Source organism: Candidatus Rickettsia barbarica, assembly GCF_041477405.1.
In the GTDB taxonomy this organism is placed as follows: Bacteria; Pseudomonadota; Alphaproteobacteria; order Rickettsiales; family Rickettsiaceae; genus Rickettsia; species Rickettsia rickettsii.
The window spans coordinates 173,015-230,685 of sequence record NZ_JBEWYL010000002.1 but is presented as its reverse complement, the minus strand read 5'-3'; the positions used below and the strand labels follow the sequence as shown (position 1 = coordinate 230,685).

Genomic DNA, 57,671 nt, shown 5'->3' with positions numbered 1-57,671 from the left:
AGTACAGAATTGCTGCTCTCAAGTAATGGGGCAAAATTCTTGATAATTTCTTTACCTTGCTCTATCATTTTTGCAGACGGTAGTTTACTTATCGCTGGTAATAAAGTTTTAATTATATTAGGCTCATTTACTCCTAACTCATTAATAGACGATAAAGCTTTTGCTTCTTTTTCATAAGTAATTTTTAAAAATTTAGCTATCGTTAATGCTGCTTGTGTTAATGCTGCTACTTGTTGTGGATAATTAATTTGCTCTTGTTTATCAAGTTTAGGGGTAGTATTTTTAGTAAGAAATTTTCTGTAATTACCTAATGTTGTTTCTGAAACATTTTCTTTAAGGTTATCTAATGTTTTATCTATTAATTTCTCTCTATATTGTTCTTTAGATATTTTTTGGTTAGCTAATTCTAACATAGCTTTTTCTAATGGTTTTTTAATATCCATCACTTCATCTTCGCTTTTAAGCCATTACGTTTTTCGTCGTGCATCTGCTCTACTTGAGACTCACTTAAATCTATGGCAAACCAATTTAAAATTTATGAATGAAAATTAATTAAAACTTATAAAAAGAATTGTATTTTTTCATAGAAGAGGTCCTGATCGTAATTTCATCAGGGATTTCAGTTATGAACCTTGAAGGGTAAGAACGGACTATTTCATAAAATATTTTTCTGCTTTCAGCATGAGTAATGTAGAGGTCTTTTTTGGCTCTCGTAATACCGACATAAGCAATGCGGCGTTCTTCTTCTAAGCCTTTTTCGCCATCTTCGTCTAGAGATCTTTGAGACGGAAATACCCCCTCTTCCCAGCCCGGTAAAAATACCACGTCAAACTCAAGCCCTTTAGCTGCATGCAGGGTCATTATAGTAACAGAACCACCGTAATTGGTTTCAAGCACTTCATTTTCCATAACTAAACTTGAATGTTCGATAAAATCATGAACATCGTTAAATTCAGCAATAGCTCTAAGCATTTCGTTAATATTTTCGATTCTACCGAATACTTCTTCGGTTTTTTCTTCTTGAAGCATTTCAAGATAACCGGAATCATCAAGTATTGCTTTAACTACGTTTATTGGAGCATCTATACTAAATCTTTCGTACCAATTATCGATTTTGGTAACCAAATCTTTTAGAGTTTCATATGATTTTGCTTTAATCTCACCTATTTCTAGCATTTCTTTAATGGCTGCGAAATTAGAAATATTTCGCTCAAGTGCATAGCCTCTAATTTTATTTAAGCTAGCTGCACCTATTGCCCTTTTTGGCACATTTATAATACGCTCAAGTGCTAGATTGTCATTTTGATTCAAAGATATACGGATATAAGCAAGTACGTCTCTTATTTCCATACGTTCATAGAACCGCAAACCGCCTATAATTTTATAAGGCATAGCACTATTTATAAACGCTTCCTCAAAACTTCTTGTTTGAAATCCGGCTCGTACTAATATTGCAATATTGCCGGCATTATACCGGTTTTCTCGCACTAAATTATCTATTTCACTGGCTATATATCTTGCTTCTTCTTTATCACTCCAACAAGAGATAATTTTTATCTTTTCACCGTTTTCCCTATCCGTCCATAACCTTTTACCGTGACGGTTTTTATTATTATTGATAACATTGGAAGCAGCAGCAAGTATTGGCAAAGTTGATCTATAATTCTGCTCTAATTTAATAATTGTTGCACTTGCAAAATCTTTTTCAAAACGTAATATATTCCCGACTTCTGCTCCTCGCCAACCATAAATAGATTGATCATCATCCCCTACACAGCAAATATTTTTATATAAACTTGCGAGCATTCTTGCCCATAAATACTGGACAACGTTAGTATCTTGATATTCATCAATTAAAATATATCGATATTTTTCTTGGTAATATCTTAGTATTTCAGAATTTTTAATAAAAAGCTCATTATTATAAAGTAGCAAATCTCCAAAATCTAAAACATTAGAAATAAGTAAATTTTTCTGATATTCTTCGTATACAAGTTTTGCAACCCTCTGCAGCGGTAAATTAGTATCTGATACTGATAGTTTAGTTGGTAATAATCCTTGATCTTTCCATCTAGAAATTATGATATGTATTAATTTAGGAGCATATTTTTTAGTATCAATATCTTTTAGCTTGACTATATCTTTCACTAGTTTTAATTGATCATCATGACTAATAATAGTAAATCTATTATTTAAACCAAGATTTAAATGCTCAATCTGGTCACGTAATATCCTAGCTGCCATTGAGTGGAAAGTGCCTATATTAAGACCATAGCAATTAATTAGACTATTAACTCTTTCAGCCATTTCTTTAGCAGCTTTATTAGTAAAAGTAACGGCTAGAATATTTTGAGGTGAGGCTAAATTTTGGTGAATAATATTAGCTATTCTTGAGGTAAGTACCTTTGTTTTACCTGTCCCTGCACCTGCAAGCAATAAAAGCGGTCCTTCAGTGTGAAGAACTGCTTTTTGCTGCTCTGGATTTAATGTATGTATGAAATCTTGATTTTGCATTTATTTTAAGGATGTTGTGCTATGACTTCTACTATGTCATTCCCGCTTTTGCGGGAATGACATTAAAGCATTAAAATATCACCTTATTCTTCTTAGATTTTTAATAATATACGAAATAGTAATTATCGGACTACAAATAATTATTTTAAATAACCTAAAATAAGAGCTTAAATTTCTATCTTCAATAAACCAATTATATAAATCATTTATAGGTTTAATCTCAGCAGGAATAATATATTGCTCTTTAAATAATGCTTTTAAAACTCTTTTTGCCTGTTTTGCTTCTACTTTACGCTCTATTGTTAAGCTTTGATTATGTACTCGGTAGAAATATAAAGATTCCGGTATATGAGCAAATTTCGTAACAAGCCCAAACCTTAGCCAATATTCATAATCATCCACTAACTGCATATTTTCATTATATCCACCTACTTGCCTTGCTAAATCGGCTCTATATAAGAAACATGCACCGACGCAATCTCTAATCGGTAAAAACTCAGGAGGTTCTTGATAAAGTCTTATTCCTACTTTACCGTGGTCATCGATCAAAGTATAATCAGTATATACAAGCCCTATCTCAGGTGAATTATCAAGTATCTTAACCATTTTTTCTAAAGCATTTTCATGGAAAAGATTATCATCTGAAGTCCAAGTAAAATACTCCCCCTTGGCCTCTTTAAAAGCAATATTAAGACTTGCCGGTAATCTTTTATTGGTCTCATTTACTATTACCTTAATACGTGAATCCTGCTCTGCATATGTCCTAGCTACTATAACGCTATTATCTTTTGAGCAATCATCAATAATAATAAGCTCAAAGTCTTTAAAGCTTTGATTAAGGCAACTCTCAATAGCAACAGGTAATAGCTTCTTTCTATTATAAACCGGTAAAACTATTGAGATTTTTGGAAGATTACTATGCATGTCCTCCTAACATATCAAGAGTATTTAAACTATTAATTATATTTTCTATTAGTTCTGATTCTTCAGCTTTACATCCATCTTCAAGGATTAATAATATATTGCTTAAAGCATTATTAAGCATTTTGGGTATTTATAGTATTTTGCTCTTCAAACCTTTTTTAATTAGTTGCATCAAACGACCAACATATTTAATTGTTAACGATTCTTTATATTGAGCTAATAGCTCAGCAAGACAATCAGATACTGCCCATAACAAAAGATCAGCTCCTTCATTATCTATTAAATCAAATACTTCATAAATTTTTTCAATTTGTACTTCAATATTATCTACAAGCACTAGCATAATTTTTACTATTTAGATTATGTCATTCCCGCGAAAGCGGGAATCCAGACAAAATAATCTTAATACTGCTACAAAGAATTATATTCTTTACTAGATTCCTGCTTTCGCAGGAATGACATAAAAGGAACCATGCGGGCATGCTTAATTCTGTAAATTTATATATTTCGTATTTAGATATTCAAACATTCCTTCAAATGAGCCTTCAACTCCAAAACCTGAAGCTTTACGTCCTGCAAAAGGTGCTTTTGCATTTGCAGGTAACGGGTCGTTAATCGATACCATACCAAAATCAAGCTTAGACGCTATCATTTGTGCCACGGATATATTATTTGAATATACATATCCTTGCAAGCCGTATTCGGTATTATTTGCATGTTCTATTACTTCATCCAAATCTTTAAATTTATAACAAGCAACTACCGGACCGAATATTTCTATTCTAAAGATATCCATATTATCCAAACAGTCAATAATAATAGTAGGCTCAATAAAATGATCAACAGTTTTACCGCCGCAAACTAATTTAGCTCCTTTACTTTGTGCATCAGCGAGTAACTTTTGTATTTTTTCTATGGCAGCAGAATTAATTAACGGACCTATATCCGATTCCTTATCAAATCCGTCACCGACTTTAAGCTTAGTAAATTTAGCCTTTAGAATTTCTATAAATTTTTCATATATAGATTCTTCTATAAATATTCTGTTAGGTGAAGTACAAGACTGTCCACTATTCCTAGTGTTAGCGATTACTAAATCACTTACTACTTTCTCTAAATTATTATCTGCCGTTATAATGAAAGGAGCATTGCCGCCAAGTTCCAAAGATAAACGTTTTAGAGTATTTGCGGTATTTTGATATAGAATTTACCGACATTTGTAGCGCCGGTAAATGATAATTTCTGCAGCCTAAAATCTTCACAAAAAGCCTTACCTATAATATCTGAACTACCTGTAATTACATTAAATACTCCGGTAGGCAAACCGGGCATCGCTTGCAAATTTCGCAAGTACTAAAGCTGATAGAGGCGTAAGACTTGACGGTTTTAATATAACGCTGCAACCTGCAGCTATTGCAGGTACTACCTTGCGAGTAATCATTGCATTGGGAAAATTCCAAGGAGTTATAGCAGCAGACAGTCCTACAGGCTCATATTGCATAACAATTTTATGAGTGTTACTATTACCGGGTTTGATAGTCGAATGAATATTATGTATAGCATATGTATACCAATCAATAAAAGAGGCTCCATATAAAATTTCTTTTTTTGATTCAGCAAGTACTTTACCCCGCTCTAGGGTTAATATATGACTTAACTCCTCAATATTTTCGATTACTAAATTATACCATCTTCTAAGAATTGCTATTCTCGCTCCAAATGAACTTTGTGACCATAAAGAAAAACTAGTCACCGTATTATTAATCGTTGAATTAATCTCAGATAATCCTAAATTCGGAACTGTAGCAATTTCTTTTAAGGTCGCAGGATTAATAACGGATATTTGCTTCCCGAACTCTATAAATTCACCGTTTATATAATTCTTTCCCGTAATGTTTTTAAGTAAGTTCATATATTTTTACCTGCGTGGATACTAAAATCGTCATTGCGAGCGAATATTGGCGTTGTTGCATGACTCGAGAAAAGTATTATGAACTTATCTTAAAATTATATGGCAATACTAGCAAGAAAAATATTTATAATGAATTATTTATACCAAAATCTTCACCACCCATTTGACTTTCTAATACATCATAAGAAATATTTGCCAAATTAGCATGTTTTATAATATTAATGATATCTTCAGGAGCTATTGCGTTTAATATAAGATTTAATATTTCTTGAGGAAATTTATATCCAATGTCAGATAATATAGCAGAGTTTTCTATTATAATAAAGTCATACACCTATCTTGTTTAAGTCTTCTAGAATGTTTTCTCACAATAAATTTGATACTTTATCTACCTTTATAGCCTCAGCTATTTTAACCCATAACTCAGAGGGACTTATTTCTTCTTTGCCAAAAGCTATTAAATGCTTGAATGGCTCTAAATAATTACCTTTAACTCCTTTAATATTTCCCCATGCATACTCAATAACCTCAGATGAAATATCAGAGTAATATTTTTTCTTAGGATTTATTAATTGTGACTCTAAAGAGATCACAGCTGAGAGAAATACTTTTTCTAAGTTATTAAATAACCGCCTTTATTAAGATTTATACTTGCTAACAGCCAACCATTTGAGTCATCTCCATTAAAAATCCAATTCTGATGTAACCTATTGAGTCCAAAGTCAAATTTTTAAATATATTAGTAGTCGTACGCTTATCGGTAGCTAACCTAATATCAGGAGCCTTTATCACTTGATCATATCTAACTCCGGTTATTTCTAGCTCTGTAAATTTTTCACTTTGGCTATTTGCATAAAAATGATTTAAGTAAAATTTTATTGCAGATATATTAAAAATTTTTTTGAAAATGCGGCTTCTGCTAGCTCTATTTCTAAATTAGCATTTTTCAATACTTCTAAAGTTTGTATGTTAAAACTACCTCATCCAACTAAAAATTTCATAAGTAATGGGTATGTATCAATAGTTTGTTTTTGTGGTGGTATATTTGTTCCAAGTCATTATATATTTGTACCTAATTAAATTAATACACAATGACTATAATAAGTGTCTTACTAAATGCAACAATTTTTTATTAACTTATATGTTAATTTACAGCTAAAAAATCTAAATTATTTATTTAGAAATTTTTCAGCCTCAAGAGCCGCCATACAGCCTGTTCCTGCAGCAGTTACTGCTTGTCTATAAATTTTATCCTGAACGTCACCAGCAGCAAAAACACCTTCTACACTAGTTCTAGTAGTACCTGACTTCGTGATGATATAATTATCGTCATCCATTACAATTTGTCCGGTAAATAGCCCCGTATTCGGTGCATGCCCAATAGCTATAAATACACCACTACAATTCAATAAACTAATCTCTTTGGTGTGAACATTTTGAATTTTAACTCCAGTAACGGATTTTGGTTTATTGCTACCTACAATCTCATCTACTACATGATCCCAAATTACTGATATTTTAGAATTTTTAAATAATCGATCCTGTAATATTTTCTCAGCTCTAAAACTATCTCTTCTATGCACTATAGTGACTTTGTTAGCATGATTGGTTAAGTATAAAGCTTCTTCTACTGCACTATTTCCTCCCCCTACTACAACTATTTCTTGATTCTTAAAAAAGAAACCATCGCAAGTAGCACATGCCGAAACACCAAAACCACGAAATTTCTGCTCTGAAGCTATACCAAGCCATTTTGCTTCCGCACCGGTACAAATGATTATGCTCTCCGCATCATATTCATTTCCTGCTCCTGCAAATACTTTAAAAGGTCTTTTTGATAAATCCACCTTTTCTACGTAATCACTAACAATTTCCGTACCGACATTTTTAGCCTGCATATACATCTGCTCCATAAGCCAAGGTCCTTGCACCGTTTCCGCAAATCCTGGATAGTTCTCAACATCGGTGGTAATTGTAAGCTGCCCGCCTGGCTGCATACCATTTATTAATATTGGTTTTAAAGCAGCTCTAGCTGTATAAATAGCGGCACTTAAGCCCGCAGGTCCTGAACCTATTATTAGTACTTTAGTAGTAATTTTCATAATTATTATTTATTAATTTAAATGATGCCTATGTCATTCATGCGAAAGCAGGAATCCAGAAAAACATATAAAAAACTGTTTTTTATATGTTTATTGTATTAAATATGTAATTTTTGTACTAAGATTAAGGTTATCTTTCTGGATTCCCGCGGAAGCGGGAATGACATCCTGAACGTTCGTACAATACAAGGTCATACAATCTAAGACTTCTTTTCTAACCAAGATTTGACATAGTTAATTTCTTCAGGGTTCATTAGAGAAGGAGCATGACCGGCATATTTTATTTCATAAAGATCAAAAATTTTTGTTTCTTTCATCTTTTTAATAGTAGATTTTGTTAAAATTTGAGATTTCATCCCATGAATTACTAATATTCTACATTTTATTTTGTTCCATACAGACCATAGTTTAATATCTTTCTGGTTACTAGCATTTTTCATTCCTTTTGTTATAGCAGGATCATAATTCATTTTATATTTTCCGCCGAATGTAGAAATTACACTATATTTTGTTAAATAATCCCAATCTTCTTCATCTTTAATACTGCTTTGTGCATAAATAAGTTTTAAATGTTTTTTTGCACTAGCCAAATCATCTAAAAGTATCGTTTTTTTAGCATAACCTCCAATTTTAATTAAAGGAGCAGCATCAATAAACGCCCCTATATCATTTAATATTAAGGCTTTAAAAATATTTTTATATTTACTGGCAAGTATCATACCTATAATACCGCCCATTGAAGTACCAAGCCAAATAGGATTTTTGATATTTAGCCTTTTAAAAAAAAATAACGTATCTTTAATATAAGTCGTATAGTTATAATGATTAGCTTTTTTAAAATTTTCGCTATCACTGCGACCGGGATAATTTATTGCAATTACTCTATAATTTTTACTCAACTCTTTAGCTATTTTATCAAAATCATGAGCATTTCTAGTGAAACCGTGAGCACATACTATTATATTTTTATTTTTAGGATCACCGAATTCCAAATAAGAAATTTTATGTTTCGGTATATATTGAAGAGGTAATAAATTAATATAGGGACCAATTTTTATTGAATTAATTTTCATATGCACCTATTAATACCAATTTAGAATAAATTGTAAAAAAATCATTGTCATCAATTGTCATCATGTTATTAATTTAAGTCACTTAAAAATATACTGACCATGGTCGGCATATATATAACTACAAAAAGCAAAGATAAAAACACAGTAGCTGCAACTTTTTCAGGGTAAAATTTCTGTAAATTCGCTATAACTATAGTATTTGCTGCGAGTGGTGCCGTAGAAAGTAGTTTTAGGGCATTATAGTAATCATTGTTATACCATTTTGTTACAAAATGATCAAACATGATAAATAACCCTACTCCCAAAGGATAGAATAGAAATTTAGCAGCAAAAGTAGCAAGAGTAAATTTGATATCGACTTCAAATTTTTGTAGAGACGCAAGAGCAAGACCCACCATCACCATACCGAGTATCGAAAAAGAGCCTTTCATATTATATATAAAATCATCTAAAAAATCCGGTAAAGTAAAACCGCAAAAACTAAATAAACATCCCAAGAAAAAAGCGTTTAAAATCGGTAATTTTACTACTTTTAATATACTATCGGTGGTATTAGCAAAGCTCCTCATACAAATATAAAAGCCGACGGAACATTCATAAATATTCACTCCTATAACAGCCATCATGTAAATACTTAATGTATAATCATCAAAAAGTGCTGCAGCTATAGGCAACATAAAATACCCGCCATTGGCCGTACCTGCAGACAAAGCTATAATATTACGTGTATGATCCTGCCAAAATTTACCAAAAAAATAATAAGAAAAGAGCGATAAGAGTGTTGCAATTACAAATGTTACAACCGTAAGGCTTAATGCCGCAAGTGTTAAGGTTGTACTAGCAGGTATCGTAAAAAATACTATAGGCGATATAAAATAAAATAGTAACGAAGAGATACTATCTCTTTCAACATTTGAATATTTACCTGCTAAAAATCCTATTACTACACTTAATAATACCGAAACGATTTTAAAAAAAACTATACTAAAAATTACCATGTAATGAGCTAAAGATATAATTACTTATAATATATGAGGTTTTATTTTTTTTCACTAAATTTTGTAAAGATTTTTACTTCATCAGACCACAATAAATTTCTAATTGAAACTTTAAAAACTTTATGTGATTTAAGGTATCTAATTTAATATGAAATTTTCATATTTATTGGTATTGCTCGCGTGGAGTCATATGTCATTCCTGCTTTCGCAGGAATGACATAAGGAATAACACACGAAGCTACTTCGAAAATTATAGGCATATGTAAATTATATTTTTTTATCAAATCCAAAACTAATTTTAATGCTTCTCTTCCCTCTACTAGCTCTTTATATTCCTATAAAAATTTCTTTTTATCGCTACTAATTCCAAGTTCATAACCAAATTTTGTATTACGTGAACCTAACGAATAACAAGTAAGCACTAAATCGCCTACTACGCCCTCTAGTAAAATATCAGAATTTTTTTGCATACCACCTAACGCTTGCGACAAAATAGCAATTTCTTTTAAGGCAGCTACTACAAGCGTTGCTCTTGCATTTTCGCCCTGCTTTCTTGCTAAATCAATCCCGCTTTAATAGCAAAAATATTTTTTAAAGCTCCTGCTACCTGTAATGTTACAATATCGCTTGACACATTAGTAGTAAAAATTTTTGAACTTAGGTTATAAGCTATTTTATTTGCTATATCTATATCCAAACTTGCAATACGTGCCGAAGCAGGTAAATTTTAGCAAGTTCTTTTGCTAGATTCAGACCTACAAAAAACGCTGTAGGGTTTATACGGTAATAGAGTTTTTAACCTATCTGAAAATAATGCGGTAGGATTACGGGCAAAGCCTTTTGTTGCAATTAGAAAAGTATTGTCTTTAGAAATGCTGTGAGTTTTTAATAATTTTATTGCGTAAGACGGCAATGCAATAATAATTAGTTCAAAATCCTTAATTATATCTAAGTTTGTAGTAGCCTGTAAATGAGCAGGTAATTTAATATCCCCTAAATATTTTACATTAGTTTTGTTATGTAAAATTTCCTTTGCTATTGTCTCATCACGTAAAAATAAAGTAACGTTATTACAGTTTTGTGCTGCTAAAGAAGCAAGGCTAGTACCGAAACTCCCTCCCCCATACACCGCAATATTTTTAAATTTGTTCATGTGCTTATTTTTTCTTTGTCACTTACAGGTTTGTAGGTATCGTTACTTGGCTTGTTTATGTCATTCTCACAATAACAATTTCACTACTCCACAGCTTTCTCAAGATTTACTATTATAACGGGTAACTTATTAATTTCTTGTTTTAAGGTTTTACGGATTGTTCCTTTTATTGCCCCGATTACTTGTTCATCCGACAATGCTTTTTTAGCCTGTTTATTTTGAATGGTAACAAGTTCTTTAATGTCGTTTTTAATGAGGTTAACTAATGCCATATCCTCTTTCGGATCAAGCAGCCCGGGCATAGACAGCATTGGGTTTGCAGCAAGTAGTCCTTTTTTATTAATGACTACTGATGCTACCACAATACCCGACTCACACATACGTCTTCTAGCTTTGAAAATCGGAGATTCAACGGGCAGCAAATAATTACCGTCAACAGCTAAATAACCGTTTTCAACCTTTGAAATTACTTTTGCATTATTAGGTTCAAGCAGTACTACACTACCATTTTCAACCTCTACTACCTGTTTTATGCCGTTTTTCTTAGCAAGCTTAACATGTTCATGAATATGTACAGGCTCGCCGTGAACAGGTATACAAATATTCGGTCTAATTAGAGAATACATTTTTTGTAGCTCGTCAATCGATGGATGTCCTGAAACATGTACAAAATGGTCTCGCTCGGTAATAACTTCTATACCGGCTTTAACAAATATATTAAATAGCCTGAATATTTTCTTTTCATTACCCGGAATAATTTTTGAAGAAAAAATCATTGTATCCTTAGGAACAAGCTTGATAGACGGATGAGAATTACTAGCCAGTTTTGCGGTAGCAGCCATAGGCTCACCTTGACAACCGGTAGCAATTACTAATAATTCTTTTCTTCTAAATCTGCTAACATCACGTTCACTAATTAGAGGAGCAATATCTTTCAAATAGCCGCTTTCCTGTGCAGCAAGCATCATACGGTGCAAACTTCTACCGGTTAAGACTACTTTTCTACCCGCAAGCCCTGCAGCATGAATTATTGTATCAAGCCGTGCTAAATTAGAGGCAAAGGTTGAAACTACTACCATTTGAGGACAACCGGCTATAATATCTACTAAACTTTTTCTAACATCCCCCTCAGAACCTGAGCTTCCTTTATTAAATACGTTAGTTGAATCACAAACAAGTGCAAGAACCCCTTCATCTCCGTAAGATTTTAAAAGCTCCTCATCGGCTTTTTTCCCAAGTATCGGATCGTTATCAAATTTCCAATCCCCCGTATGTAAAATATTACCTGCATCCGTACGGATCATAATTGCTTGCATTTCAGGAGCCGAGTGAGTCAGTGGCACCATCTCTAAGGAAAAAGGATCTAGATTTATTTTACTACCGGGTTTTACTTCATGAATTTTTATATTTTTAGCAAAATCATATTCATTTAAACGAATTTTTAGAAAATTTGCTGTAAAAGTAGTAATATAAATAGGACATTTAAGTCTATTCCATAAATATTGGACTCCACCTAAATGATCCTCGTGAGCATGAGTTAAAATCAGACCTACTATATCTTTTTTATATTTCTCGATAAAGCTGCTATCAGCAATTATCATATTAACACCGGGTAAATAATCATCGGCAAAACCGCTACCACAATCAATCATTAACCATTGACCTTGATAATGGTAAAGATTAAGATTCATACCTATTTCATTAGATCCCCCTAGCGGTACAAATAGCAGATCATTTTTATGATTTTTGATGTTGAATGATGACATAGACATAATTTAACTTAATATTTATTTTATTATTTTATTCTTATAACTTATTATTAGTTAAGCGTCTATATATTAAAAAAGAAATTCATATAATGAATATAAATAAAATAGCATTAATTTATAACCACAATTCCAAACATTTAGCTATTATAGAGGAAATAAAAAAACTCTATAATTATTGTAAAATAGAGGAAGCGGAGGTCATTATCGTAATAGGCGGGGATGGAGAATTACTACATAATATTCACCGCTATATGCATCTTAATATACCTTTTTACGGAGTTAATTTAGGAAGCCTCGGCTTTTTAATGAATCCTTTAGATACCAAAAAATTATTACAAAATATACATGAAAGTACGGTTTCTATCCTAAATCCTCTTCTTATGCAAGTCGAAGATACGAGCGGTCAAATATATACGGCACTTGCTATTAACGAAGTATCGATATTTCGTAAAACTAATCAAGCTGCTAAATTTAGAATAGAAGTAAACGGGATAGAGAGAATGAGCGAATTAGTAGCAGACGGAGCTTTAGTTGCAACACCTGCCGGAAGTAGTGCTTATAATTTATCTGCCAGCGGTCCTATTTTACCGCTTGAGTCAAACATGTTATGCCTAACCCCTATCTGCTCGTTTAGACCGCGTAGATGGCACGGTGCTTTACTGCTTTCATCTGCTACGATTAAATTTGAAATACTTAATACAAATAAACGACCGGTAAATGCTACTGCCGACTTTCAGGAGTTTAATAATATCACAAATGTTACCGTTAAATCTACTAAGGATAAGCCTGTCAAACTGCTCTTTAATAACAACCATACGCTGGAAGATAGAATTATTAAAGAGCAATTCGGTGGGTAATTATTAAAAAATATTAATAATTTTTTGACTAAGAATTAAACTAATGTATAATGCCTTGTTAAAAATAACTAGGCATCATATATGAAATCAAGTTTTCTATTAACTTTTCTGAAAATAACCATATTTTATGGTTACCATGTAAAGCTCCAATATTACCTTAAATACAGCTATAGAATTGTACTCAGCAATAGTTAAGGATTTTGATATAAAAAATAATTATTTAAGAACTATTGAAGAAATAAAAAATTCAAAATTAGCTTCAGAATTTGCTAATTTAGCAATTAAGAAGATAAAAGAGGTAAAAACCCCAAAAGAGCTATTGGAATGTGTATTAAAAAATACAGTTACGAAGAACTTAAAAATCATGAGTTATTTAAAGAGTATGAGATTAGTGAATATAATGCTTTAATTAATAAAAATTCTAAAGTAGAAATATTTTTTGAATACAAACCTAGCTCCAATTCTTCTAACCCTATCACTAAGATTATCAATAAATTTATCGCTAAGGAAAATATTTTTCGTTTAGCCGTAGTAGAAAAGAATATTGCATTAATGGAAGAAGTAACTAAAGCTATACTTAAATCAGCACCTATAGTTGTAAATTTACTTAAAACTCAAGGAGAATGGTATCAAAAATATCTAAATTTTATTGCAGAAATTTATTTCAACCTGATATTATTAAACAATTAGCAAATATAGAAGATTTTGCTATTCTAGGCTCTTTTTCTGAAATATTGCTTGCTACCAAAAAATATGATGAAATAATAACATTACTTGCACCACGACCAGCGAATCTAGTAAACAATGAGCAAAAACAGGAAAGTAAATTCATCTATTTTTGCCGTTATAATCTATCAGTAGCCTATAATAATACAGGAAAATTATCATTAGACGAAGAACAATTATTACGCATTTTAAAGGATCAGCCAAACGATAGCGCTTCATCAATCTATAGCTTATTTAATATTTATTTACTTAACGAAAGGGCAACAGCAACAAAAAATTTAATCAAAAATGCTCCTACAGATATCAAAATTTTGACAGCAATGAGATTTAATTTAGCTGAAATTGCTGAAGCTAAATTAAATCTAATTAACCAAGACAATTTATCTAAAGATAGTCAAGAACAGTTTCGATGTTTTCAATATATTGCCAAATACAATCAATATTCTGCTGCTGAGAAAATTGTGAATGAAGACAACCTAAAGGATGAGTGAATCGAAATTAGCAACTCTATTAGTGGTGTTATATTACTATCTACAACAGCCTTATATACCAAACAATATGAATTAGCTAAACAATTTATACAAAAAATACCTAAAAATAAAATAACTCCATATCTCAGTAATATCTTCCAGGCAATAGAATTTTTATAAATCCTGAAGAATATATTAACCAAATTCATATCGAAGCTCTTGTTAGCAACCTTAATTTTGCACAAGCACAAGCTATAGAAAAAATTAATAAGATTATCACTTGTTTAATCGCAATTAAGAAATACAACTTAGCGTTAAAGAAAGTTGAGGAAATTTTACAATATGATAATAAAAATCAGGAAGCCATTGAAATTAGATAAGAATCAATGTGATAAATTTATAAATGCCTTAAAGAAAGATATAATATATAGACAACAGGGGGATAACGGCGTTAAATTTATCGGTAAAAAGTAGTTGACATTAAAATTGATGGTGACCAGCGTTTATTCACAAATATATTACATTCAAACGAACAAGGTGAATTACTGATACATTTTGATCATCAAGGAAATCATAATGATATAATAAAATTCGCCGGCGAACATCATCTAGAATTTCATCAAGATTCACTATAACTTTAATAAAATTATTAATTTTTACTCAAAAGGTTGGCGTAGGTTAATAGCGGCAGATACGGTACCCTCGTCTAAATAATCAAGTTCACCTCCGATAGGTATACCGCTAGCAAGGCGAGAAATTTTCGCAGGATGCTCTTTTAAATATTCTGTAATAAAATAAGCAGTAGTCTGACCTTCTAAAGTAGAATTAGTAGCAATAATAACTTCTTTAATATTTTCTGCAAAACATCTTGTAAGTAGTTCAGGTAACCGAAGTATGCTAGGGTTTTGTCTACTAGCTGCCGATAAATTATGACCGAGTACATGATATAAACCTTTAAAATTACCGCTACGCTCCATTGCCCATAATTCAGCCACAGTTTCGACAATAGCAATAATTGATTTATCTCTATATTCAGAAGAACAAATACGGCACATATTTTCCGTATCCATATTACCGCAAATCTCGCATTTTACTATTTTCTTATCTATCTCTACAAGATTATTAATCAGGCTTTTTAACCTTAAGTCTTTATCTTGTAATAGGTAAAGCGCTATACGTCTTGCCGATCTAATACCAAGACCGGGTAATTTTGAAAAAAGATAAATTAGCTGATCTATATCATTATCATTTGTTTCATTCATAAATATACTCGTTTAATTTGAAAAATGAGCTACGTCGTATTATAAGAACTGCAGTACTCACCTATTAAGTGTATATGCTCCGCTCCTCGCCTTATATACTCCTTGCTCTTTTCCAAATTAAACTTCGTCTATTACTTAGTATTACTTAGGAGTATATTTAAGACTTAATAACGACGGTTCCGGCTATCTTATCATGTAATGCTTGTTTTTTAGAAGAAAAAAGTATGAAAAAAATACCGATAGGAAAAGTCATATACCCTAAAAATCTTTTAATTAACTGCTTTAAGGTCGGACGATTTAATGTTACGGCATCTACGATTTTCATACGTAAAAACATTTTACTAAACGTTGCACCTTTATAATACCAAAGCGTTATGAAATATGAGCCTATTACTAATATATTAGTAGCAAAAATTGAAATATTAAACAAAATATATTTATTAAAATTTCCTGCTTTAAGATATTCATAAAATTCCTGACTCATAACCGAGTTAAACATTTCATTGGGATTATGAAGATTAATGTTATTGCTAAGGAAGTAATCATTAAAGAACAACCATAATAAATTAAAAGAACAAAATTGTGATATTGGGATTGCTATAAAGGCAAATACTGATAAATCAAGTGCCGTAGAAAAAATTCGTGCTATAAAATCAGGATAAATAATTTGCTTTTTCATTGCCAGTTACTTTATTTTGGTGTTAGATAGTAAGGGTTATGGTAATCTCAGGATTTTGGCATGAGATTGCTTCGTCAAAACTTACAGTTTTTCCTCGCAATGACGATTAATACCCCTAATCAAAATTCAATATATTACATTCATGAATCAATTTGAAGCATATAGTTTATTATTTGTTGATAGTTTTGTCTCAAATCTTGTTATAGGTTTTCAGAATGAATTAATATTTCATTCTATGAAAATATTCGGAGGCTATAATAGTTTAATAATGCTGTTAGTAGCTATTTGTGCTTCTCTTAGCGGTAATGCAATCAATTATATTTTTGGAAAAATAGTTTTAAATATCTTTTATGCTTCCAAAAATACACAAAATATTTTAAGACATAAAAATTTAACAAAACTATATTATAAATATGAGATATTTATAATTTTCTTAATGGCATTTGCTTTTTGGGGAAGCTTTATTTCTTTATTCTCCGGTTTTTTTAAAACAAAATTTCTAAAATTTTTAGGTATTGGTTGTTTGGCAAAAGCATGCTATTATGCCTTAGAATTGTATATATTTTTTAACGCATGAAAAAATTAACAAAAACTCATTCTCATAGACAACAAAAATTAGCAAGCATTATAAATGAAGCATTAATAGAAATTCTAAGGCGTGGCAAAATGCTGGATACCAGACTTTTTGATTGTCCTCTCACTATTACGAAAGTTATAGTTACTGCTGATCTCAAAATAGCTAATTGTTATTTCTTGCCTTTTAATACTAAACTAACAATAGATGAAATTATGGATGCATTAAATAATTCTAAAAATGCTATCAGAAATTTTATTACTAATAAAATAAATATGAAATTCTCGCCTGATATAAGATTTCATTACGATCACGGATTTGATAATGCTATAAAAGTGGTACACTTATTAAAAGATCTCTGAATATAAAAATCTAATAATTTATTAAAAAATTATTATTAATAAATTGTTTTAATATTTAGGTTATTGTATCATGCCATATTTTAATCAGTAACGTTATAACTTAAATATGGCATAACAAAATACGGATTTAGTATCTTGGAATCAACCTTCATGTACAATACGTACGGCAATGTTTGCATATTAATTATTTCCTTTTTTAATATCATTGATGCAAAGATTATCAATAATTAAGTTATTGATAATCTTGTTATTTATATCTTATGGGATAATTTCTGCTCCTTATGCTTTTCAATGGCTGCAGACCCATATTAGTAACGAAAGAGTACAATTTGCTTACGGTAAAAGCTTAATAATGTTTTTAGGTGTATTTATTTTTGGTTGTATAACATTTTTTATTACAAAATATATAAAATCTTTGAAACTTAATTATATTATTTATGATATTATTACATTTGTAGGAATTGCTGTTTTTGTTTATATTTTTATTATAATTAATGCAGAAACACTTTGGTGGCTTGCAGTTGGCTCATCCTTAATAATTATTGGAACATCTAATGATTCAGGATTAAGTACACTTATTTTCGGTAATCCAATAACATATTTTCTAGATCAAATTTCATATGCTTTATACCTTTCTGTTTTTACTACAGAATTTTTGTAGCATATTACTGGATTGATCCAACTCCTTTATGGCTTAACTTTGCTACTTCGGTTACAATAGCTACTATGTTGCATTATAAAATTGAATTACCAGCTCGCCAGTTCATTCATCAATTAAAAGTGAATTTTTTATTAAATAACTTTAAAAGATTATTTTTTTATATTAATATATAAAAATAATCTTTTAATAAAAATAAATAGAAAATGTCTCCTCAAATAATAGAGTTATTAACTTTTGCCGTTATTGCCTTTTACATTATCAACAAATTAATTACGACTCTTGGTTCTACTTCAGAAGAGGAACAAACAAAGCAAAAATCTTATTTTGGCGAACCGGTTATTAAGGACGTAACTTACAGTATAGTTAAATCTAATAAAGAAGAAAAAAATATTCCAACAGCCCAAGATATTAAAGCTTTTAAAGATATAATAGTAGAACATAATATAACTGCGGTCGTAGATGGAATGGAACAAGTCCATAAACGCCTTTACTCCTTTGATCCGGTTAAATTCATAAATAATGCTAAAACTGCTTTTCAAATGATTATAGAAGCTGCTTATAAAAAAGATGCTAAAGAATTATCTGAGCTGATAGATAAAAGATACTTGGAAGAATTTGAAAAAATAACACCGTCCTATGGTGATTTTTTTGACTCATCGGCTTTAAGTGCAAAATATTCAGAAATTTACATGTTCGGTAATAATATATTTATTAAATTACTATTTCAAGGTAAAAATGTAGTTGACAAAATCGAAGATTTAAAAGAAGAATGGACATTTACACGTAATGCTAATACCAAAGAAGTTGATTGGTTTTTAAGCAATATTGAGAGAGTGTAACAATTATATTTTATGACCTGAATGTCATTCCCGCTTCCGCGGAAATGACATCAAAAGACTATAAAACTAAATAACAAACTATTAGTAGTGAGTAAAATTTTCTATATTATAGGCACTATATTAATAATAAGTGTCGGTATTTTTATGCTTCAAACGATAACGGATAACAATCAAATAATCCCCAGAAAAGTTTTATTCGGTAACCCTGATAAAGCAAGGGTTTCTCTAACCCACGACGGCAAATATATTCTATATGTTGCACCGAAAGACGGTGTATTAAACATTTGGCTAGCACCCTCAGATGATATTAGTAAAGCAGAAGCCATAACCCATGATAAAGGACGCGGTATTTGGTCTTATGCTAAAGCTTATAATAATAAAAATATTTTATATACCCAAGACTTTAACGGTGATGAAAATGACCGAATTTATAGCTATAACATAGAGACAAAAGAGACAAAATTACTTACTCCTGCAAAAGGAGTTAAAGCCAAAATAGCCGGAGCAAGTCATAAGAAGCCAAATGAGATATTAATATATTTAAATGAGCGTAATCCTGAATATTTTGATATTTACAAATTAAATCTAGATACTCTAGAAAAAGCACTGATTTATAAAAATGATAGATTTACTGATTATGTAACTGATGAAAATTTAAATTTAAGATTCGGTAGCTTACTAGATAAAGACGGAGCTGTTGAATATTATGAATTAAAAGACGGAGAACCAAGGTTATTTACTAAGATATCAATGGAAGATTCTTTTAACACTTCCATACTTGGTTTTGATGCTAGCGGTGAAACTTTATATATGCTAGAGGGACGTAATCGTAATACCTCCGCACTTAAAGTTATAACACTAGCTACAGGTAGTGAAGAAATATTAGCCGAAGATACAAAAGCTGATATCGGCTTATTTACAATTCATCCCACAAAGCAAACTCCGCAAGCAGTATCTATAGATTATGATAGAGTCTCATATAAAATATTAGATAAAGATATTGAAGATGATATTAAATATTTGCAATCTATTGATCGCGGTGATTTAATTATTAATAGTAGGACGCTAGACGATAAAACTTGGATCGTTGCTCATATGGCTGATAATGCACCGGTGAAATATTATAAATATGATAGGGTAAATAAAAAAGCTGAGTTTTTATTTACTAATCGCAAAGAACTTGAGCAATATAATCTTGCTAAGATGATACCGATAATTATCAAGTCACGTGACGGGCTTGATTTAGTTAGCTATATCACTTTTCCAAATGATGTAAAGCTCGATAAAAATAATATACCCGATAGAAAAGTACCTCTAATTTTAAATGTCCACGGCGGTCCGTGGGTACGTGATAGCTGGGGATACAATCCTGAGCATCAGTGGCTTGCAAATCGTGGTTACGCAGTTTTAAGTATAAATTACCGTGGTTCTACCGGTTTTGGGAAAGATTTCTTAAACGCCGGTAATTTAGAATATGCCGGTAAAATGCACACCGATTTAATTGATGGTGTTAACTGGGCTATTAAGAATAATATAGTTGATTCTGACAAAGTTTGTATTATGGGTGGAAGCTATGGAGGTTATGCAACGCTTGTAGGTCTTACCATGACGCCTGACGTATTTGCTTGCGGTATTGACGTTGTCGGTATGTCTAATTTATTAACTCATGTGCAATCTAAAGCTCCTTATATGACACCATTGTTAAGTATATATAAAACACGTATAGGACCTTGGGATACTGAAGAAGAAAAAGAATTTTTAAGACACAGATCACCGATTAATTTTGTTGATAATATCAAAAAGCCTTTATTTATAGCACAAGGTGTTCACGATGTGAGAGTCGTGCAGGCAGAATCAGAACAGATTGTACACAGCATGCAAGCAAAGCATATACCGGTAGTTTATGCACTTTACAAAGATGAAGGTCATGGATTTGCAAAAGCCGGTAATCGAATCTCATATTACGCTCTTGCCGAGCAGTTTTTAGCTAAGGTTTTAAAAGGAAGAGCGGAACATATAGGAGATGACTTAAAGAATGCTAATCTCATTCTGAATGATAAAGAAAAAATTAGCGGTACAGAGGCAGAAAAGATTATAGATACGGCCATTGGGAATTAAGCAGAAACTATCATACCGTGACTCGGTGTCACCCCGTCGTGGCTTGCCCATGGGATCTAGTTACAAATACTAATAATTTTAGTATTTTTTATTATTTTTTAGATTCCTGCTTTCGCAGGAAAATGACACAGAAGAGCGACAATGACATTAAGTAAGTTTGAGTACTATCATGCTACTTACAAATACTGAAAATTCTTACGGCTTAATTGCAAAACTTTTTCACTGGATTATGAGCATTATAGTTATAGTAATGCTCGTTGTCGGTGTCTTAATGGATAATTTCTTAGAACTTCCTTTAAAATGGCAATTATACGAGATCCATAAAGCAACCGGTATAGTTGTTTTATCTTTAGTAATAATAAGGCTTTTATGGAAATTCTATAATGCTAATGTTTTGCTACCGGAAGATATACCGAATTGGCAAAAAAAGCCGCTAATATAATATACATTTGCTATAGCTTTTAATGTTATTAATGCCGATAAGCGGCTTTCTAATAACTATTTTATCAAACCATCATATTGATTTTTATGGTTTGTTTACTATAAATTCTTTTGCTCCAGATTTACAATTTGCCAAAATCTTTAAAAAAAATCTATAAAAATGCTGCTTATTTACTGCTTTAATTATTTTGATATACTAGCTGCATTATATCATCACTTTATTAGGAAAGATAACGTATTCAAAAAGGATAGTGAATGAGTAACCTCATTATAAACTTATTGACATATAATAAATTGTGTTTTATATACAAAGTAAGATCAGATAACTTCCTATATTAGTATTATGAGTAAAAGTGCCAGAGTAGTAATCTCATCGAAACAGGTAGTTATACCTAAATATATAAGAAATAAACTTGGTTTACATTCAGGCTCTGAGTTAATAATTAACTACAAAAAAAAATGAAACATTAGAATTGCTTCCCATAAAAAAGATATCTATAGCTTTTTTGGTAAAGATAAACATAAAGCTAAAAACGGTCCGGTGGATGTAGATGAAGCTATTAGTATTGCGGTTATCGAAAATGATAGGAATTGACACTAATATCTTAACTCACACTTTTCTTGAAGATGATAAAATACAAGGTAAAGCAGCTCAAAATTTCTTAAACAATAACATCACTAATAAGATTGTTATTGCATCATATGCATTACTTGAATTTCTATGGGTGCTAAAAGTAAATAAATTTACTCGCCAGGAAATTTATGAAGCAGTAATTAATCTTATTGATAATTCCGGCTTTATCATTGGGCATCAAGACATAATAATATCAGCTACTGAGAAATATATTAAAGGTAAAGCAGACTTTGTGGATTATATAATTATTGCAGAAGGAGAAGTCAATAGTGCTAATAAGTTTATCACTTTTGATAAAGATCTAGTAAAAGAAGTTAAAAATGCATCTTATCCATAAAAATTAATAGCAATTTAAATAATTTATTTAAAATGAATATTCATGAATATCAAGCAAAAGAGATTTTAAGAAAATACGGCGTACCTACTTCCACCGGGCTAGTTGTTACGAAAACCGAAAAGATTAATGAAACCATAGATAAATTAAATACGGAAGTATATGTGGTTAAAGCACAAATACATGCCGGCGGTAGAGGTAAAGCAGGCGGTGTTAAGGTTGTTAAGAGTAAAGAAGAAGCCAAAAAAGTTGCTCATGACATGTTTGGTATTAATTTAGTAACGCATCAAACAGGACCTCAAGGACAAAAAGTAAACCGTCTCTATATCGAATCAGGTTGTGATATTTTAAAAGAATATTATTTTAGTATAGTATTTGATAGATCGGCTAGCTGTATTACTTTTATAGCTTCTAAAGAAGGAGGAGTTGATATTGAAGCAGTAGCAGAAAAAACTCCGAACAAAATTATTAAATTTTCCATTGATCCTGCAACCGGTTTACAAGATTTTCATATGCGAGGCATAGCTTATGAGTTAGGCTTTAAGGATAACCAAGCTAAACAGATGAAAGAAATAGTAAAATCAGTCTATAATGCTTTTATTGAAACCGATGCAGCACAAATTGAAATCAACCCATTAATTGTAAATAGCAACGGAAACTTATTAGCTTTAGATGCAAAAATTACTTTTGACGATAACGGCTTATTTCGGCATCCGAATATTACGGCAATGCGTGATCATGATGAAGAAGATCCTCTAGAAACTAGAGCAGCAAATGCAGGACTTAGCTATGTAAAAATGGACGGTAATATCGGTTGTATGGTTAACGGTGCCGGTCTTGCCATGGCCACTATGGATATTATTAAACTTTACGGTGCTTCGCCTGCTAATTTCTTGGATGTCGGTGGTGGAGCTGATCATGAGCGTGTAAAAGAAGCTTTAAAAATACTTTTATCTGATAAAAAAGTACAAGCGATTCTAGTTAATATTTTCGGCGGTATCATGCGTTGTGATATTATAGCAGAAGGGATTATTGCCGCTGCAAAAGACATAGGTATAAAAGTACCGTTAGTAGTTCGTTTAGCCGGTACAAACGTTGAAAAAGGCGAAGAAATTTTATCAAATTCCGGTTTAGCAATAATACCGGCACATGATTTAGCAGATGCGGCAAATAAAATAGTTGAAGCGATACGGTAGATAACCGTCATGAGCTATACAGGCATTGACCTTGTTGTATAGCTCGAAAAACCAGTTCAGTGTCATACCGTGGCTTGACCACAGTATCCATAAAAAAATTAAAAAAGGATTGGATCACGCGATCAAGTCGCGGGATGACATCAAAGTAAAATAAAAACAATAAACATTATTTAACATGGCAATATTAATAAATAAAAAAACACAAGTTATCTGTCAGGGTTTTACTGGTTTACAAGGAACTTTTCACTCTGAACAAACGATAGCGTACGGCACTAACATGGTTGGCGGTGTTACACCCGGCAAAGGCGGTCATACTCACCTTGATTTACCTGTATATAATACCGTACATGAAGCAAAAGCAAAAACCGGTGCAAATGCAAGCGTTATATATGTTCCGCCCGGCTTTGCCGCTGATTCAATATTAGAAGCAATCGATGCCGAAATTGAAGTAGTAGTATGTATAACGGAAGGAATTCCAGTGCTTGATATGGTGAAAGTAAAACGTGCTTTAGTCGGTTCTAAAACTAGATTAATCGGTCCTAACTGCCCTGGAGTTATCACACCGGGTGAATGTAAAATCGGTATTATGCCTGGGCATATTCATAAAAGAGGCACAATAGGTATTGTTTCAAGATCAGGTACTCTAACTTATGAAGCAGTAGCACAAACAACAGCAGTAGGACTTGGACAATCTACGTGTGTCGGTATAGGCGGCGATCCTGTTAACGGCACTAATTTTGTTGATTGTATTGAGATGTTTTTGAAAGATGATGAAACAAAAGCAATTATTATGATCGGTGAAATTGGCGGTAATGCAGAAGAAGATGCAGCTGAGTTTATCAAGCAGTCAAAAATCAAGAAACCTATAGTAAGCTTTATTGCAGGTATTACAGCACCTCCAGGTAAAAGAATGGGACATGCCGGAGCCATTATTGTCGGAAGAACAGGAAGTGCCGAAGATAAGCTTGAAGCTCTACAAAGTGCCGGCGTAATTATCACTAGATCCCCTGCCGATATCGGTAAAACTATGTTAGATTTACTAAATAAAGGCTAAAGTTATTCAAGAGCAATTGCTGTCATTCCTACTAGGCCTTGTTGCGTGGAGACTGAAGACCATCATTGCGAGGAAATTACGTAACTAATTGACGAAGCAATTTCAGGATGCTTGACAAGATTGCCACGTCGCTTCGCTCCTCGCAATGATGATTTGGTATCCATGCAACAATGCTTTCACGGAAATAACATAAAAAGCATTTACTGGTCTACGCAACAATTCTTAAGAACTCTTAATTACCCCTAATTTCTTTAACTATATTTAGTAATTGTGGGAAATCTATTAACCCAGATATTAATTTTGAATCGATTATATACGCAGGTACTCCTTGAATTCTAAGACTTCTAGCTATGTTCATATTTTGAGTAATTAAATCTTTAATCTCATTACTATCGGCAATTTCTTCAATTTCCGTAGCATTTAAGCCATGCTCAGTTAATAATTCTTTTATAGATTCCTGAGAAACATCTCTGATTTTTATTAATTCATCATGAACAGCTTTGAATTTACTTGGATTAACCTTATAAACGGCTAAAACTATTCTTGCAAGATATTCGGAAACATCTCCAAGGATAGGAAGCGGTCGTAATACAACTTTAACTTTTGGATCGTTTTGCAATAATTCATTTATAGAAACATCGCCTTTTTTACAATAAGAACAATTGTAATCATAAAAAGCAATTATTGTTACATCACCGTCTTTATTTCCTATAACAGGCAAACTTGTGCTATCTTCAATACTTAATTTATTATCTTTTATATAGTTATTAACTTTAGTCTCATTTTCCTGTACTTTACGTTTTTGCAACCCTTCTATTGATTCTATTATTATTTCCGGAGTTTTAAGCAAATAATCTTTGATTATTTCTTGTACTCTTTCCTCTTCACATTTTCTTGCATCTTCGCTTTGTTTAACCTCAACGGAAACCGCATTTGTAGAATAAGTTTTCATTGTTTTGAAAACAAATAAAACTCCTATTATAACTATAAATATAACCAATATTTTACCTATAATATGCTGCATAAATACCTTTTTTAAAATTTTATATCTTCCTAAAGTCTAAGTAATTCTATATGTCATTCCCGCGAAAGCGGGAATGACATAAAACGAGCTATGTAACAAAGCCGGCTTGTCATCCGGTGTAGCAAAGTCCATTACTTCTGTCTTATTAATCTGCTCTGATCTCTTTTCCAGTCTTTTTCTTTAATTGACTCTCTTTTATCATGTAATTTCTTACCTTTAGCAATACCAAGTTCAACTTTCACTTTATTTTTTTTATTAAAATACATAGAAAGAGCTACTAGCGTATAGCCTTTTATTCTAATTCTACCGATAATTTTCTTTATCTCTTTAGTATGCAACAATAATTTACGCGGTCTACGAGTAGCATGATTAAATCTATTCGCTTTTTCATATTCTGCAATATGGCAGTTATACAAAAATACCTCATGTCCGGTATCTGCCGCATGACTTTCTTCTATAGAAGCTTTGCCCTGACGCAGAGACCGTACTTCACTGCCCTTTAATACAATACCCGCTTCTAACCTTTCTTCAATAAAATAATTAAAAAGGGCTTTCTTATTTTGTGCAATAACTTTCTTATATTCAGTCATATTTTTATAGATAGTGATGTTATGATGTTTTCAATTTGTTTTTTGGCACTATCGCTTGCTTCAGTTAATGGGAGTCTAATTTCATTTTCACATAAACCTAAATAATGTGCAGCATATTTTATCGGAATCGGATTAGATTCTACAAATAATACTGTATATAAAGGTAGTAATTTCTGATGGATTTCTAATGCTCCTTTATTATCATTCTTATTCCATTTTTCTAATAGCTCCTTACATATATTAGGAACAATATTAGAGGCTACAGAAGTCCACCCCACCCCACCTTGAGCATTAAAAGCTAGGACTACTTCATCATTACCGGTTAAAATATTGAAATCCTTTTTAACTGTTGCTCTGATCCGCAATGAACGTTCTAAATCTACACCACAATCTTTTAATGCTAAAATACGCGGTAGCTTGCTAAGTCTCAATATTGTCTCATCAGAAAAATCTACTCCGCTTCTAGTTGGAGCTGAATATAACATAATAGGTAGATTACACGCTTCATGCAATGCTTCAAAATGTTTATAAATCCCGTGTTGGGTAGGTTTGACATAAGATGGTGGACTAGCCATAAAACCATCTACGCCGATTTTTGTAGATTCCGCTGCAAGTGCTCTTGCATAAGTAGTATTATTTGATGAACACCCGCTTATTATAGGAATACACTTATTAACGATTTCTACGCTAGTTTGCAGTAATAGTTTATATTCTTCAAAGCTTAAACTACTACTTTCTCCCGTTGAGCCTGCAATTAATACTGCATCGACTTCATGCTTTATTTGATGTTTTACAATTCTCTCTAAAGCATATAAGTCTAACTTATTATCTTTAAAAGGTGTTATAAGTGCGGTAATTAAACCTTTAAATATGTTATGCATGATTTTTTTGATTTTAATTGTTTAGCTTATTAAATCGTCATTACGAGAAGAATTACGTAGTAATTCGACGAAGCAATCTCAGGAGTTTGTTATTATTTCATGAAATTGCCACACAGTCTACGACTGCTCGCAATGACGACTCGGTATCCATACACAGGCAATACCTCCTCGCAATGACGTTTCTTCTACTCCCTAACAACACGCCTATACTCTTCTTTCAAACGATCTGCAATTTTATGATCATCAAAAATAATCTTTTTATTGCCAAGATCTATAGAATCAATATTTTGTACCTCAATTGCTGTGCCTGTAACAAAACATCCGGTAAAATCCTCTATTTGCTCTAATTTTAAACGCTCTTCTTTTACTTCTAGACCTAAATCTTTTGCAATTTCAATAATAGCCTGTCTTGTTATACCATTTAAAAACCTATCGGCAATTGGAGTATATAATATTTTATCTTTAACAAAGAAAATATTTGTTGTAGTGCATTCAGCAATATACCCTTCATAATCAAGTAATAATGCATCCTCATAGCCAAGAGCCTTAGCTTCTTTTTTACTCGTTATTGCCATATTATATTGAGCGGTGGATTTAGATTGTACCGGAGTGCTATCAGGCATTGCTTTACGCCAGCGGCTTACATGCAAATTTATACCTTTCTCAAAAGACCTCGGCATAGATGGAATACCGGCAATCAAAAGATTAGTAGATAAATACTGATTAGTGATATTTAGCGACTCGTCTCCGCACCAAATAAGCGGTCTTATATATGCATCCTTAATATTATTTTGTTTTATTACACGTTCATGAGCCTTTATTATCTCGTCTACATTATAAGGTACTTTCAAACCTAATGCTTCTGCTGATTTTATTAATCTTGCCGTATGTTCTTTTAGTTTAAAAACTTTGCCGTTATAAGCTCTCTCACCCTCAAATACCGATCCTGAATAATGCAGGCTATGAGTCAAAACATGAATCCTTGCAAATTGATAAGGAACTAAATCACCGTTAATCCAAACATGCCCCAAAATTTGCTCTAGTTTTACCATTGTCATTAACCTATATTTATATTAAAGTATTGTCAATCGTCATGAGCTATACGGCCGTAGTTCTTATGTCATTCCTGCGAAAGCGGGAATCCATTAGTATTTAACGTCATCCCGCGACTTGATCGCAGGATCTCAGAACACAGCCTGCGACATAAGGTCCCGTGGTCAAGCCACGGGATGACAATAGTGAAATACAATTTTCTTAAATTAAACGAGTATACATGCATACATACAAAGCACATATTTTAATCGTTGATGATGATAGCAGAATATTAGCACTTTTAAAGCAATTTTTAAATAAAAACGCGTTTTTAGTATCAACGACAAGCTCAGTCATAGAAGCTAAAAATCTATTAAAAACTTCTAATTATGATTTAATTATTTTAGATGTTATGTTACCTGAAATAACAGGGCTTGATTTTGCTACTACTATAAGGGATGCCGGTAATAATATTCCTATAGTTATGCTTACTGCTTTATCGGAAGCTGATGACCGTGTTAAAGGACTTGAAGCCGGTGCCTCTGATTATATAACTAAACCTTTTGAACCGAGAGAATTATTACTTCGGATAAATAACTTAATCAATAATTATAATAACTTTACAAAAGAAACGAATATAATTAAATTCGGCAATAATTTTTATAATTCCGATACAAAAGAATTTACCAAGAATAATCAAATTGTATCTCTTAGCTCTACTGAACAAAAATTACTTGAGATATTAATAAAAAATTCCGGTAAATCTACTAGTCGTTTTGAACTGTCAAAAATAATGGGAGGGCTTAGTATGCGTTCTATCGATGTACAAATTACAAGAATAAGAAGCAAAATAGAAGACAACCCAAAAGAGCCGAAATATTTAAAAACTGTGCGTAATGAGGGCTATGCACTTTATATCTAAATTATTACAGCATATTTCAAAGAGCTTCAGACAAGATGAATTTAAAAGCGAGCCTACACAGCGTATAAAAATACGTGAGCACAGACGAATCTTGAAAAATTCGCTTGTATCAAGCTCTTTGAAATATGCTTTACCAAGAACATTATTTGTACGGTTTATGTTTATTATAATCATTCCGATTTTAATAGGACAAATCGTTGCTATATTTTTGTTTTACGATCGTCATTGGTATAATGTTTCATATTATACTAGTACTATTATTATCAATGAAATAGAATCATTGATTAAAGAACATAGAAATAATTCAAGAAAGATAACCCATTTATCGGAAAATTATCTTAATTTATCTTATCAGTTTCAGCTTAATAAAAAGTTATCTATAAAACAGCCTAAATTAGGTGAATCTTTAACTATATTCAAAAATATTTTAGCTACAAAAATCCATGAAAAAAATATAGTTAAACTAAATAAGGAAAATAAAATTGAAGTATTTTTAGAATTAAAAGATGGAGTATTATATATTACTTTTCCTGCAAAGTTACTACTTAATCCTACAGTATATATATTTGTTTTATGGGTTATATCTTTAACTGTTATATTACTTTCTGTTTCTATTATTTTCTCCAAAAAGCAAATTAAATCAATACTCACTCTTGCGGATAGCATGGATAAATTTGGTCGAGGTATTTTAAAAGGCAAAAATTTTAAACCTTCAGGAGCCTTAGAAATAAGAAAAGCAGGGCTTGCTTTTTTAAAAATGAAAGCTCGTATTGAAAAACAAATTACTAAAAAAACCACTATGCTTGCTATGATTTCTCATGACCTGAGAACTCCTTTAACAAGAATGAAGCTACAACTTGAATTGATGGAAGAAAGCGAAGAAAGCGAAGGGTTAAAACAAGATATATTAACTATGCAGCAAATGATAAATTCTTATTTAGATTTTGCTAAAGGTGAAAATACAGAAGAATTTGAAGACATTTTATTATTACCTTGGATGGAACGTTTTTTTAACAAATGGTCACATGTAAATATTGAATTTATAAAATCTACTAATTTAGATAAACTAGAAGTATGCATTAAGCCGCATTCTTTTGAAAGAGCCTTGTCTAATTTAATCGGTAACGCTATAAAATATGGAACTAAAATTAAGATATCCTCAAAAGATAATTCATCTACCGTAGCTATAATTATTGAGGATAACGGTCCCGGTATAGATGATACGGAAACACACCTTGTATTTAAACCGTTTTATAGATCGGATAAAGCAAGACAACTTGATAATGCAAGTAACGTAGGGCTTGGGCTTGCTATTACTAAAGAAATAATAAACGATCATAAAGGCTCTATTTATTTAGAAGATAGCAAGGATCTAGGCGGGCTATCGGTAAGAATCGAAATACCTAAAATATGACTACCGATGTCATTCCCGTGTAGAGGCCAAGTCGTCATTACAAGGATAGGCAAAGCCGAGGGCGTGACAATCTCAGAAATTTTATATTGTTTCATGAGATTGCCATGCTCCTTGCAGTCGCTCGCAATGACCGAAAAATCGATCCATGCAGCAACATCTAAAATATAAAATAATGACTAACATAAAACATTTAGCAATAATAATGGACGGTAATGCTCGTTGGGCAGATCAGCATAACTTAACAAAATCTGAAGGGCATAAAGCAGGAGCCGATAAAATTCGTGAATTACTGCCTGAGTTTCTTAACCTTAACATACCTTATATAACTTTATATACTTTCTCTTCCGAAAATTGGCAACGCTCAAGCACGGAAGTAGATTTCTTAATAAAATTATTAAGTATTTATTTAAAAACCGAATTAAATAATTTACATAAAAACGGCGTTAAAATAAAAGTAATAGGTAGGCTGACTTTATTAAGTAGCTCATTGCAAAAACAAATAAATAATGCTATAGAATTAACAAAAAATAATAATAAGATAACGCTTTGTATAGCTTTTAGTTATGGAAGTCGTCAAGAAATAGTTGATGCCTGCACAAAAATTATTACAAGCGGTAAAAAAGCAGTAAGTGACAGCGATATACAACACGCTTTATATGATCCTGAAATGCCGGATGTAGATTTATTAATAAGACCGGGCGGGGTTTATCGTATCAGTAATTTCTTGCTTTGGCAAGCAGCTTATGCTGAATTATATTTCTCACCCAAATATTGGCCTGATTTTAATAAATATGATATACAAGAAGCTATAAATGATTACTCAAAAAGGAAAAGAACATTTGGTAAAAGATAAACAAAAATCAAACATATATTTAAGAATCCTGTCCGGTATAGTTTTAGTTCCGTTATTCGTCATAGCTATATTATGGTGTAAGCCTTTATTCTATATTCTAATAATATTAGTAGGTACGGGAATGTTAAGTGAATGGTATAATATGACCTACTCTTCTATTCCTGATCTATTAATCGGGCTAATTATTATTCCGATTCCTATAAGCCTATTAATATTTTTAAGTATGGAAGATACCAATAGATGGCTTATTATGCTTTATTTTTGCATAATGTGGTCGGTAGATACTTTCGCTATGATTGGCGGTAAAACTTTTAAAGGAGCAAAACTTGCTCCGAAACTTAGTCCTAAAAAAACCTGGAGCGGTTTAGTGACGGGAGTATTATCAGCAGGTTTAGTTGCAGTATTAGTGAGTTTTATACCAAACTTTCATATTGAAAATTACTATTTTTCAAATAAAATTTATTTGTTTATAATTAGTTGTATATTAGCATTAATAGCTCAATTAAGTGATTTATTTATTTCATATTTTAAGCGAAAATTTAATATTAAAGATAGCGGTCATATAATACCCGGTCATGGAGGAGTGCTAGACAGATTTGATAGTATTATTTTAACCGCTCTGATATTATTTCTTATGAATATATATTTATGATAATACATTTAAATAATCATGCTAAAAAAATAATTTTAAATATCGTTTTAGCTGTACTGCTTGGATATTTTGTTTTTCATTGCATATATGGTAACAAAGGGATTATTGCATATCTAAAAGTAAATAGGCAGCTTGAAAAAGCTTATGATGAACTAAAAGGCTTACGAGCAGAAAGAGTAGAACTTGAGCATAACGTCAAATTACTTCGAACGGAATCTCTAAATAAAGATATGTTAGAAGAACAAGCAAAGAAAGTTTTAGGAGTAGCTGCTCCAAATGAGCAGGTGTTTAATCACCAATAACAAAACTTTGTTGTCATCCCGTGACTTGATCGCAGGATCCAGGCTTTTTTAATTTTTTTTGATACCGTGGTCAAGCCACGGTATGACACAGAATGCGTTTTTCGATCCGCACAACAACATTATTGATTCAAAGGAATTAAAAATCATTTATGACTATAAAAATTTATCAAAACGACCTACCTAATAATTTTAAACTTGAAGGAGATCTAGCTATAGATACCGAGACAATGGGACTAAATCTACATAGAGATAAACTATGTTTGCTACAATTTAGTAACGGCAATGGTGAAGCTCATCTTGTTCATTTTACAAATCAAGATTATACAGCTCCTAATGTAAAAGCATTATTACTAGATAAAACTAGATGTAAGATATTTCATTTTGCTAGATTTGATCTAGCATCCATAAAAAAATATTTAAGTATAGATTTAGAAAATATCTTTTGTACTAAAATATCTTCAAAACTAGTTAGAACTTATACCGATAGTCATGGGCTTAAGGATTTGTGCCGAGAATTGCTTAATATAAATATTTCAAAACAACAACAATCTTCCTATTGGGGTGCGGATAATTTATCTTCAGAACAAAAAGAATATGCAGCAAAAGATGTGCTTTATTTGCATCAGTTAAAAGATATTTTACAAAAAATGCTACTTAAAGAAAATAGGTATGAACTTGCCCAAGATATTTTCCGTTTTTTACCGATAAGAGCTAATTTAGACCTTATCGGTTGGAATGAAATCGATATTTTCATGCATTAATTTATTAATACCATTTATTGACTTCAGGTATAAAATCAGGCGCACTCAGGCGCACTATTTAATAGTCTATCTGTAATAAATTTTAATTAATAATTGAAGATTTTTGCAGAAATAGCAATTCCTATTTCAAAAAAATCTTATAATTTACAGCAAAAAAAAATTAAATTACCGGTTAAAATTTATTACAGACAGTCTATTAGTAGCTAATTGATTTTTTTAAATTACTGAACCTACAATAGACTTATTGCATCATGTAGATAATAAGGAAGAATTTGAAGACGACACGGAAACACTTGCCACCGCAGCATACATAAAAATACGTAAGGATGTGAGTACCGGATTGACATACAAATTTACCCTTAGACGCAAGTTATACAAAAAGTTTAATTAATTAGTAACTAAAAGGGTATCTTTATGACTAATAGAAAAAAAATAGACGTGCTAGATTCAGAGTCAGATTTAAATCTAAGTATAGATAGTATAGCAAACCTCTGTTATCTTAGGATTATAACTTGTGAAACAGAAGAAGACACTTTAAGTATTGATGGCGGTGTTTTTGCCGCATTTTGGTAGGCAGCCAATTATATAATAGATAAAGTATTAATGCTAATAAACAATATTTACTATTACCTTAGAGAAGGGGCATTATGAAACTTCATCTTATCAGAGTTATAAGGGTGCTTCAAAAAGTACTTACCATAATAATTGCAGTAATTTTATAAATGAGATGCAGCAGCATTATGACGCTTCATTAGATAAACATAAGGAGGTAGTTTTAGGTCATACTACTATTTTTTTTTGGGTTAGTATGGTGGTAATACAATAATTAGTATTTTAAACTAGATCCCGCGATCAAGTCGCGGGATGACAGATTCAAAAAATAATATACTTCTGATAAATGAAAAGTAGCTAGACACAGTTTAATTTGGAAAGAGCAAGGAGTCTGTAAGCCGAGGAGTGGAGCATATACTTAATACGTGAGCATCCGAAGACTTACCAAAACAACGTAGCCAATTTTCCAAATTAAACGAGTATATTCACAATTTTACGAGGAACGAGGATAAGCTTCTTCGGCTCTTTCCCTTCTAAAAACTTTTGTACCTTTGGCAGACTGACGGTAACTTGCTTTATTTCATCTTCACTTACGGAAGTTTTAAACTCATAGGTATCACGGAGTTTGCCGTTAACCTGCACTGCCATAATATATGTATCTAACTCTAGCATTGATTCATCAAATGCAGGAAAAGACAAATTATATAATCGCTCTTTATTGCCAAGCTTTTGCCAAATTTCTTCCGTAATATGCGGGATAAAAGGATTTAGTAGCTGTACTAAAACATTAAAGCCATGCCTTACGGTTTTAACATCAATTTTATCTTTGGATATTTCAGCAGATATAGCATTAGAAAGCTCGCGCATACGTGCTATTGCTCTGTTTAGGGCAAAATGCTTTATATCTTCGGCGACGTGCTTTATTGTAAAATGTACTAACCTATTAAGCTCTTTATTAACCTCGCTATTCACATCATCTTTTAAAGAATCTATCGCCTTAAACATATACTCAAGCTTATTAATAAAACGTGAGCAGCCTTCAACACCGCTTGCCGACCATTCTAGATCTTTCTCAGGCGGACTATCGGACAGTACAAAAAGCCTAATAGCATCTGCCCCATATTGCTCTTGCATTGTCTCAAGATCAATGAGATTCTTTTTAGACTTACTCATCTTTTCAATGCGTCCCTGCACTACTCTATTATTGCTTTCTTTATGAAAAAATGCATTACCCTTTTTAACTACTTCTTCAGGATATAACCAATTATTATGTTCATCTTTGTAAGTGGCATGCAGCACCATACCTTGAGTAAATAGCCCTTTAAAAGGCTCTCGAATGCTTACGTAATTCTGTTCGTTCATTACTTTTGTGAAAAACCTTGCATATAATAAATGCATTACCGCATGTTCAATGCCGCCTATATATTTATCAACCGGTAGCCAGTAATCACAAGCTTTTTTATCAGTCATCTCTGTAGCATTGCTATTGCAATATCTCGTAAAATACCAAGATGATTCAAAAAATGTATCAAAAGTATCGGTTTCACGCACAGCCGGCTTATCGCATTTCGGACAATTAACATGTTTCCAACTAGGATGATGATCAAGCGGATTACCGTGACCGTCAAAATTGACATCATCAGGTAAAGTAACGGGTAAGTCTTTGTAAGGTACAGGCACTATGCCACAAATTTCGCAGTGAATCATAGGAATAGGACATCCCCAAAAGCGCTGCCTTGAAATCCCCCAATCTTTTAGACGATAATTTACGCTGCTTTTACCTATGCCTAGTTTCTCAAATTCTCCGATGACTTCTTGTTTTGCTTCGTGACTAGTTAAGCCGTTTAGAAAATCCGAATTAATTAAAATGCCATCTTCCGTATAAGCGGTCTTTTGTACATCCATATCTGCTTTAATGACTTGTTTAATAGATAAATTCATTTTGACAGCTAATTCATGGTCACATTTGTCATGAGCAGGGCAACCAAATATTGCACCAGTTCCATAATCCATTAGCACAAAATTAGTAATAATAACCGGTAAAACTATATTTAAATCGAAAGGATGAGTAACAAAAAGACCGGTAAATACACCTTCCCTTTCAGCCTTTTCTAGTTCGCTACTTCTTGTAATATGCGACCATTGAGTTATAAAAGCGAGTATTTCAGGTGTTTTAGAAACTAACCGCTCTATTATCGGATGATTAAAGGCAATTCCTATAAAGCTAGCACCAAAAATGGTTTCAGGTTTGGTTGAGAATACTTCTATAGTAGTCTCTTCATTATCCTTAATTTTGAAATGAAAATTAGCACCTATCGATTTACCTATCCATTTCTCTTGCATAGACCGAACAGCTTCAGGCCACTCTTTTAAATTCTGAATTTCGTTTAATAATTCTTCAGCATAATCGGTAATTTTTAAGAACCATTGCTTTAAATAACGTTTTACAACTATTGCACCTGAACGCCAACCACGCCCGTCTACAACTTGTTCATTCGCAAGCACGGTATTATCAACCGGATCCCAATTAACAAATGATTCTTTTTGATAAGCAAGATTTCGTTCATAAAGCTCTAAAAAGAATTTCTGCTCATGTTTATAATACTCAGGATCGCAACTATTTATCTCTCTAGACCAATCATAAGAAAAGCCCATAGATTTTAGCTGCTTTTTCATATTCTTGATATTAGAATATGTCCATTTTTTTGGGTAAGAATTATTTTTTATTGCGGCATTTTCGGCAGGTAGCCCGAAAGCATCCCAGCCCATCGGATGAAGCACATTAAAACCTTGCATAGTCATAAACCTTGCAATAACATCACCTATAGAATAGTTGCGTACGTGACCTACATGGATTTTACCGGAAGGATAAGGCAGCATTTCAAGTACGTAATATTTTGGCTTGCTACTCGTGTTTGATACCTCAAAAGCTTTTTCTTCTTGCCAAATGTACTGCCATTTTTGTTCTATTTGGTTCATATTTTTTTAATTTATATACTGTATTGTCATTGCGAGCAGTCGTAGACTGCACGGCAATCTCATCAAATATCCTGAGATTGCTTTGTCAATTACTCCGTAATTTCCTCGCAATGAGGGCAATACTGTTATTACCTCACACTATTAATATATATCTCTCTAGCTTTTCTTAAAATTTTATCTTCAAGCGTGATAGCAAGATTTGAGGTGTTTTCATTAAGTACCCATTGTTTATTTTTAAGCATTTCTTCAAATACTTTCACTTCGATTGAATCAGGGCTGATTACATCGTCTTTAATAAATATATTTATTTTAAATCGAAAATTAGGATTAGAACGTGGGCTATACCATTCCGTAATAATCACACCGCCGTTTGAGTCGGCTGATGCAAGAGGAGCAACACTTATAGTCTCTAATGCTGCTTGCCAGAGATATTTATTAACTGAACCTCCTACAGCTTTAGTAGATTCATTCTTAACCCTACCCGGTCTAAAAACTAATCCTTCTTCACCTGCTATAGAACCTACTTCGTCCCATTTCTGCTCTCGTTCTGTTTTTGGATAATCACCCGCTAAGATACTAGTACTTATTGCACTAAGTATAATTACAAAAAATAATCCGATAATTTTCTTCATAACCAATATTTAATTAGTGTGCTTGAGGGAAATAATAGAGAAGCTTTAGCTATTAGTCAAAAATTATTTCTTCCCACCGTTCTTTGGCATTGTTATATGGCTCAAAAAAACCCACTCGATGTCATGCCCGCATAGGCAGGCATGAACATATGGCAGATTTAATTATTTCTCAGAAATAAATTCAAAACGTGGAATATTTTTGTCGTGTAATAAAACCTTTTCGTTAAACATTTCAAGCGGCCTTACCCAGAAGCTGGAAATTATCATATAACTCTTGCAAAGTTTCAGTATGTTTTGCAGTATCTATAACTTGATATAATTTTTCTTTGTAATGCTTATATATTCCGGTTCTCATAACACTTACACCTTAACAGGCATGACGACAAAAATATCTTTAGGATTCTCAGGAAATTTAATAAGTACCGGTGCTGAAACATCTGCAAAATATAGTTCTACTACATCCGATTTCACTGCTTTTAAGACATCTTCCAAATATTGCGGGTTAAAGCCTATAGCTAAAGACTCATCACTATTATATTCATAAAAACTTTCCTTATCTTGTGAAGAATTAATAACCTCTTTTGCATTACCTCTTGCTTCACCGACGGCACTAATCTCTAAGGTTTCACGAGATAACGATAATTTTACTGCTCTAAATTTTTCAACGGTTATTATCGCTATCCTTTCTATACTATCTGCAAACATTTTTCGATTAATTACTAATTTTGAGCTGCTGCTTTCCGGAATAAAAGTACTATAATCAGGGAAAGTACCGTCTATAAGCTTTGATAGCATACTAGTATTTTCGTTACATATAAATTTAATCTTATTGCTACTTAATAAAATTTCTATATCTTCATTTATATTTTTAGGATCTTTAATGATTTTTAAAATTTCCTCTGCACTTTTTTGGGGTAATATAACTCCAAAATTCTTTATTTGTTTTTCTAATGTTACCCATGAAATCGAAAGTCTATGCCCATCGGTACTTGCCGAACAAAACTCTTTGTCTTTTATGTGTAAATAAACACCGTTTAAATTATAACGAGTTTCATCTAAAGAAATCGAAAATTTTGTCGATTCGATTATTTTAGCAAAATCTGTGCAAGAAATTTTAAAACTTGCTTCAGGATTAATACTATCCATCGCAGGAAAAGAACTAACCGGCAAAGTAAATAAATTAAATTTACAATTTTTTCCTTTGATCTCAAGTCCCGTTGTACCGAGATCTGTTAATGTAAGCTCGGAATCCGGAAGTTTTCGGACTATATCATTTAGAGTTTTCGTAGAAACGGTACATTCACCTTCACTTACTACCTGTACTGCTATTTTTTGACTTAAGTACAAATCCATATTAGTAGCACTAAGCTCTAGATTGCCATCTTTTGCCGATAATTTAATGTTTGCATATTCAGGTGTAACATTACGTTTTTCAACAACGGAACTTGCAAACCCTAGGGACTGAACTAATGTTTTTGTTTCAACTATTAATTTTAACATATTGTTATTCTCTTAATGTTCCTTGAAATTTTTGTGAGATGGCAGCAACTAAATCTTTACTGAACGAATTTAAATCAGTATCAGATAACGTCCGATCATCTGCTTGTAACTCTATTTTAACCGCTATAGATTTTTTACCTTCAGGTAATTTATCACCACTATAAATATCAAATAATATAACTGATTTGATAAGCTTTTTATTAAAATTATTTATATATGATATTATTTCACCGACTCTATGATCTTGACCAACAATAAATGCGTAATCTCTAAAATTAGCTTGGAAATCCGATACTGCAAATTCGTCTTTTTTACCAAATTTAGCTTTTATCAATGGCAAATTCGTAATATTTAGCTCGAATGCAAATATTTCCTGATTAATATCGTAATATTTCAAGATTTTAGGATGTATCTGCCCAAAATGACCTAATAAATTTTTACCAAGCCCTATATTTACTGCTCTAGTTGGATGATAATATTGTGGCAATGCTGTCCCATTTGTTGCTATACATTTATCTATAGATAGTCCTGCATAATCAGCTACCAACTCTAAATCGCCTTTAAGATCAAAAACATCATAGCCTCGTCCAAGCGAATGAGGGTTTTTATTATTATATGAACCGCTTATAATTGCCGTCAAATAAGTTGCTTCCGTATTTAAATCTATAAAACTTGGTCCAACTTCAAAAAAAGCCATATCTTTTATAGAGCGTGCTAGATTTTTACTTACTATACTTAACAAATTCGGCAGTATAGTAGGACGCATATAATTGTCTCCTATGCTAATAGGATTAAGCAAAAATAACTCTTCTTTTAATTCAGCAAACAACTTTGCATCTTCACTACTCATAAAAGAGTTAGTTACTACCTCATCATAGCCTTTGCTTGCTAATATCCTTTTAAAACTAGATATTCTTTTATGCTCTCTTAGCTTATTATTATCTTGGTCTAGTTCAGGTAATTTTATACTCTCTATTTTATCATAGCCGTAAATACGAGCGATTTCTTCAGCTATATCTTCTAAAATAGTTATATCGTGACGCCAAGAAGGAGCTATTACCTTTATAATCTCACCTTTAACATCCGTAATAAATCCTAGTTTATTTAATATGGCTTCTATCGCTTTGATATTTAGTTTAATTCCTGTAATTTTTTCTAAATAACATGCTGAAAAATCTAAAGGTTTTTTTTGTGACTCTTTTTCACCGACTTTCACTACTTCCGATACTTCACCGTTTCCGCATATTGACAAAATAAGATTAGTTGCTATATCCAAAGCCTTTTCCGTAAAATTTCTATCGATATTACGCTCATTACGATATCGAGCATCCGTATCAATTTGGAACCTTCGCCCGCTAGCTGCAACCATTTTAGCATTAAAACAAGCAGCCTCGAGTATTATATTAGTCGTACTATCAGTACAACTACTATCAGCCTCGCCAATGACACCGGCCAGACCTTGAATACCGCTTTCATCTTTTATAACTAAATCATTTTCTGTAAGTAAATATTCTTTGCCGTTTAGGGCGTGGCATTTAGCTACGTCATTGCGAGACTGCAAAGCAGCCGTGGCAATCTCATTTTGTTGTCCTGAGATTACTTCGTCGCTATGCTTCTCGCAATGACGTGCTACAGTAATTCCCCCTTTTATCCTATCTGCATCGTAAGCATGCATCGGCTGTCCAAAGCTATAGGAAATATAATTTGTTACATCCACTAAGCTTGAAATAGTGTTTACCCCAACATTTTTTAATAATTTCCGTAACCAATCAGGGCTTGGTTTATTTTTTAAATTTCTTATCTCTCTAAAAGTAAATAACGGACAGGCTTCCTTATCTTGCACGTTAAGCTTCATTTTAGAAATAAATGTACTCTTTATTGCCGAAATTTCTAGCTCTTTAAGTATTCCTATTCCTTTAGCTGCTAAATCTCTTGCGATGCCGTAAACTCCAAGTGCATCACCACGATTAGGAGTAACGTTAATAACAAATATAGGATCATCTAAACCGTAATATTTAGTAAAATTCTCTCCAACTACGGCATCTTCAGATAGCTCTATAATCCCTTCAGACTCTGAAGCTAGCAGTAATTCCTCTTCAGAGCAAAGCATACCACAGCTTTTTTCACCTCTAATAACAGATTCCTTAATCTTAAATTTACCGTTTGGTATTTCTATTCCGATATTTGCAAGTACTACTTTTATACCTGCTCTTGCATTACGCGCACCACAAACTATTTGCAGCATACCGCTTTTAGTCTCAACATCACAAAGCTTTAATTTATCAGCTGACGGGTGAGGTTTAATATTTGTAATATATGCTACTTCAAACTTTTGTAATTCCGCCGCTTTATCTATCACCTCTTCCACTTCAAGGCCAATAGCTGTTAGGGCTTCGGCAATTTCAGTAACTGAAGCCGATGTCTCTAAAAATTGTTTTAACCATGATAACGTAAATTTCATTTCGTAAGCCCTCCTGCTAAATTCGGTATATCAAAGCTCCCAAAATTATAATGTTTAAGCCAACGCATATCGCCTTCAAAAAATTGTCTTAAATCTTTGATATTATATTTTAACATTGCAAAACGCTCTACTCCAAGCCCAAAAGCAAAACCTTGATACTCGCTGCTATCGATACCAACATTTTTAAGCACGTTTGGATGAACCATCCCGCAACCGAGGACCTCAAGCCATGTATTGTTTTTATTCATCCGAATATCAACTTCGGCAGAAGGTTCGGTAAATGGGAAAAAGCTGGGTCTAAAACGTAATTCAATATTAGAATTTTCAAAAAAGCTTTTTATAAATGTCGTGATAACATATTTTAAATGTCCCATATTGATATTTTTATCCATAACAAGCCCTTCTATTTGGTGGAACATTGGCGTATGCGTCATATCCGAATCCGATCTATAAGTCCTACCCGGTGCTATAAACCTAAAAGGCGGTTTGCCGTTTTTCATAGCTCTAATCTGCACTGTTGAGGTATGAGTACGTAATAACAGCGGCTTATTATTTTCCTGACTTTTCAAATAAAAAGTATCATGCATTTGCCTTGCGGGATGATCATCTTCAAAATTGAGAGCGGTAAAATTATGAAAATCATTCTCGATATTCGGTCCGTTTTCTATAGTAAAACCAAACTGCGAAAATACTTGTATTAACTCCTCACTACATTGTGTTATTGGATGAATAGAACCTTGTTTATATCTCCGTGCAGGGATTGTTAAATCAATTTTATCGGCAGCAAGTTTAAAATTTAGTTCCTGCTCCTCTAAAATTTCTGCTTTTGCTTTTATTATATTCTGTATTTTATCTTTTAATTTATTGATTTTTAAGCCAAATTCTTTACGTTCCTGTTCATTTAAACTACCTAATTTTTTAAGCTCACCGGTCACTATACCATTCTTGCCTAAAAATTCTACTTTATATTCTTGCAGAGCTTTTAAGTTTTGTACTAATAAGATTTTGTCCTCAGCAAGCCTTAATATTGTTTCTATATTTTCCATGATTGTTTTTTTGTTTTTGATTTTTTATTGTAAGGTAGAACGTCATTGCAAGCGGGCATTGTTGCGTGGACCTGTTTATCCGTCATTACAAGGAAATCGCATAGCCATTGATAAAGCAATCCAGTTAAAAATTCTGTAAATCAGAATTTTTGTAATTATTTTCTGGATTGCCACGTCACCTACGGCTCCTCGCAATGACGACCTTCAGTATCTACACAACAATACCTCCCTGCAATGACGTTAAACCAACATACACTTCATATAATTCTCTTCTATCGCCACCAACTTCGCTTTAAATATCTGCCCTATTTCTAAAGGTTTATCTAGCTTTACCGGAATAAAATTTTCGGTATGGGCAATATTATTATTCTCTACTAATAACTCCACTTTCTGTCCTATATGTTTTTTAAAGAATTCGGTCAACTGGTTTTGCCCTTCTTGCCTTAAAATTGCTGCCCTTTCTTTTCTTATATTTTTAGGTACTTGTGGCATACGTGCTGCAGGCGTTCCTTCTCTTTCCGAATAAGGAAAAACATGTAAATATTGTAATTCCGCTTCTGAAATTAATTTTCTTGTATTTTCAAACATTTCAGGGGTTTCAGTCGGGAAACCAGCTATAATATCCGCACCAAAAGATACTTCCGGTCTTATTGCCCGCAGCTTCCGACAAAACTCTATTACGTTTGCTCTATTATGACGTCTTTTCATACGTTTTAATATCATATCATCACCTGCTTGCAAGCTAATATGAAAATGCGGCATTATCCTTTCACTATAAGCTATAAGCTCAAAAAGTTCATCATCTATTTCTGCAACATCTATTGAAGATAATCTAAGCCTCTTTAATTCAGGGACTAAATTCAACACTCGTTTAATCATTTGTGCGAATGTTGGACTTCCTGGCAAATCACTACCATAAGCCGTGACATCGACACCGGTAAAAACTACTTCTTTAAAGCCGTTTAATACCAAATGCTTTACCTGCTCTACTATAGCTCCTATTGCTACTGATCTACTTTTTCCTCTACCATAAGGGATAATACAGAAAGTACAAGAATGATCACAACCGTTTTGTACCTGAATAAAAGCACGAGACTTACAGTCAAAGCTACTTACTAAATGACTTGCCGTCTCTTTCACCGACATTATATCGTTAACTGTTATTTTTGCATCGGTAATTTGGTAGTAATTAGGTAATAACTTCTCTTCATTACCTATAACTTTGTCAACTTCCGGCATATTACCGTACATTTGCGGACTTGTTTGAGCACTACAGCCGGTAACAATAATTTTTAAATCAGGATTATTTTTTTTAGCCTTGCGTATAGCTTGTCTTGCTTGTTTCTCAGCTGCTTTAGTTACCGCACAAGTATTGAATATTGCTACATTATCGATACCCGACAATTCCAAGTTTTTTCGTATTATCTCACTTTCGTAAATATTAAGTCTACAGCCAAATGTTACTACGTTTTGTCTTAAATTATTGCTCACAATAATATTCCCCACGTGCTACAAGCGTAGCTGCCCCTTGCATTATTATATTACCGTTTTCTTCTTTCATAGTAAGGTTACCGTGCTTAAAGACTATAGTACTTGGTGAATGAATAAAACCGCGCTTTAAACCAGCAGCAAAACTACCGCAAGCTCCGCTTCCGCAAGCAAGGGTTAACCCTGCCCCCCGCTCCCAAACGGATAAATAGATTTTATTATCTTTTACTTCAGCAAAATTAACGTTTACCCCATCTGCGAATAATTCCTTAGCCTGCAATCTTTCACCGACAATTTTTTGATCTTGAGGTTCTAACTTACTAAAAATAACTACATGCGGATTACCTATATCAACGCAAATAGTTTCCTTTAAATCAATCATATAACGCTCTGCAAATTCCCAAACTTTATCACGACTTGGCATCCAAGCTTCATTAAAACTTACGCTTCCCACATTAACGCTAATATTATTTTCATCATTGACATTACATAGCAATTTTTTATTGCCTACCATTACGGTAATATCTTGCTTTCCCGTATCAAGATAAATTAACTTGGCTAAACATCTTGTAGCATTACCGCATAATTTAGCACTAGAGCCGTCTATGTTATATATAATCATTTCATAAAAATCATTATGCTCTTCATAAATAATAAACTGATCGCAACCAATACCTGTATGACGCTCAGCCATATTTTTTGCTAACTGCGATAAATCATATGAACTTGATAAATCTCGTTTGTTAACAATAACAAAATCATTACCAAGACCATGCATTTTTACAAAATTAATTTTACTAATCATAATATTTTACATATTAGGAAATTGTATTATAGCAAATTTCTTGGAATTTACTATAATGAAGTGATGATATATAAAAATATAGACTATTATGCTAATTTCACGTTTCTTAGACCCTAAAAATAACTATGCATTTTTAAAAATTTTCGGTACAGAAAAAAATAAGGATATACTTATTCATTTTCTAAATAACATTTTAGGTTATACGGGAAAAGAAATAATTACCGAAGTTACTTTTTTAAAAAAATCTAAGGTTCCGACATCGCTGCTTATAGACAATCTATAGTTGATGTATTATGTAGAGATAAATACGGTACTCAATTTATTGTAGAGATGCAGGTCAGCAAAAACATCCAGGTTTTGAAAAACGAGCTCAGCTTTATACAGCAAAGGCCTATTCAAGAAAAATAATAAACAAAGATGAAGATCATAAAAAAAATGGCAGTATATGCAAAACTTCGAGGAGTACTATTCTTAGCTATTGCCGATTTTATTTTATTGCCCGACAAAAAAGATTGGAGATCAAATCATAGATTACTTGATACTAAAACTTATGAGAATGACCTACAAGATTTTTATACTTTGGATCAAGCTAGTTGGTCTGAAAAAGAGTTAAATACTTATGAAAAAATGATAAAAACCGAAATGGATAATCTAGCCGTAAAAGAGCAGAAAATTATGGATATTGAAGCTAAAGGGGACGCAAAACAAAAAATTTCTATAGCTAAAAAAATGTTAGCAAAAAACAAACCTTTAGATAAAATTATAGATTTTACCGGTTTAACAGAAAAAGAAATCGAGCAATTAAAGTAATGAAGATCCTTAATATTATGCTAAGTCGTGACCTTGGCGGCATTCAACAAGCATTTTTAGATTATAGCACTGCTTTAGAGATGCAAAAAATTGAGGTTATAAATATCACTTCTTACAAGGCAAAAATAAATTCCTTTCTACACAAACAAAGCTTAAAACTACCTAATATAGTACCGTTTGATTTACTCTCGGTACTTATTTTTAAGTATATAATTCATAAGACTAAACCCGATATAATTATAGCACACGGTAACAGAGCAATAAATTTTAGTAAATTTGCTAAATCACAAAATATAAAATTAATTGGTATCGCTCATAATTATAGTTTAAAAGGACTACGTAAATGCGATTTTGTTATTGCCTTGACGCATCATATGAAAGAATTTTTATTAAAAAATCACTTTGCCGAATCTAGGATATGCATCCTACCGAATATGATAAATATCGCTAAAGACTTTATTCCAAATAAAACATATAGAAAACCTGTCGTAATTGGTGTACTAGCAAGATTTGTAGCTAAGAAAGGTATTGATGTTTTTATTAAAGCTATCAAAATTTTAAAAGAAAAAAAATATGATCTTCATGCAGTTATAGGTGGAAGCGGCGAAGAAAAAGATAATTTCATTGCTTTAGCACATAAACTTAATTTACAAGATCAAATATCATTTACGGGATGGATTAACGATAGAGATAAATTCTTTAAACAAATAGATATTTTTTGCTTACCGTCTCTTCATGAACCGTTTGGAATTATAGTGCTTGAAGCAATGGAGGCAAGCATGCCTATCGTTAGTACAGATACTGAAGGGCCTGCAGCAATCTTAAACGACATGCAAGACGGGCTTATTTGTAAAGCCGGCTCTGCTGAAGATTTAGCAGCAAAAATTGTCTATCTAATAGAGAACCCTATAAAAGCAAAAGAATTTTCTAAAAACGCCTACCTTACTCTCAAACAAAATTATGAAATTAAAGTTGTTTCTGAAAAGTTACAGCATATTTTAGAAAGCTTCAGATAAGATGAATTTAAGGGTGAGCCTACACAGCTTATAAAAATACGTGCACACACAAGTGAATCCTGCAAAATTCACTTATATCAAGCTTTCTAAAATATGCTATAGCAACATTATTACGTAATTATAAAAATAGTTAGTTGAACAAATAATAGTCTATATTGACATAAAGGTTTAAAGATTCATAATTAATATTAAGTAATTTATTTTAATGAACCTAATCGATGAACTTCATATGCCGATTTTGCATTTACTTAAAATATATTCTCGTTTTATCGATGTCATCATTTCTTCTATGTGGTTGTAATGCAAAACACGATAATATTCCCCCTAAACTCTCATTACCTACTACTTGGAATAATTATTCTCTAGAACAAAATAATAATGCATCCTCCAAGTGGTGACTGCAATTTAACGATCCGGTGTTAAATAACCTAATCGGAGAATCTTTAACCAGTAACTCCGATATTGAGCTGGCAATGAGTAATGTGCTAGCAGCGAAAGCACAGCTTAATCTTATTAATTCTTATAGATTTCCACAAATCAATTTACAAGGCGGAGCAAATCAAACAAAAAACAGTAAAGAAACAAAAGCACCGAATGAACCGAAATTCTCTAATAATTTGAGGCTAGCAAGCGTGCTTAATTACGAACTGGATTTATAGATGCAGCCGCCAACGCTAGCGAATCAGCTAAAAAACTTTCCTTGCAAGTGAGTATAACAAGGCAGCGGTACTTTTATCAGTTATAAGTAACGTCACTATAAGTTACTTTAATCTTTTAGTATTAGACAAACAAATCTATCTAACTGAAAAGCTAATTGAGGCTCAAACGGAAATTTATAAATTAAATCAGAAATTATATAATCTTGGCATAGGTGATTTAATATCGGTTAGTGAAGCTGCTTCCGAGCTTGCACTTATTAAGTTATCATTGCCGCCTTTAAAACAACAAAGACATGAGCAGGAAACCACTTTAAAAATTTTAGTAGGTAGAATTCCTGAAAATATAGTAAACGGCTTAATTTATCGTAATAAACCAATAGATTACTTCCTTGCTCTACCGGTATTACCTAAAATATTACCATCAGAGCTTTTAGAGCAAAGACCGGATATTAAAGCAGCAGAGCAGAATTTACTAGCAACAGATGTAAACTTAAAAACAATAAAAGCTACTTATTTTCCACAAATTTCTTTAACAGGCTTATTAGGATTCGGTAGCAATAAACTTAATACTCTGTTTACTAACTCAGCTGAGACTTGGCAGGTAGGCGGCAACATAGCAGGACCTATTTTTGATTTTGGCAAATAACAATGCTTAAAACAATAATGCAGAATTTGATATTGATAACATTACTAGTACTCAATAGTAATATTAGTAGTTTGGGTAATAAAACATCATAATAAAAGCAGTAAACAAATCACTATAGCAGCTCCAGTTGAGGTAACACAAGTTATCAGAAAAGACGTATCTGATGTGATAGAACTTGCAGGAGTAGCTGAAACTGACCAAAGTGCCGATATGCAATCTCAAGTTACGGGCCAAATATTAAGTGTAAATTTTGATGACGGACACGAAGTAAAAACAGGTGATTGATTATATGAAATCGATTCTCGTCCTTTTCAAAATCAATTACAGCAAGCACAAGCAAATTTACTAAGTGATACTTATAACCTTGAAGATGCTATAAAAGAAAAGGCAAGATATCGTGCTTTATACGAGGAAAAAGCTGTTTCGGAAGAGCAATATTTACAGATACTAACTAATATGAATATGCTTAGGGCCACCGTGGAACGCGATAAAGCAATTATTGCAGACGCTAATTTACAAATCGAGTATTCAAAAATAGTAGCTCCTTGTGATGGTAAACTTAGTGAGAGTAATGTGGATATAGGTGATTTAGTATCGCCGGATTTTGTCCGTCTAGTAACTATCAATACTAGCTCGCCTATTTATGTCAGCTTCTCCGTACCTGAAAAATATCTCGAGCGTATTAATAAATCTCAAAAATCTAATCATTTAGCTTTGACGGTTAGAAGACGGTGAGATCGTTTTTGTCGATAATTCGATTGATCCAAATAGCGGCACTATCAAAGTTAAAGCAACACTACCTAACCAAAACGAAATATTATGGCCGGGACAGTGTGTTCGTGTATCCCTAACGATTTACATCGAACAAGAGGCTTTAATAGTTCCGTCTAAAGCCATGCAAACTAACGCTCAAGGTCCTTATATATTTGTTGTCGATCAAGATAATAAAGCCGTGGTCAAGAATATAGATATAGTGTTTTCTAATGATGGTTTTATTGTTATTAAAAGCGGTATAGATGAGGGAGAAACGGTAATCACCAACGGGCAGCTACGATTATCTAACGGAGCAGAGGTGAGTGTTAGGGAGGAGTAGTGTCAAATCGTCATTGCGAGGAAATTACAAAGTAATTGACGAAGCAATCTTAGGAGTTTGTCATTATTTCATGAAATTGCCACGCTGCTTACAGTCGCTCACAATGACGATATGTATGACAGAAAAAATCCATAAAACAGGAAAAAATAATTGGGTATTTCAGAAATATTTATTAAGCGTCCGGTTCTTGCTACTTTATTCATGGCAACTATTTTGCTGTTTGGAGCATTCGGCTATAGGATATGACCAGTAAGCGTTTTACCTGATATCAACTGCCCGACTATTCCGGTTTCAGTAAGCTTGCCTGGAGCTGACCCTACTACTATGGCATCTTCAGTTGCATTACCGCTTGAAAAGCAATGCTCAACGATATCAGATATTGACTCGATGAGTTCGGTTAATAGTAACGGTACTACTCAAATTACTTTGCAGTTTAATTTAGACCGAAATATAGATGCAGCGGCACAAGACATACAAGCAACTACCGAACGACTTACCTACCCCGCCCTCATATTGTAAAGTAAATCCTGCCAACGCACCTATATTTTATTGATCTTTAACCTCTGAGATTCTTCCCCTTATATACCGTGGACTATTACGCCGAAACAATTATGGCTGAGCGTTTATCTATGCTGCCGGGTGTTGCACAGATACAAGTTTACGGCTCACAGCAATATGCAGTGCGTGTGCAGATTGACCCTGTTAAAATGGCAGCAAATAATATAGGGCTTGACCAAGTATCAAACATTATCATCTCTGCTAACGTTAATTTACCGACCGGAGCTTTTTATACGGTACAGATATCTACTCAAGCATTAGAGCCCCTGGACAATTACAAAATGTTAAAGAATAGAATGAGTTAATATTAACTTATAAAGACGGTAATCCGCTTTTTCTTAAAAATATTGGGAAAGCCATTGATAACGTAGCTAATAATAAAATAGCCGCTTGGTATAGGGATAAGCCGGGAGTAATACTTGCTATTCAAAAACAACCGGATACTACTAATACTATTGAAATAGTCGACTCTATAAAAGAAGTATTGCCGTTGCTTCGCAGGCAAATCCCTGAGGGCATTAATATTAATATCATGTTTGATAGGTCAATTTCTATATCAGAGCATCGGTAAATGAGACCAATTTTACTATGCTACTCACTTTAATACTCGTAGTGATTGCTATATTTCTCTTTCTACATAACTGACGGTTCGTGATTATTCCGACTATTGCCCTTCCTTTATCAGTTTGTCGGTACTTTTGCCTTTACAATATCTATTCGGTTATAGCATCGATAATATGTCTTTAATGGCTCTAACGCTTGCGATGGGTTTTGTCGTGGATGATGCAATAGTAGTGCTTGAAAATATCACACGACATAAGCAGGATGTATTAACGGTACTAAAGAAATAGGATTTACTATCATCTCAAGGACTTTATCCCTAATGACGATATTCATCCCAATATTATTTATGAGCGGAATTTTAGGGAAGCTACTGCACGAACTTTGCCGTTGTTATTACTACCTCTATTTTACTTTCGGGAGTTATCTCGATAACCATAACTCCTATGTTATGTAATGTGTTTTTGAGGGATCGTCATTGCGAGGAACGTAGTGACGAAGCACTCTCAGGGCAACCAACCGAGATTGCCACAGCGCCTTTGATGCCTCGCAATAACGACTTACCACTAACCGAAAAAGCCTTTGAATATGTCAAACAAACATATGGTAGCAGTCTAAAAACAGTAGTAGAGCATTCAAAAACTACTATGCTTATATTTTTCTCTTAGTAATCATCGCAACGGCTTATTTATTTGGGAAAGTACGCAAAGGCTTTATGCTTTATGCCTTATTCCTATACGGGACAAATCTTAGTTTTTACCGACACCGCGCAAACTATTTCTTTTGATGCGATGGTGCAAGAACAGCAACAAGTAAGTGATGTATTACTTAAAAATCCTAATATAGATTCATTTTTTTCTGCCGTAGGTGTTTCAGGTAGAAACTCTGCCGTAAATCAGGGTACGATTTTGATTAGCTTAAAACCTTGTGATCAAAGAATAGGAGCTGACGCCGTTATAGATCAGTTACGTTCAAAACTAAATCATTTAATAGGTTTAAGGGTATATATCCAGAACGTACCTACTATTACGATCGACGGACCAGCAACCAAAAGCCAATATCAATATACTATGCAAGAACTCGATCAAGATGTGCTATTTAGCTTTGCACCGAAATTAAAGGACAAGCTCGCACGACTGCCAGGTTTTATTAACGTAACTTTGGATTGACAAATAGCACAGCCATAAACTTTAGTGCAGATTGATAGATATAAGGCTGCAAAACTCGGTATATCAGTCGAGCACGTCCAGAATATCTTATATGCCGCTTACGGTGCTGAGCAGATTTCCACATTATATACCCCAACAGCTCAATATGACGTTATTTTAGAGCTAGATCCTAAATATCAAACAGATTCATCAATGTTATCTTTAGTCAATATTAACTCCACAAGCGGCAATTTAGTAACGCTAACTACCCTTGCTAAAATTGTTAACACTGTTGGCCCGCTTAGTATTTCACATTTCGGGCAATTACCTTCAGTTATGGTATCATTTAACCTGCAAGATGGATATTCAATTAGTGATGCCGTTCCAAAAGTTAATCAAGCAATAAGAGCGTTACAAATGCTGGCTACGATTACGGGAAGCTTCCAAGGAACAGTGCAGGCATGTCAGTCGTCTTTTTCCGATCTTGGCTTATTGCTTGGACTTGCCGTTATAGTTATTTACATCATCCTTGGCATGTTATATGAAAGTTTTGTGCATCCTATAACTATACTTTTAGGACCACCTACCGCTATATTGGGAGCATTACTCGCTCTACTAATATTTAATAGCGAACTTGATATGTACGGATTTGTCGGACTTATAATGTTAATCGGTATAGTGAAGAAAAACGCTATCATGATTATCGATTTTGCCTTAGAACTTGAGAGAACTGGCAATCAATCTTCGGCATGAAGCAATTTATGAAGCATGTATAATACGATTCAGACCAATTATGATGACTACCCTAGCTGCCTTAATGAGAACTATGCCTATTGCGCTTGGAGTCGGAGCAACAAGAACAGAGAGAAGATCACTAGGACCTGCAGTAGTGGGAGGTTTACTCACACATTGCAATTACTTACTCTTTATACATCACACCGATAATTTGCCTATATTTAGAAACAGCTAAGAAATGGTTAAAGCATAGCAATTATAAAGCTGAAATTAGAAACTATCCGGAATTAAATTGGAAATCTTAATGTTGTTGTATGGCACGAGAAACTCGTTCGGCGTTATCCCGTGGCTTGACCACGATATCCAGAAAATAACTAAAAATACTAATAATATTAGTATTTTTGACTAGCTCCCGTGGACAAGCTACGGCGTGACAGTGGTATCAAGCGTGTTCAGTATTCGGCATCGTGTTCTCTTCTCCAGTAACCGTAATTTCATCACTATCATAATTAAATGTGTCCGTTGTAGAAGGAGTAGACGGTACAGGCGATGTGCTTACTAACTCATAAGACTTTTGATCTAAATAGTCTCTTACTTCTCGTTTACCAAACAATTCCATAGCATCATTTTTATTCCTTTCTTTTATATATGCTTCAGGAATATATGCCTTAATATATTCCATATCAGATGCGTTTTTTAATAAATAAGGTGATACAAATTCTAGTATGTCCTTACCGCTTCTTTTATAATTAGCAAATGAGTAAGCAACACAAATACCATAGTCATTTAATAAATGCTTGTGTCTTGTCTGTTGAATGTTGTTTTGCAGATTCCACAGCTCTTAAAGCATATAATATCTGTTCTCTTGTTGCTTGAATAGAAACATCATCTGAAGCCATACCGTAAGCTTTTTCAAGCTCTTGATCTTTTTAAAAATGTAATTTTTTTGTTAATTCTTTTATTTCAGTAACAATAGGGTTTTGAAGGCCTTTTATAAAGGTAAGACTAGCAGTACTTGCTGAGAGTTTACTTTTCATAATATACCTATTAATAAATTTAACATATTTCTATATTTAAATATTAATTTTTATTAATAAGTAATAAACCTATTGGTAGTGATAAATATATCATATCAGAGATTACTGTATATATCTAAAGACTAGAGATTTCTGCTTTTAGCTAAGAATAGGCTTATTATATCGAACAAGCATTACTGCCGTTATCATCATCTTCAAGGATAAATTTTTGCTTTACCTTAGAATTGTTATTATACGGCTTACTATTTTTTACCGGTGGATAATTTACAGGCTCATAATTTGTAACGGGCGGGGCATAATTTTGATTTACTACAGCATTTGGACAAGTATATTTTGATATATCACGCTTAGTTTCTCTAAGCATGGCTTTTATCTGATTTAATTCCTCTTGTATCTTTTTTTCTTTATCGCTATCGTCTTTTCTAACCTTTTTATTCGCTCTACTTAAAGTCATATCATCATCGGATTCAGCGAAACCAGCTTCTGCTTTTTGCCTTGCTATATCCCTTTTAATCATCTTAAGATACATTTCACGATTTCTCTTTACAGGATCGATTCTTTCTCCTCTTAAAGGACTATCACTATCATAGTCATCATCGTTATCATAATCAAGATTATCTTCTACTATATTCTTTTTAGCCAAAGTAATATATTTATTATTATATACAGGTTTTCTCTTACCGCCCTTAGCACCTTTGCTATCAACCAATCTGTTATTTGCTGATCTTTGAAAATAGCTTCTAAAATTATCTGTACAAGCTGAAAGTAAAAACATTCCTAAAAATAATATTATAATTTTTTTTAACATATATTTATATTATTCCAAAACTTTTATTAGACTTCCTGTACAACTTAGCTAATAAGAAGGCATTTGTAGAAGACACGGAACACAGCACCGCAGCGTACGCTTTGGTACGTGAGGATACGAGTAACGGATCGACGCACAAATGACCCTTAGAAGCAAGTTATGCAGAAAGTCTAATATGATTAATGCCACATAATAGCAAAACTTGCAAGAATAAAGAGCCGAACTGCTATGTGCTTAATTAAAGTATTGTTATTCTGAGGTATTTTTGGTCTTGTTGTATGTCTCCACCCCGTCATTACAAACGACTAAAAGGAGTGTGGCAATCTCAGGACTTTAGCACGAGATTGCTTCGTCAAAACTTACAGTCTTTCCTCGCAATGACGGAAAACAAAATCTAAATCACCTCTTCTATTAGGTTACTTAATAGCTTATGCCCTTCTTTTCTTCTTTTTAATAAATTTTGTGAAGCATCCTCTAATATTTTTGGATTACTTATCAACTCGAGTATTTTATCTGCTAATTTTCCTGCAGAAATATTATTCTGCTCTAAACACCATCCTGTTTTTTCATCTTCCAATAATTGTGCATTGTAATGTTGATGATTATCCGCAGCACTAGGTAGTGGAATAAAGATTGCCGGCAACCCTATATAGGTCAATTCTTCTATAGTAGATGCTCCTGCTCTTGAAATCACTAAATCGGCTTCTTTATATTGCAATGCAATATTATCAAAAAATTCAGCAAATTCATAGGTAATGTTTAATTTCGAGTATATATCCTTTATTTTTACTTGATCATCTAATGCCACTTGCTGGATTATGTTTAATTCAAGACTTGGCTGTTTTTGCATCAAAATTTGGATACTTGCAGGTATCAGCTCTGAAAATAACTTAGCTCCTTGACTACCGCCAAAGATGAATATTGTAAAAAGCTTGTCATTCCGTGGCTTAACCACGGAGTCCAGTGCTTTTATTAAAGACTTTTTGGACCCCGTGGTCAAGCCACGGGACGACATTTCTATAACCTTTAATTCCCTAATATTCTCTCTAACTACCCCACCGGTAACTACTATTTTACTTTTTGCAAATTCCGGTAAATTCTTTATTTTTTCATAAGAACTAGCTATCTTTTTAGCAAAGCTTGCAAAAAATTTATTAACTTTTCCAAGGTAAGAATTCTGTTCATGAATTATAATCGGTACTCTTAAAAAAATTGCCGCAAACATTGGAGCTATAACAGGATAACCACCAAACCCTACAGTAACGGAAGGCTTCATATTATATAATAATTTAATAGCCTTTAAAACTGCAATTGATAACCTAGGTAAAAACAAGAAAATATTACCTGAGCGTTTTAAATCTAGGATATGAAAAATTACTTTCATATCCTGCTTTATATATTGTTTGCATCTTAAATCAGTAATAAAATGAACTTCATAGCCACGTTTGATTAATTCTTCTCCAAGAGCAACTGCCGGAAAAAAATGTCCCCCCGTCCCTCCTGCTACCAAAATGATTTTTTTCATATTTCAATATTACGAATTTTGTACGAATTTAATGGCGTTCGGTATCTTGTAAAGCCAAGAAGCATACCGGTAGCGATAGCTATTGCAAGCGTTGAAGAACCACCGTAACTAATAAACGGTAATGTCATACCTTTAGTAGGAAGTAAATGTAAAGTCACACCCATATTAACTATTGCCTGAAGCCCTAATTGTGCAATTATACCGCTAGCAGCGAATTGTACAAATTTATCTGTTTCGTTTAATAACTTAATAAGACTTCTTAATACTATAAAAGCAAATATACCTATAACAATAAGGCAAATAATAGCTCCAAACTCCTCACCTGCTACAGCAAAAATAAAATCCGTATGCGAGTCGGGTAGTACCTGCTTGACTGCCCCCTCCCCTGGACCTCGTCCATATAACCCGCCATGCTCAAACGCCTTAAGAGACTTACTAACTTGATAATTCTCGCTACTATCTGGATCTAAAAACGAATTAATTCTTTGCATTACGTGCGGTAACCAAAAATAAGCAATAGTTACTCCTATCATTCCTAAAAAACCGGCTAAAACAATCCAAAGTATCGGCATACCCGCAATAAACAGTTGAATACCAAAAACTGCCGTAATCATTACAAGCATTCCAAAATCCGGCTGAATAATTAAGAGAATAGCAACAATAGAATAAAGTATTACACAAATCGTAAAACTTGGAAAATCATCATTAAATTTTAGCGATAATATCCAGCCCGTAACAACTGCAAAAAACGGTTTGATAAATTCCGAAGGCTGAATAGATAGACCTAGAATATTAATCCATCGCACTGCGCCTTTTACTTCATAGCCAAAAAATTTAACTGCTATTAATAAAACTATACTAGCAATAAATCCAACTATTGCAAAACGCCTTAACCATTTTTTATTAAGACATGAAAATAATAATATAAGTCCTGAAGCGGCAGCTAAATAAAATATTTGTCTAGATGCAAAATAACTTTCTTCAAGACCTATTCTACTTGCTACTGCTGAACCTGAGGTAGTCACAAGCATTAGACTAAAAGCAAATAAGATAATTAAAGAAATTATTATTTGCCTATCGGTACTCCGCCACCATAATTTTATAAAGTTATTAGATATTTCGTTATGCATATTATAGTTATTCAATTATGGCTATATTTATAATGTTATTGCATGGATCGGAAAACACCCTCGATGTCACTCCGTGGCTTGACCACGACATCCAGAAAAACAATAAAAAATACTAATATTATTTAGTATTTTTAACTAGACCCCGTGGTCAAGCCACGGAGTGACAGGACACTACACAATTTTATAAACAACTCGCCACGCTCTTCAAAATTTTTAAACTGATCATATGAGCTACAACTAGGTGCTAACAAGATATTCTTTACCTCCGCGTTATCACCTACTGCATCCTTATAAGCAAGATCGAAAGCCTGCTCAAGATTATCACATATTACACAATCTACTATATTCTTAGCAGTATTTGCAAATATTTCTTTAGCTTGACCATAAAAATAAGCTTTCTTAATATGACTGAAATAAGGCTTTATTTCCTCAATACCACCCTCTTTAGGAATTCCTCCCGCAAGCCAGTAAATATTATCGAGTGCTTTAATTGATTGCACGGCAGATATGGCATTTGTCGCTTTACTATCATTGTAAAAACTTATATTATTTATACTACCGATATATTGCATTCTATGAGGTAAACTTTGAAAACTACTTATAGATTCAAGTATTTTTTTAGGTTCTACTCCTATTATTTTAGCTACTGCATAACTTGCTGCAATATTCTCACAATTATGAACTCCTTGCAGGTTTTTATTAAAAGGTACAGCATAATGCATAAAGCTTGATACAAGCGAATTTTGCAGGTCTTGCCTGTGCTCACGTATTTTTATACACTCCGGCTCCGCAGACTCACCTTGAAATTCATATTGTCTAAAACTTTCTGAATTATGCTGTAATTCAAAACTTATATCATCAAAAAAATTAGCGCTAATTTTATCATCAACTACCGAAATACCGTTTTCAAGAATTTGAGCAACTGAAAAAGGAATTAGCTTTATACGCTGCTCTTGCTGCAATTTTATAAAGACTTCACGACAATAATCATTATCGATATTAATTACCGCATAACTCTCTTGATCCATTCGATCAAAGATCTTAGATTTTGCGGCAATATAGCAGGTCATATCCTGATGTCTATCTAAATGGTCGGGAGTTATATTAAGAAGCACGGCTATTTTAGCTGTAAAGGTTTTTACTAGATCTAGCTGAAAAGAAGACAATTCAAGTACATATCCATCCTTACTTACTTTAGCTTGCAAAGCAGAAACTCCAATATTACCGGCAACCGGATAGTCTAAACCGCTACTATTTAAGATATGGCTTATTAAAGCAGTAGTAGTACTTTTACCGTTTGTACCGGTTATAGCTATAAATTTTAAGTTTTTTGATTTTGCAAATAATAAGTCTATATCGGAAGTGATTGGAATATTAAAACTTTTTGCAATATTGACTA

General features: G+C 32.8%; 61 protein-coding genes and 11 pseudogenes (2 of these 72 running past the window's edge). 38 read left to right on the top strand and 34 right to left on the bottom strand.

Going from position 1 to position 57,671, the window contains the following annotated elements; all coding sequences use genetic code 11:
* The 14 genes and pseudogenes from ABVF33_RS03780 to ABVF33_RS03715 form a co-directional block, all read right to left on the bottom strand.
* Window positions 1-443, bottom strand: partial view of a hypothetical protein gene (locus ABVF33_RS03780; protein ID WP_499706317.1) — the 5' portion only. It extends 388 nt beyond the left edge of the window; only the first 443 of its 831 coding nucleotides appear in the window; it begins with the start codon at window positions 441-443; its stop codon lies beyond the left edge, outside the window.
* Between the two features lie 109 nt (window positions 444-552).
* Entirely contained in the window at window positions 553-2,514 is a 1,962-nt protein-coding gene (gene pcrA / locus ABVF33_RS03775) for a DNA helicase PcrA (RefSeq protein ID WP_499706316.1), read from the bottom strand.
* A 78-nt stretch (window positions 2,515-2,592) separates the two neighbouring features.
* A complete protein-coding gene (locus tag ABVF33_RS03770) occupies window positions 2,593-3,438 on the bottom strand; it encodes a glycosyltransferase (protein ID WP_499706315.1) in 846 nt (281 codons plus the stop codon).
* On the bottom strand, window positions 3,431-3,559 hold the full coding sequence (locus tag ABVF33_RS03765; RefSeq protein WP_255374147.1) for a hypothetical protein: 129 nt from the start codon (window positions 3,557-3,559) through the stop codon (window positions 3,431-3,433). The genes ABVF33_RS03770 and ABVF33_RS03765 overlap by 8 nt, the downstream gene beginning before the upstream one ends.
* A gap of 9 nt (window positions 3,560-3,568) precedes the next feature.
* Window positions 3,569-3,781, bottom strand: coding sequence for a hypothetical protein (locus tag ABVF33_RS03760; RefSeq protein ID WP_499706314.1), 213 nt, complete (start codon window positions 3,779-3,781; stop codon window positions 3,569-3,571).
* A 141-nt stretch (window positions 3,782-3,922) separates the two neighbouring features.
* Window positions 3,923-5,350 (bottom strand): annotated as a pseudogene (locus ABVF33_RS03755) (NAD-dependent succinate-semialdehyde dehydrogenase).
* 124 nt (window positions 5,351-5,474) lie between these two features.
* Window positions 5,475-5,684, bottom strand: a complete 210-nt coding sequence (locus ABVF33_RS03750) for a hypothetical protein (RefSeq protein ID WP_004995723.1) — start codon at window positions 5,682-5,684, stop codon at window positions 5,475-5,477.
* A gap of 31 nt (window positions 5,685-5,715) precedes the next feature.
* Window positions 5,716-5,943 (bottom strand): hypothetical protein, encoded by a 228-nt coding sequence (locus tag ABVF33_RS03745; protein ID WP_499706313.1) that lies wholly within the window; start codon window positions 5,941-5,943, stop codon window positions 5,716-5,718.
* Window positions 5,944-6,004: 61 nt separating this feature from the next.
* Window positions 6,005-6,300 (bottom strand): annotated as a pseudogene (locus ABVF33_RS03740) (hypothetical protein).
* Window positions 6,301-6,519: 219 nt separating this feature from the next.
* Complete coding sequence (trxB, locus tag ABVF33_RS03735) at window positions 6,520-7,452, bottom strand: thioredoxin-disulfide reductase (RefSeq protein ID WP_499706312.1); 933 nt, start codon at window positions 7,450-7,452, stop codon at window positions 6,520-6,522.
* A gap of 200 nt (window positions 7,453-7,652) precedes the next feature.
* Window positions 7,653-8,525 (bottom strand): alpha/beta fold hydrolase, encoded by an 873-nt coding sequence (locus ABVF33_RS03730; RefSeq protein WP_499706311.1) that lies wholly within the window; start codon window positions 8,523-8,525, stop codon window positions 7,653-7,655.
* A 68-nt stretch (window positions 8,526-8,593) separates the two neighbouring features.
* Window positions 8,594-9,523: an AEC family transporter gene (locus ABVF33_RS03725; RefSeq protein WP_499706310.1), complete on the bottom strand. Its 930-nt coding sequence runs from the start codon at window positions 9,521-9,523 to the stop codon at window positions 8,594-8,596.
* 143 nt (window positions 9,524-9,666) lie between these two features.
* A pseudogene (locus tag ABVF33_RS03720) lies at window positions 9,667-10,676 on the bottom strand (NAD(P)H-dependent glycerol-3-phosphate dehydrogenase).
* Window positions 10,677-10,759: 83 nt separating this feature from the next.
* Window positions 10,760-12,442 carry a ribonuclease J gene (locus ABVF33_RS03715; protein WP_499706309.1) on the bottom strand — a complete coding sequence of 561 codons (1,683 nt, stop codon included), beginning with the start codon at window positions 12,440-12,442 and terminating at the stop codon, window positions 10,760-10,762.
* A gap of 92 nt (window positions 12,443-12,534) precedes the next feature.
* Between ABVF33_RS03715 and ABVF33_RS03710 the strand changes: the two genes are divergently transcribed.
* The 4 genes from ABVF33_RS03710 (at window position 12,535) to ABVF33_RS03695 (ending at window position 14,972) form a co-directional block, all read left to right on the top strand.
* Window positions 12,535-13,302, top strand: a complete 768-nt coding sequence (locus tag ABVF33_RS03710; protein ID WP_499706308.1) for an NAD kinase — start codon at window positions 12,535-12,537, stop codon at window positions 13,300-13,302.
* Between the two features lie 324 nt (window positions 13,303-13,626).
* On the top strand, window positions 13,627-13,992 hold the full coding sequence (locus tag ABVF33_RS03705) for a hypothetical protein (protein ID WP_499706307.1): 366 nt from the start codon (window positions 13,627-13,629) through the stop codon (window positions 13,990-13,992).
* Window positions 13,926-14,519, top strand: coding sequence for a hypothetical protein (locus ABVF33_RS03700; RefSeq protein ID WP_499706449.1), 594 nt, complete (start codon window positions 13,926-13,928; stop codon window positions 14,517-14,519). Before ABVF33_RS03705 ends, ABVF33_RS03700 begins: the two co-directional genes overlap by 67 nt.
* A gap of 321 nt (window positions 14,520-14,840) precedes the next feature.
* Entirely contained in the window at window positions 14,841-14,972 is a 132-nt protein-coding gene (locus ABVF33_RS03695; RefSeq protein WP_499706306.1) for a hypothetical protein, read from the top strand.
* Between the two features lie 182 nt (window positions 14,973-15,154).
* Here the strand turns inward: ABVF33_RS03695 and recR are convergent, their stop codons facing one another.
* Together recR and ABVF33_RS03685 are read right to left on the bottom strand one after the other, a co-directional pair.
* Window positions 15,155-15,760: a recombination mediator RecR gene (recR, locus tag ABVF33_RS03690; RefSeq protein ID WP_499706305.1), complete on the bottom strand. Its 606-nt coding sequence runs from the start codon at window positions 15,758-15,760 to the stop codon at window positions 15,155-15,157.
* A gap of 157 nt (window positions 15,761-15,917) precedes the next feature.
* Window positions 15,918-16,439 (bottom strand): RDD family protein, encoded by a 522-nt coding sequence (locus ABVF33_RS03685; RefSeq protein WP_499706304.1) that lies wholly within the window; start codon window positions 16,437-16,439, stop codon window positions 15,918-15,920.
* A 142-nt stretch (window positions 16,440-16,581) separates the two neighbouring features.
* On the opposite strand from ABVF33_RS03685, the gene ABVF33_RS03680 reads away from it, so the two are divergent.
* From ABVF33_RS03680 to sucD, 10 genes and pseudogenes are all read left to right on the top strand, one after another.
* Entirely contained in the window at window positions 16,582-17,016 is a 435-nt protein-coding gene (locus ABVF33_RS03680) for a YqaA family protein (protein ID WP_499706303.1), read from the top strand.
* The gene (gene rbfA, locus ABVF33_RS03675; protein ID WP_499706302.1) at window positions 17,013-17,375 is read left to right on the top strand and encodes a 30S ribosome-binding factor RbfA; all 363 of its coding nucleotides are present in this window, start codon (window positions 17,013-17,015) and stop codon (window positions 17,373-17,375) included. The genes ABVF33_RS03680 and rbfA overlap by 4 nt, the downstream gene beginning before the upstream one ends.
* A 244-nt stretch (window positions 17,376-17,619) precedes the next feature.
* Complete coding sequence (locus tag ABVF33_RS03670; RefSeq protein ID WP_499706301.1) at window positions 17,620-18,036, top strand: hypothetical protein; 417 nt, start codon at window positions 17,620-17,622, stop codon at window positions 18,034-18,036.
* Between the two features lie 203 nt (window positions 18,037-18,239).
* Window positions 18,240-18,875 (top strand): Tim44/TimA family putative adaptor protein, encoded by a 636-nt coding sequence (locus tag ABVF33_RS03665; protein ID WP_499706300.1) that lies wholly within the window; start codon window positions 18,240-18,242, stop codon window positions 18,873-18,875.
* A gap of 87 nt (window positions 18,876-18,962) precedes the next feature.
* Window positions 18,963-20,993 carry a S9 family peptidase gene (locus ABVF33_RS03660; protein WP_499706299.1) on the top strand — a complete coding sequence of 677 codons (2,031 nt, stop codon included), beginning with the start codon at window positions 18,963-18,965 and terminating at the stop codon, window positions 20,991-20,993.
* A 169-nt stretch (window positions 20,994-21,162) separates the two neighbouring features.
* On the top strand, window positions 21,163-21,435 hold the full coding sequence (locus ABVF33_RS03655; protein ID WP_499706298.1) for a cytochrome b: 273 nt from the start codon (window positions 21,163-21,165) through the stop codon (window positions 21,433-21,435).
* Window positions 21,436-21,777: 342 nt separating this feature from the next.
* Window positions 21,778-22,029: pseudogene (locus ABVF33_RS03650) on the top strand (AbrB/MazE/SpoVT family DNA-binding domain-containing protein).
* Window positions 22,016-22,405: a type II toxin-antitoxin system VapC family toxin gene (locus ABVF33_RS03645; protein WP_499706297.1), complete on the top strand. Its 390-nt coding sequence runs from the start codon at window positions 22,016-22,018 to the stop codon at window positions 22,403-22,405. Before ABVF33_RS03650 ends, ABVF33_RS03645 begins: the two are co-directional and overlap by 14 nt.
* A gap of 32 nt (window positions 22,406-22,437) precedes the next feature.
* Window positions 22,438-23,598, top strand: a complete 1,161-nt coding sequence (gene sucC, locus ABVF33_RS03640; protein ID WP_499706296.1) for an ADP-forming succinate--CoA ligase subunit beta — start codon at window positions 22,438-22,440, stop codon at window positions 23,596-23,598.
* A gap of 175 nt (window positions 23,599-23,773) precedes the next feature.
* Entirely contained in the window at window positions 23,774-24,652 is an 879-nt protein-coding gene (gene sucD, locus ABVF33_RS03635) for a succinate--CoA ligase subunit alpha (RefSeq protein ID WP_499706295.1), read from the top strand.
* Between the two features lie 232 nt (window positions 24,653-24,884).
* On the opposite strand, the gene ABVF33_RS03630 is transcribed toward sucD, so the two are convergent.
* From ABVF33_RS03630 to ABVF33_RS03615, 4 genes are all read right to left on the bottom strand, one after another.
* A complete protein-coding gene (locus ABVF33_RS03630) occupies window positions 24,885-25,676 on the bottom strand; it encodes a DsbA family protein (RefSeq protein ID WP_499706294.1) in 792 nt (263 codons plus the stop codon).
* Between the two features lie 131 nt (window positions 25,677-25,807).
* Window positions 25,808-26,266, bottom strand: coding sequence for an SsrA-binding protein SmpB (gene smpB / locus ABVF33_RS03625; protein ID WP_004995749.1), 459 nt, complete (start codon window positions 26,264-26,266; stop codon window positions 25,808-25,810).
* The gene (gene dapA, locus ABVF33_RS03620) at window positions 26,263-27,147 is read right to left on the bottom strand and encodes a 4-hydroxy-tetrahydrodipicolinate synthase (RefSeq protein ID WP_499706293.1); all 885 of its coding nucleotides are present in this window, start codon (window positions 27,145-27,147) and stop codon (window positions 26,263-26,265) included. The genes smpB and dapA overlap by 4 nt, the downstream gene beginning before the upstream one ends.
* Before the next feature lie 185 nt (window positions 27,148-27,332).
* Window positions 27,333-28,205 (bottom strand): branched-chain amino acid transaminase, encoded by an 873-nt coding sequence (locus ABVF33_RS03615; RefSeq protein WP_499706292.1) that lies wholly within the window; start codon window positions 28,203-28,205, stop codon window positions 27,333-27,335.
* A 215-nt stretch (window positions 28,206-28,420) separates the two neighbouring features.
* On the opposite strand from ABVF33_RS03615, the gene ABVF33_RS03610 reads away from it, so the two are divergent.
* The 8 genes and pseudogenes from ABVF33_RS03610 to ABVF33_RS03575 all read left to right on the top strand — a co-directional run.
* Window positions 28,421-29,101, top strand: a complete 681-nt coding sequence (locus tag ABVF33_RS03610; protein WP_146709070.1) for a response regulator transcription factor — start codon at window positions 28,421-28,423, stop codon at window positions 29,099-29,101.
* Window positions 29,085-30,515 carry a palindromic element RPE3 domain-containing protein gene (locus ABVF33_RS03605; RefSeq protein ID WP_499706291.1) on the top strand — a complete coding sequence of 477 codons (1,431 nt, stop codon included), beginning with the start codon at window positions 29,085-29,087 and terminating at the stop codon, window positions 30,513-30,515. The genes ABVF33_RS03610 and ABVF33_RS03605 overlap by 17 nt, the downstream gene beginning before the upstream one ends.
* Before the next feature lie 145 nt (window positions 30,516-30,660).
* Window positions 30,661-31,368 carry a polyprenyl diphosphate synthase gene (gene uppS, locus ABVF33_RS03600; RefSeq protein WP_010977222.1) on the top strand — a complete coding sequence of 236 codons (708 nt, stop codon included), beginning with the start codon at window positions 30,661-30,663 and terminating at the stop codon, window positions 31,366-31,368.
* Entirely contained in the window at window positions 31,328-32,020 is a 693-nt protein-coding gene (locus tag ABVF33_RS03595) for a phosphatidate cytidylyltransferase (protein WP_499706290.1), read from the top strand. Before uppS ends, ABVF33_RS03595 begins: the two co-directional genes overlap by 41 nt.
* Window positions 32,017-32,322: an FtsB family cell division protein gene (locus tag ABVF33_RS03590; RefSeq protein WP_499706289.1), complete on the top strand. Its 306-nt coding sequence runs from the start codon at window positions 32,017-32,019 to the stop codon at window positions 32,320-32,322. The genes ABVF33_RS03595 and ABVF33_RS03590 overlap by 4 nt, the downstream gene beginning before the upstream one ends.
* 149 nt (window positions 32,323-32,471) lie before the next feature.
* The gene (locus ABVF33_RS03585) at window positions 32,472-33,083 is read left to right on the top strand and encodes a ribonuclease D (RefSeq protein ID WP_004995765.1); all 612 of its coding nucleotides are present in this window, start codon (window positions 32,472-32,474) and stop codon (window positions 33,081-33,083) included.
* A gap of 414 nt (window positions 33,084-33,497) precedes the next feature.
* Window positions 33,498-33,656, top strand: coding sequence for a hypothetical protein (locus ABVF33_RS03580; protein ID WP_499706288.1), 159 nt, complete (start codon window positions 33,498-33,500; stop codon window positions 33,654-33,656).
* 357 nt (window positions 33,657-34,013) lie between these two features.
* Window positions 34,014-34,110: pseudogene (locus ABVF33_RS03575) on the top strand (palindromic element RPE5 domain-containing protein); the annotation flags it as partial.
* Here ABVF33_RS03575 and leuS read toward each other — a convergent pair.
* The 9 genes from leuS to dapF all read right to left on the bottom strand — a co-directional run bounded on the left by leuS (window position 34,107) and on the right by dapF (window position 44,546).
* Window positions 34,107-36,614 (bottom strand): leucine--tRNA ligase, encoded by a 2,508-nt coding sequence (leuS, locus tag ABVF33_RS03570; RefSeq protein ID WP_499706287.1) that lies wholly within the window; start codon window positions 36,612-36,614, stop codon window positions 34,107-34,109. The pseudogene ABVF33_RS03575 and the gene leuS overlap by 4 nt on opposite strands.
* Window positions 36,615-36,742: 128 nt before the next feature.
* The gene (locus ABVF33_RS03565; RefSeq protein ID WP_004995768.1) at window positions 36,743-37,246 is read right to left on the bottom strand and encodes a DUF3576 domain-containing protein; all 504 of its coding nucleotides are present in this window, start codon (window positions 37,244-37,246) and stop codon (window positions 36,743-36,745) included.
* 162 nt (window positions 37,247-37,408) lie between these two features.
* Window positions 37,409-37,477 carry a hypothetical protein gene (locus ABVF33_RS03560; RefSeq protein ID WP_499706441.1) on the bottom strand — a complete coding sequence of 23 codons (69 nt, stop codon included), beginning with the start codon at window positions 37,475-37,477 and terminating at the stop codon, window positions 37,409-37,411.
* 1 nt (window position 37,478) lies between these two features.
* The gene (locus ABVF33_RS03555; RefSeq protein ID WP_012262374.1) at window positions 37,479-37,601 is read right to left on the bottom strand and encodes a DUF1653 domain-containing protein; all 123 of its coding nucleotides are present in this window, start codon (window positions 37,599-37,601) and stop codon (window positions 37,479-37,481) included.
* A 5-nt stretch (window positions 37,602-37,606) separates the two neighbouring features.
* Window positions 37,607-38,746, bottom strand: coding sequence for a DNA polymerase III subunit beta (gene dnaN, locus ABVF33_RS03550; RefSeq protein ID WP_499706286.1), 1,140 nt, complete (start codon window positions 38,744-38,746; stop codon window positions 37,607-37,609).
* A 4-nt stretch (window positions 38,747-38,750) separates the two neighbouring features.
* Entirely contained in the window at window positions 38,751-41,207 is a 2,457-nt protein-coding gene (gene pheT, locus ABVF33_RS03545) for a phenylalanine--tRNA ligase subunit beta (protein WP_499706285.1), read from the bottom strand.
* Window positions 41,204-42,253, bottom strand: a complete 1,050-nt coding sequence (gene pheS / locus ABVF33_RS03540) for a phenylalanine--tRNA ligase subunit alpha (RefSeq protein ID WP_499706284.1) — start codon at window positions 42,251-42,253, stop codon at window positions 41,204-41,206. The genes pheT and pheS overlap by 4 nt, the downstream gene beginning before the upstream one ends.
* A 240-nt stretch (window positions 42,254-42,493) precedes the next feature.
* Window positions 42,494-43,759, bottom strand: coding sequence for a tRNA (N(6)-L-threonylcarbamoyladenosine(37)-C(2))-methylthiotransferase MtaB (mtaB, locus tag ABVF33_RS03535; protein ID WP_499706283.1), 1,266 nt, complete (start codon window positions 43,757-43,759; stop codon window positions 42,494-42,496).
* Window positions 43,734-44,546 carry a diaminopimelate epimerase gene (dapF, locus tag ABVF33_RS03530; protein WP_010977213.1) on the bottom strand — a complete coding sequence of 271 codons (813 nt, stop codon included), beginning with the start codon at window positions 44,544-44,546 and terminating at the stop codon, window positions 43,734-43,736. The genes mtaB and dapF overlap by 26 nt, the downstream gene beginning before the upstream one ends.
* An 88-nt stretch (window positions 44,547-44,634) precedes the next feature.
* Here dapF and ABVF33_RS03525 point away from each other — a divergent pair.
* The 15 genes and pseudogenes from ABVF33_RS03525 to ABVF33_RS03455 all read left to right on the top strand — a co-directional run.
* Window positions 44,635-45,356: pseudogene (locus ABVF33_RS03525) on the top strand (Rpn family recombination-promoting nuclease/putative transposase).
* Window positions 45,356-46,372: a glycosyltransferase family 4 protein gene (locus tag ABVF33_RS03520; protein WP_499706282.1), complete on the top strand. Its 1,017-nt coding sequence runs from the start codon at window positions 45,356-45,358 to the stop codon at window positions 46,370-46,372. Before ABVF33_RS03525 ends, ABVF33_RS03520 begins: the two are co-directional and overlap by 1 nt.
* A 416-nt stretch (window positions 46,373-46,788) precedes the next feature.
* Window positions 46,789-47,031 (top strand): TolC family protein, encoded by a 243-nt coding sequence (locus tag ABVF33_RS03515; RefSeq protein WP_499706281.1) that lies wholly within the window; start codon window positions 46,789-46,791, stop codon window positions 47,029-47,031.
* Between the two features lie 82 nt (window positions 47,032-47,113).
* Window positions 47,114-47,299 (top strand): annotated as a pseudogene (locus ABVF33_RS03510) (TolC family protein); the annotation flags it as partial.
* The gene (locus tag ABVF33_RS03505) at window positions 47,300-47,677 is read left to right on the top strand and encodes a TolC family protein (RefSeq protein WP_499706280.1); all 378 of its coding nucleotides are present in this window, start codon (window positions 47,300-47,302) and stop codon (window positions 47,675-47,677) included.
* A 294-nt stretch (window positions 47,678-47,971) separates the two neighbouring features.
* The gene (locus ABVF33_RS03500; RefSeq protein WP_499706440.1) at window positions 47,972-48,412 is read left to right on the top strand and encodes an efflux RND transporter periplasmic adaptor subunit; all 441 of its coding nucleotides are present in this window, start codon (window positions 47,972-47,974) and stop codon (window positions 48,410-48,412) included.
* A 1-nt stretch (window position 48,413) separates the two neighbouring features.
* Complete coding sequence (locus tag ABVF33_RS03495) at window positions 48,414-48,770, top strand: efflux RND transporter periplasmic adaptor subunit (RefSeq protein WP_499706439.1); 357 nt, start codon at window positions 48,414-48,416, stop codon at window positions 48,768-48,770.
* A gap of 258 nt (window positions 48,771-49,028) precedes the next feature.
* Window positions 49,029-49,289, top strand: a pseudogene (locus ABVF33_RS03490) (efflux RND transporter permease subunit); the annotation flags it as partial.
* 92 nt (window positions 49,290-49,381) lie between these two features.
* Window positions 49,382-49,633, top strand: coding sequence for an efflux RND transporter permease subunit (locus ABVF33_RS03485; protein WP_499706279.1), 252 nt, complete (start codon window positions 49,382-49,384; stop codon window positions 49,631-49,633).
* Window positions 49,633-49,899 (top strand): efflux RND transporter permease subunit, encoded by a 267-nt coding sequence (locus tag ABVF33_RS03480; RefSeq protein ID WP_499706438.1) that lies wholly within the window; start codon window positions 49,633-49,635, stop codon window positions 49,897-49,899. Before ABVF33_RS03485 ends, ABVF33_RS03480 begins: the two co-directional genes overlap by 1 nt.
* Window positions 49,900-50,026: 127 nt before the next feature.
* The gene (locus tag ABVF33_RS03475; protein WP_499706278.1) at window positions 50,027-50,179 is read left to right on the top strand and encodes an efflux RND transporter permease subunit; all 153 of its coding nucleotides are present in this window, start codon (window positions 50,027-50,029) and stop codon (window positions 50,177-50,179) included.
* Between the two features lie 32 nt (window positions 50,180-50,211).
* Window positions 50,212-50,346, top strand: a complete 135-nt coding sequence (locus ABVF33_RS03470; RefSeq protein WP_499706277.1) for a hypothetical protein — start codon at window positions 50,212-50,214, stop codon at window positions 50,344-50,346.
* Window positions 50,336-51,790 (top strand): annotated as a pseudogene (locus ABVF33_RS03465) (efflux RND transporter permease subunit). Before ABVF33_RS03470 ends, ABVF33_RS03465 begins: the two are co-directional and overlap by 11 nt.
* Window positions 51,791-51,830: 40 nt before the next feature.
* The gene (locus ABVF33_RS03460) at window positions 51,831-52,007 is read left to right on the top strand and encodes an efflux RND transporter permease subunit (RefSeq protein WP_081463600.1); all 177 of its coding nucleotides are present in this window, start codon (window positions 51,831-51,833) and stop codon (window positions 52,005-52,007) included.
* 69 nt (window positions 52,008-52,076) lie between these two features.
* Window positions 52,077-52,178 (top strand): annotated as a pseudogene (locus ABVF33_RS03455) (permease); the annotation flags it as partial.
* A 36-nt stretch (window positions 52,179-52,214) separates the two neighbouring features.
* On the opposite strand, the gene ABVF33_RS03450 reads toward ABVF33_RS03455, so the two are convergent.
* Window positions 52,215-52,454 carry a hypothetical protein gene (locus ABVF33_RS03450; protein WP_499706448.1) on the bottom strand — a complete coding sequence of 80 codons (240 nt, stop codon included), beginning with the start codon at window positions 52,452-52,454 and terminating at the stop codon, window positions 52,215-52,217.
* A gap of 512 nt (window positions 52,455-52,966) precedes the next feature.
* On the bottom strand, window positions 52,967-53,617 hold the full coding sequence (locus tag ABVF33_RS03445; protein WP_012719668.1) for a hypothetical protein: 651 nt from the start codon (window positions 53,615-53,617) through the stop codon (window positions 52,967-52,969).
* Between the two features lie 11 nt (window positions 53,618-53,628).
* Here ABVF33_RS03445 and ABVF33_RS03440 point away from each other — a divergent pair.
* Window positions 53,629-53,757: pseudogene (locus ABVF33_RS03440) on the top strand (palindromic element RPE1 domain-containing protein); the annotation flags it as partial.
* 254 nt (window positions 53,758-54,011) lie between these two features.
* Here the strand turns inward: ABVF33_RS03440 and murG are convergent.
* The 3 genes from murG to murD all read right to left on the bottom strand — a co-directional run.
* Window positions 54,012-55,142, bottom strand: a complete 1,131-nt coding sequence (gene murG, locus ABVF33_RS03435) for an undecaprenyldiphospho-muramoylpentapeptide beta-N-acetylglucosaminyltransferase (protein WP_499706276.1) — start codon at window positions 55,140-55,142, stop codon at window positions 54,012-54,014.
* A complete protein-coding gene (gene ftsW / locus ABVF33_RS03430) occupies window positions 55,139-56,272 on the bottom strand; it encodes a putative lipid II flippase FtsW (RefSeq protein WP_499706437.1) in 1,134 nt (377 codons plus the stop codon). Before ftsW ends, murG begins: the two co-directional genes overlap by 4 nt.
* A 131-nt stretch (window positions 56,273-56,403) precedes the next feature.
* A protein-coding gene (gene murD, locus ABVF33_RS03425; RefSeq protein WP_499706275.1) for a UDP-N-acetylmuramoyl-L-alanine--D-glutamate ligase crosses the window boundary here: on the bottom strand, window positions 56,404-57,671 show its 3' portion. Its footprint extends 235 nt past the window's final position; only the last 1,268 of its 1,503 coding nucleotides appear in the window; the start codon falls outside the window, past its right edge; the stop codon is at window positions 56,404-56,406.

Excerpts from the sequence above, each read along its gene's own strand:
- dapA (WP_499706293.1), bottom strand. The coding sequence starts at position 27,147 with ATGCATAACATATTTAAAGGTTTAATTACCGCACTTATAACACCTTTT.
- ABVF33_RS03445 (WP_012719668.1), bottom strand. The coding sequence starts at position 53,617 with ATGTTAAAAAAAATTATAATATTATTTTTAGGAATGTTTTTACTTTCA.
- ABVF33_RS03565 (WP_004995768.1), bottom strand. The coding sequence starts at position 37,246 with ATGAAGAAAATTATCGGATTATTTTTTGTAATTATACTTAGTGCAATA.
- ABVF33_RS03715 (WP_499706309.1), bottom strand. The coding sequence starts at position 12,442 with ATGTCATCATTCAACATCAAAAATCATAAAAATGATCTGCTATTTGTA.
- leuS (WP_499706287.1), bottom strand. The coding sequence starts at position 36,614 with ATGAACCAAATAGAACAAAAATGGCAGTACATTTGGCAAGAAGAAAAA.
- sucD (WP_499706295.1), top strand. The coding sequence starts at position 23,774 with ATGGCAATATTAATAAATAAAAAAACACAAGTTATCTGTCAGGGTTTT.
- pheS (WP_499706284.1), bottom strand. The coding sequence starts at position 42,253 with ATGGAAAATATAGAAACAATATTAAGGCTTGCTGAGGACAAAATCTTA.
- ABVF33_RS03470 (WP_499706277.1), top strand. The coding sequence starts at position 50,212 with ATGACGATATTCATCCCAATATTATTTATGAGCGGAATTTTAGGGAAG.
- ABVF33_RS03730 (WP_499706311.1), bottom strand. The coding sequence starts at position 8,525 with ATGAAAATTAATTCAATAAAAATTGGTCCCTATATTAATTTATTACCT.
- ABVF33_RS03705 (WP_499706307.1), top strand. The coding sequence starts at position 13,627 with ATGTGTATTAAAAAATACAGTTACGAAGAACTTAAAAATCATGAGTTA.
- ABVF33_RS03710 (WP_499706308.1), top strand. The coding sequence starts at position 12,535 with ATGAATATAAATAAAATAGCATTAATTTATAACCACAATTCCAAACAT.
- smpB (WP_004995749.1), bottom strand. The coding sequence starts at position 26,266 with ATGACTGAATATAAGAAAGTTATTGCACAAAATAAGAAAGCCCTTTTT.
- ABVF33_RS03760 (WP_499706314.1), bottom strand. The coding sequence starts at position 3,781 with ATGCTAGTGCTTGTAGATAATATTGAAGTACAAATTGAAAAAATTTAT.
- ABVF33_RS03645 (WP_499706297.1), top strand. The coding sequence starts at position 22,016 with ATGATAGGAATTGACACTAATATCTTAACTCACACTTTTCTTGAAGAT.
- dnaN (WP_499706286.1), bottom strand. The coding sequence starts at position 38,746 with ATGTTAAAATTAATAGTTGAAACAAAAACATTAGTTCAGTCCCTAGGG.
- ABVF33_RS03555 (WP_012262374.1), bottom strand. The coding sequence starts at position 37,601 with ATGAGAACCGGAATATATAAGCATTACAAAGAAAAATTATATCAAGTT.
- murG (WP_499706276.1), bottom strand. The coding sequence starts at position 55,142 with ATGAAAAAAATCATTTTGGTAGCAGGAGGGACGGGGGGACATTTTTTT.
- sucC (WP_499706296.1), top strand. The coding sequence starts at position 22,438 with ATGAATATTCATGAATATCAAGCAAAAGAGATTTTAAGAAAATACGGC.
- rbfA (WP_499706302.1), top strand. The coding sequence starts at position 17,013 with ATGAAAAAATTAACAAAAACTCATTCTCATAGACAACAAAAATTAGCA.
- ABVF33_RS03595 (WP_499706290.1), top strand. The coding sequence starts at position 31,328 with ATGATTACTCAAAAAGGAAAAGAACATTTGGTAAAAGATAAACAAAAA.
- ABVF33_RS03725 (WP_499706310.1), bottom strand. The coding sequence starts at position 9,523 with ATGGTAATTTTTAGTATAGTTTTTTTTAAAATCGTTTCGGTATTATTA.
- ABVF33_RS03610 (WP_146709070.1), top strand. The coding sequence starts at position 28,421 with ATGCATACATACAAAGCACATATTTTAATCGTTGATGATGATAGCAGA.
- ABVF33_RS03460 (WP_081463600.1), top strand. The coding sequence starts at position 51,831 with ATGATGACTACCCTAGCTGCCTTAATGAGAACTATGCCTATTGCGCTT.
- pcrA (WP_499706316.1), bottom strand. The coding sequence starts at position 2,514 with ATGCAAAATCAAGATTTCATACATACATTAAATCCAGAGCAGCAAAAA.
- recR (WP_499706305.1), bottom strand. The coding sequence starts at position 15,760 with ATGAATGAAACAAATGATAATGATATAGATCAGCTAATTTATCTTTTT.
- dapF (WP_010977213.1), bottom strand. The coding sequence starts at position 44,546 with ATGATTAGTAAAATTAATTTTGTAAAAATGCATGGTCTTGGTAATGAT.
- ABVF33_RS03685 (WP_499706304.1), bottom strand. The coding sequence starts at position 16,439 with ATGAAAAAGCAAATTATTTATCCTGATTTTATAGCACGAATTTTTTCT.
- ABVF33_RS03485 (WP_499706279.1), top strand. The coding sequence starts at position 49,382 with ATGGCTGAGCGTTTATCTATGCTGCCGGGTGTTGCACAGATACAAGTT.
- trxB (WP_499706312.1), bottom strand. The coding sequence starts at position 7,452 with ATGAAAATTACTACTAAAGTACTAATAATAGGTTCAGGACCTGCGGGC.
- ftsW (WP_499706437.1), bottom strand. The coding sequence starts at position 56,272 with ATGCATAACGAAATATCTAATAACTTTATAAAATTATGGTGGCGGAGT.
- ABVF33_RS03605 (WP_499706291.1), top strand. The coding sequence starts at position 29,085 with ATGCACTTTATATCTAAATTATTACAGCATATTTCAAAGAGCTTCAGA.
- ABVF33_RS03450 (WP_499706448.1), bottom strand. The coding sequence starts at position 52,454 with ATGGAATATATTAAGGCATATATTCCTGAAGCATATATAAAAGAAAGG.
- ABVF33_RS03665 (WP_499706300.1), top strand. The coding sequence starts at position 18,240 with ATGTCTCCTCAAATAATAGAGTTATTAACTTTTGCCGTTATTGCCTTT.
- ABVF33_RS03590 (WP_499706289.1), top strand. The coding sequence starts at position 32,017 with ATGATAATACATTTAAATAATCATGCTAAAAAAATAATTTTAAATATC.
- ABVF33_RS03765 (WP_255374147.1), bottom strand. The coding sequence starts at position 3,559 with ATGCTTAATAATGCTTTAAGCAATATATTATTAATCCTTGAAGATGGA.
- ABVF33_RS03655 (WP_499706298.1), top strand. The coding sequence starts at position 21,163 with ATGCTACTTACAAATACTGAAAATTCTTACGGCTTAATTGCAAAACTT.
- ABVF33_RS03615 (WP_499706292.1), bottom strand. The coding sequence starts at position 28,205 with ATGACAATGGTAAAACTAGAGCAAATTTTGGGGCATGTTTGGATTAAC.
- pheT (WP_499706285.1), bottom strand. The coding sequence starts at position 41,207 with ATGAAATTTACGTTATCATGGTTAAAACAATTTTTAGAGACATCGGCT.
- ABVF33_RS03580 (WP_499706288.1), top strand. The coding sequence starts at position 33,498 with ATGACTAATAGAAAAAAAATAGACGTGCTAGATTCAGAGTCAGATTTA.
- ABVF33_RS03585 (WP_004995765.1), top strand. The coding sequence starts at position 32,472 with ATGACTATAAAAATTTATCAAAACGACCTACCTAATAATTTTAAACTT.
- uppS (WP_010977222.1), top strand. The coding sequence starts at position 30,661 with ATGCAGCAACATCTAAAATATAAAATAATGACTAACATAAAACATTTA.
- ABVF33_RS03700 (WP_499706449.1), top strand. The coding sequence starts at position 13,926 with ATGGTATCAAAAATATCTAAATTTTATTGCAGAAATTTATTTCAACCT.
- ABVF33_RS03520 (WP_499706282.1), top strand. The coding sequence starts at position 45,356 with ATGAAGATCCTTAATATTATGCTAAGTCGTGACCTTGGCGGCATTCAA.
- ABVF33_RS03695 (WP_499706306.1), top strand. The coding sequence starts at position 14,841 with ATGATAATAAAAATCAGGAAGCCATTGAAATTAGATAAGAATCAATGT.
- ABVF33_RS03630 (WP_499706294.1), bottom strand. The coding sequence starts at position 25,676 with ATGCAGCATATTATAGGTAAAATATTGGTTATATTTATAGTTATAATA.
- ABVF33_RS03770 (WP_499706315.1), bottom strand. The coding sequence starts at position 3,438 with ATGCATAGTAATCTTCCAAAAATCTCAATAGTTTTACCGGTTTATAAT.
- ABVF33_RS03680 (WP_499706303.1), top strand. The coding sequence starts at position 16,582 with ATGAATCAATTTGAAGCATATAGTTTATTATTTGTTGATAGTTTTGTC.